Below are 57671 nucleotides of genomic sequence, written 5' to 3'. Positions count from 1 at the left end.
ACTGGGAGCCGATCAGATTAATTTTGTTTCACTTTTGTTATTGGCGTTTGGCGGTTATTGTATGGTTGGAGCATCCAATGCTTACAATCAGATTATTGAAAAAGATTTGGATGCGTTAATGAAACGTACCCAGAACAGACCCATTCCTTCTGGTAGGATGTCCGTTAGAAAAGCATTGTTCATTGCTATTTTGCTTACCGTTCTAGGGGTAGTTTCCCTTTATGTGCTGAACCCTAAGACCGCAATGTTCGGGGCTATTTCCATTTTTCTCTATACAAGTTGTTATACACCATTAAAAACCAAGACGCCTTTGGCGGTTTTTGTAGGGGCTTTTCCTGGGGCAATTCCTTTTATGCTGGGTTGGGTAGCTGCCACTAATGAATTTGGTATTGAGCCGGGTACACTATTCATGATTCAGTTTTTCTGGCAATTTCCTCATTTTTGGGCTTTAGGTTGGATGTTGGATGATGATTATAAAAGAGGAGGTTTTAAAATGTTACCTACTGGAAAAAAGGACAAAGGCACAGCATTGCAGATTATAATGTATACCATTTGGATGTTGGTTATTTCCATCGTTCCCGTATTTGGTTTTACAGGTAGGTTAGAACTTTCCGTTCCTGCAGCGATTATTATATTTTTAATGGGAATGGTCATGTTGGTCTTCGCTTTTCTTTTGTACGAAAAACGGGATAACGTTACCGCACGGAAATTAATGTTGGCCAGTGTTAGTTATATTACATTAATGCAGGTGGTTTACGTAGTAGATAAGTTTATTTAAATATGATCATGGATTTAACAAGAGGAACGGGGAAAGAAAAGAACGATAGGGCTAAAAAAATGATGCTCTGGTTTGGTATTGTAAGCCTTATCATGGGTTTTGCAGGGTGGACCAGTGCTTATATTGTAAGTAGCTCCCGTGAAGATTGGATCAGTGACCTTCATTTACCAAGTTCGTTCTTTGTGAGTACAGCATTGATCATTGCAAGTAGTCTAACATATATTATGGCTAAAAAAGCCATAAAAAGCGGTAGCGCTACTGTAGGGACACGTTGGTTGTTGGCTACATTGGGTTTGGGTATGGCCTTTGTTGCGTTTCAGTTTAACGGATTTTCCCAAATGATAGCCACAGGATACTATTTCACGGGGCCAACAAGTAACATTAAATTATCGTACGTTTTCTTGATTGCTATGGTGCATATTGTGCACGTAGCGGCAGGTCTTATATCCTTATTAGTGGTCTTATACAATCAGGTAAAGGGTAAATACTCCCCTCAAGAGCATTTAGGAGTAGATTTGGGAGCAACTTTTTGGCATTTTTTAGACCTGTTATGGGTTTATTTACTGGCATTTATGTACTTCGTAGGGTAATAAAATTAAATAAAGTTGGTTTTTCATGTGTATAGCGCTTTCACGATACATAAGAAAACTATAAATTTGTGCAAAATCTAACCATACTACAAAATATATGGATACAACGGTAACAACTGGTACGGCAGAAGAAAACGTGTGGGGTGGCGGAAATAGTCCCCTAGGAGCATCATACGGAAAAATGATGATGTGGTTCTTTATCGTTTCTGATGCTTTAACTTTCTCAGGTTTTTTAGCTGCTTACGGCTTTTCAAGATTTAAGTTTATAGAAACGTGGCCAATAGCGGATGAGGTCTTTACCCACGTTCCTTTCTTTCATGGTAATTACCCCATGATTTATGTGGCTTTCATGACGTTCATACTTATTATGTCTTCCGTAACTATGGTTTTGGCTGTAGATGCAGGACATAAAATGAAGAAAAACGCCGTAATCTGGTATATGTTCCTTACCATTATTGGTGGTGCTATATTCGTAGGTTCTCAGGCTTGGGAATGGGGTACGTTTATAAAAGGTGATTATGGTGCGGTTGAGACTAAAGGTGGCCGTATTTTACAATTTGTAAATGCCGAAACGGGCGAGCGTGCTGCAATTCGTGATTTTGCAAAGACTATACCTACGGAGCGTGCGGAACATGAGCGTAAGAACGGAGTTTGGTTTTTTGATGAAGGATATATGCCTAGTTATTCGTTTAACGAGGTAATGGAAGGCTTTAAGGCTAATCCTAACATTCTTATTCGAACTGAGGCGATAGTCCAGGAAGGTGAGCATGAAGGGCATAAAACTTTACTCAACAGAGAGGAGTCTCTTAAGAAAATAAAGGACGGACAATTAGTTGTTGAAGGAGCTAACTTAATTCGTAATGAATATGGTAGTCGTTTATTTGCAGATTTCTTCTTCTTTATAACAGGTTTTCACGGTTTTCACGTTTTCTCAGGTGTGATAATCAATGTAATCATATTCTTTAATGTGATTTTAGGAACCTATGAGCGAAGAGGACATTATGAAATGGTTGAAAAAGTTGGTCTGTACTGGCACTTTGTAGATTTGGTATGGGTATTTGTATTTACCTTTTTCTACTTGGTATAATTTATTCTTCCTGAAAAAACGATATATAACGCATTTGAGATTTATATAATATGGCACAGCACGCACACAAACTAGAAATTTTTAGAGGACTGTTGAAGTTTAAGTCCAACACCCAGAAAATTTGGGGAGTACTTATATTTCTTTCTCTTATTACAGCGGTTGAAGTAGTATTGGGTATTGTAAAACCAAGGTCATTAACACATTCCTACTTTATTGGAATGAAGTTGTTGAACTGGATATTCATAATCCTTACTTTGGTAAAGGCGTACTATATTGCTTGGGATTTTATGCACTTACGTGATGAAAAGAGTTCTTTGAGAAGGGCGATTGTGTGGACTCCTATTTTTCTAGTAGCTTATCTATTGTTCATTCTTCTTTTTGAAGCGGATTATGTTTACAACGTATACAAAGATGGTTTCATACAGTGGAATTTCTAAAATAATATCTTAATAAATTAACAGCATACTAAGACGGTTTCACAACCGTCTTTTTTATTTTTGTGGTTTACTAAATTTGGTGTTCGGCACTCTTTTGTTATGCAGGTAAAAAAGTATTCGGTCTTAGTGGTATTGTTTATTTTGCCTATAGTGGCATATCTCTTTTTTGCTTCAGGGGTAACTAACTTTGGGAAGCTATCGGTTTTGACAGAAGGAGTGGATGACGTTGCGCACATGGATCCCAATGTTAGTCTTAAAGATAATATTACCGTGGTAGGTTTCTTGGGTAAAAATCCAGATAGAAAAAATGGTAACGCCTTCAACCTTAATCAAAAAATATACAAGCGCTTTTATCAGTTTAAAGACTTTCAGTTTGTCATGGTAATGCCAAAAGGAACCGAGGCACAGGCCGATGAGTTAAAGAAGGAGTTGGGGAATTTAGTAGATATGAAAAAATGGAACTTTGTTTTTGGCAATGACCAGCAAGTAACCGATTTTTTTAATTCGCTGAATACGGATATAGAGCTTGAAAGCGATTTAAGCACGCCCTATGCCTTTATTATAGACAAAGATTTGAGTCTTAGGGGCAGAACGGAAGATGGTAAGGAAGGTACGCTATACGGTTTTGATGCTTCATCGGTTTCCGAACTTAATAATAAAATGGAAGATGATGTAAAGATTATATTGGCGGAATATCGCATGGCTCTAAAAAAGAATAGCGCCGATAGGCAAAAGTAGTAACGGTTTAGATTTAAATGCTGCAATGAAAAAGTATACGTACGTTTGGGTGTCTTTGGTAATACTGGTTTTTGGAATCATCTTCGTACCAAAAATTGTAAACCGTATTTCTAGTGGAACCATTGTAGAGAACGACCGTTTGAATGTGGAAAATGCAAAGAGTACTTTGTCCTACATCACTTTAAATGGAGAAAAGAAAAGAGTGCCTTCTTTTAATCTTATTAATCAAGATAGCTTGGCCATATCCAATTCGGATTATAAGGGTAAAGTGTTTGTTGTGGAGTTTTTCTTTACGAGCTGCCCTTCTATTTGTCCTATCATGACCCAAAATCTGGTTGAAATACAAAGCCAATTCAAGGGTAATGACCAATTTGGAATAGCTTCATTTTCTATAACTCCGGATTTTGATACTCCTACGGTATTAAAAGCATATGCCGAAAAGAATGGAATTACAGATTTGGACTGGCATTTAATGACCGGCGATAAAGAACAGATTTACGATTTGGCCAATAACGGTTTCAATATTTTTGCTTCTGAAATGCCGGATGCACCAGGTGGTTTTGAGCATTCCGGTCTGTTTGCCTTAGTGGACAAAGAAGGATATTTAAGGTCAAGAAAAGACGATTTTGGAAACCCTATCATTTACTACCGTGGTGCCATTACAGAGAAGCAAGGTGAAAATGACCACGGTGAAAAGGAACAGATTTCAATCTTAAAAGAAGATATCAAACGTTTATTAGCAGAATAGATGGAGGAGACGCTAGCCAAGGAAAAAAGGTTTAATAAATTAATTACGGTAGTTTCTATAATTGTACCGGTAGTGGTGGCCATATTGTTTGGGGTTAAAATACCAAATGTAGAAAGACTTGGTTTCTTGCCTCCAATTTATGCTTCAATAAACGGACTTACGGCCGTGCTGTTGATTGTGGCTGTTTGGGCTATAAAAAACGGTAAAAAGAAATTACACCAGAACATAATGACCAGTTGTATTGGATTGTCTCTGTTGTTTTTGGTAATGTATATTGCGTATCATATGACTTCAGAATCTACATCCTACGGTGGTGAAGGAGGTATGCGCTATGTCTATTTCTTTATTCTAATTTCGCATATTGTTCTTTCAATCGCTATCATACCTATGGTCTTAAAAACCTATGCTTTTGCTTATTTGGAAAAGTTTGAAAGCCACAGAAAATGGGCAAAGGTTACGTTTCCAATATGGTTGTATGTTGCGGTTACGGGGGTTGTGGTGTACATTATGATTTCACCTTACTATATAAGTTAGAAGAAAATAGGAAGAAGATAATTGTTTAATATATGAGAATGAAAAAGAGCCTGTTTGCCTTACTTTTTTTAGCTAGTTTAATGATTCCTCAAGATATGGAGGCGCAATGTGCTATGTGTCGTGCCGCTTTGGAAAGTAGTGGTAACGTTGATGCAGCGGAAGGTATAAACAATGGCATTGTATACCTTATGGCTTTGCCCTATATTCTTGTAGGAGGACTCTTTTATTTCGTATACAAAAAGATGAAAAATAGGTCCCCAGAAGAAGTTTAACATTTCTTTTGGTAATTTAGTGTAACAAAAAGTGCCCTTCATAGTCTTGTAGTTGTGCGATATCCCCCATCGTGCTCATCAATCAATCAATCAAAATCAACTACATGTTCGACATCGAAAGGTGGCAGGAAATTTTCGATACGATTCGCAAAAATAAATTGCGAACCTTCCTTACCGGTTTATCCGTGGCTTCGGGTATATTTATTCTCGTTATTTTATTAGGTTTTGGCGAAGGCTTTCGCAATGGTATTGCCCATGAGTTTGAACAAGATGCGGCAACCAGTGTGTGGGTGTGGCCGGGTACTACCACAAAAAAGTATAAGGGGCTCAACCCTGGCAGAAATATTCAGTTAACCAATGCCAACTACGAGTTTTCGGCAAAGTTGCTCGAAGACGACATTCAATTTAAATCACCTAGAATTTTTGTTCGGAATGTATCGGTTACCTACGGTAACGAAGCATTGGTGTACCAGGTACAGGGAGTTTCGTCCCAATTTCAATTAATAGAGAATGCAAATATGTCCGGGGGTAGATTTCTAAATCCCCAGGATGAAAAGGATAGGGCTAAAGTAGCGATAATAGGAAAGAAAATAGCAGATGATGTTTTTTCTAAAGTTGATAACCCGGTTGGGGAATTCATTAAGATTTCAGGACTACCTTTTAAGATTGTTGGCGTATTCAATGAAACCGAGGACAGGGAAGAGGAGCGCATTTACATACCCATGACCACGGCCCAAAGCACTTTTAACGGTGGGGATAGATTAAATAACCTTGCTTATACTTTACCGCCCGCAGATAATTTTGAAGAAGTAGTTTCCAGATCTATTAAGTTCAAAAATAGTCTTCAGTCGTATTTACAACAAGTTCATACCGTTGCACCGGATGACACCAATGCTATATTTGTATGGAGTGCTATGGAAGAAGCTAAAAGGTACTATAGTCTAACGGATAATATTGCTTTGTTTTTCTGGTTCGTTGGCATATGTACCATAATAGCTGGTGTGGTTGGGGTGAGTAATATTATGCTGATCGTGGTAAGGGAAAGAACCAAAGAAATTGGTATACGAAAGGCACTTGGTGCCAAGCCATGGTCTATAGTTGGTATGATTTTGCACGAATCTATTTTCATTACGGCCATTTCTGGCTTTGCAGGACTCATTTTTAGTATGGGACTCTTGGAGTTTGTTGGCCCTCATATAGAGGTGGACTACGTTTTAAACCCCTCCGTAAATTTTACGGTAGCTATTTCAACTGTTTTTGTACTAGTATTGGCGGGGGCAGTGGCAGGGTTCTTTCCAGCATGGAGGGCGGCCAATATTCATACCATTGATGCATTACGAGATGAATAAAACAATATCTGAACCAATTTTATTTCACAATCATGTTCAATAAAGACCGTTGGAAAGAAATTTTGGAAGTACTTACCGGTAACTGGTTCCGAACCGTATTAACGGCCTTTGGGGTGTTCTGGGGTATTTTCATCTTAATCCTGTTGCTTTCGGCAGGAAAAGGGCTGGAGAACGGCATTATGCAAGACTTTGGAGACATTGCTACCAATACCATGTTCATGTGGTCTAGAAGTACTACTAAGCCCTATAAGGGTCTTCCAAAAAATAGAAGCTTTCTTTTTAAAGTTGAAGACGTTCAGGCGATAAGGGATAAGGTGCCCAACTTAAGATTTATATCTCCAAGAAACCAACTTGGCGGGTTTAATGGAGCCAACAATGTAGTCCGAGGAATTAAGACCGGAGCCTATAATGTGTACGGTGATTATCCTGAAATTAGCAAGCAAGACCCTATGACCATGACTTCCGGGCGGTTTTTGAACTATAATGATATAAAGGAAAAACGAAAGATTGCAATAATAGGAGAGGGAGTACGAGCAGGGCTTTACGATAAAGATGAAGAAGTACTGGGTTCGTTTATAAAGATTCAGGGAGTGAATTTTATGGTGGTCGGAACCTATAAAAAGAAGAGTAACGATGGCGACGGCGAGGAAGCGCAAAAGGAAATTTTCGTGCCCTTTACCACGTTTTCCCAAGCCTTTAATAGGGGAAATGATGTGGGGTGGATGGCAATAACTGCAAACGATGGTACTTCTATCACTAGTCTAAAGGATAAGATTATGGGCGTGGTTAAAGAAAACCATAAAGTACACCCGGAAGATCAGCGTGCCGTTGGGCATTTTGATTTATATGAACAATTTCAGCGCGTTCAGAGTTTATTTGGGGCGTTGCGTTTTATCGCCTATTTCGTAGGGATTCTAGTATTGCTTTCCGGAATAATTGGGGTAAGTAACATTATGCTTATTGTGGTAAAGGAAAGAACCAAGGAAATAGGAATACGTAGGGCTTTGGGAGAAGACCCTTGGTCCATTAAACTACAGATTTTAATGGAATCTATCTTTTTGACCATTATATCGGGTATGGCAGGGATTACTTTAGGTGCATTGTTCATCTATGGGGTCAATGTGCTTCTGGATATGAACGGTCCGGTAGATATGTTCGCTAATCCTAGTGTAAGCTTAGGGGTAGTTGTAGTGGCTCTGTTCATTCTTATTTTTTCAGGTCTCTTAGCTGGTTTTATTCCGGCGCAGAGTGCAATAAAAGTAAGGCCCATAGATGCTCTCAGAACCGAGTAGACTGAGAATCAATTTTATAAAAACAACAATCGAATAACATAACATCAATCAATCATAAAAATGAAAAAGTCAGTAACCAGAATCATCCTTTTGCTTATAGTCGTGGCCTTTGGCGGATCAATGTATTACCTATACCAAAAAAACGCTGAAGACCCTGTAGTGTATGAAACGGAACAGGCATCTAAAAAGACTATTGTAAAGAAAACGGTAGCCACGGGAAGCATACTTCCCTTGGAGGAAGTACTCATTAAGCCTAATATTTCCGGGGTAATAGAAGAGGTGTTTGTTGAAGGTGGTGATTATGTAAAGTCGGGAGATTTGCTTTGTAGGATTAAAGTGGTGCCCAATCTAAATGCGCTTAACGATGCGCGAAATACAATTGATGAGGCCAAGATCAATTTAGATGACCAGCTTAGAAACCTGGAGCGTCAAAAGGGGTTGTTCGCTAAAGGGGTGATATCAAAAGTAGATTTGGAACGTGCGGAAGTTACTTATGACCAAGCTAAACAAGGGTATGCTGCGGCCAACAAGCGTTATGATATTGTAAAAACAGGTACTACAAAAGGGTATGGAAATGCCGCGAATACTCAAATTAGGGCAACCGTTAGCGGAATGGTACTTGAGGTGCCCGTGGAAGTGGGTAATCAGGTAATAGAGAGTAACAATTTTAACGAAGGAACTACCATTGCCGCCATTGCAGATGTAGATAAAATGATTTTTGAAGGAAAGGTAGACGAAAGTGAAGTAGGTAAAATTAAAGAGAATTTGCCTCTTGAAATTACTGTTGGGGCTTTAGAGGGAAAGGTGTTTGATGCAGTTCTAGATTATATAGCTCCTAAGGGAAAAGAAGAGAACGGTGCCATTCAGTTTGAAATTAAAGGAACTATGAAAAAGCAGGATTCCGTTTTTATCAGGGCGGGGCTAAGTGCCAATGCATCGGTAATACTGGGTAAGGCAGATAGTGTTTTGGCTATTAAGGAAGCCTTGGTGCAGTTTGATGATAAAACAAAGTCGCCTTATGTAGAAGTGTCAAGTGGGAATCAAAGCTTTGAACGCAAGGATATTGAGCTGGGAATCAGCGATGGTATTTTTGTTGAAGTAAAATCCGGACTTACAGAAACGGATAAAATCAAAGTCTGGAATGCCATTGAAAAGGAGGAAGAAAAAGGATAATTTTATTATTTAACACAAAATTTGGAGTCCATCTTGTAACAATTGGGCAACTTACAAGTCCTATTGCCATATTGTTCAAGAATTCCAAATACAATTAACAATACTACCATGATTGAAATTAAAGATCTGCATAAATCCTACAAAATGGGTAGCAATTCGTTGCATGTTTTAAAAGGGTTGAATTTTAGTATTGAAGAAGGAGAACTTGTGGCTATTATGGGCTCGTCCGGATCGGGAAAATCAACTTTATTGAACATTTTGGGAATGTTAGATGAGGCAGATTCCGGATCATATACGTTAGACGGAGTTCCTATTAAGAATTTGAACGAGACCAAAGCGGCTAAATACAGAAACAAGTTCTTAGGTTTTATATTTCAGTCGTTTAACCTTATTAACTACAAAAGTGCTATGGAAAATGTGGCACTTCCTTTATACTATCAAAAAGTACCTAGAAAGGAAAGGGAGGAAAAAGCCCTTAAATACTTGGCTCAGGTGGGGCTTAAAGAATGGGCAACCCATTTGCCAAATGAACTTTCCGGGGGGCAAAAGCAACGTGTGGCAATAGCAAGAGCTATGGCGGCAGAACCAAAAGTGCTTTTGGCCGATGAGCCTACCGGTGCATTGGATAGTAAGACATCGTACGAAGTAATGGATCTTATTCAGAATATAAATGATGAGGGCAATACCATTCTTGTCGTTACGCATGAAGAAGACATTGCCCATATGTGTAAGCGTATTGTGCATTTAAAGGATGGAGTAATCGTGGAAGATAAAAAAGTAGAACAGGTTAGGGCTGCTCAATATGTTAAGTAGAGACAACTGGAAAGAAATTTTCGAGACTATTCAAAAAAACAAACTTCGTACATTTTTGTCGGGGTTTACCGTGGCTTTGGGTATTCTTATTTTTGTTGTGCTTTTCGGATTTGGCAACGGCCTCATCAATACTTTTGATGATTTTTTTGGTGATGATGCCACCAATGTGTTCTATATATTTCCTGGTAGGACAACTATGCCCTATAAAGGTTATAAATCCAATAGGGCCATTGAGTTCGATAATAGTGATTTGGCAGATATTGAGAAAAACTTCCCCTTGTTCCTTGATTATATTTCACCAAGATTAACACGCCAGGATACGGTTAGCTACAAAAACGAGTCCAATAGTTATAGAACACAAGCAGTAGGGCCTGCACACCAGTACAATGAAATGACCATTATGATGAAGGGGCGTTACTTAAACGACCTGGATATAAAAAACAAGACCAAATATGCTGTAATTGGTAGGTTGGTGGAGCAAGACCTTTTTGGGGCTAAAAATTCAATGGGTAAATATATAGATGTAGGCGGTAGCTCTTTTAAAGTTATTGGGGTTTTTCAAGATGATGGAGGAGATAATGAAGAGCGCGTGGTATATATACCATATACCACCCGACAGTTGATTGAAAAGAACACAGATAAGATCAATCAGATTGTTGTAGGGTTTAAACCGGAGATTGGTTATGCAGGGGCTATGGCCTTTGAAAAGAGTTTGGATAAGTTTATCCGCTCAAAAAAATACATCAATCCTAAGGATCAAAACGGAATATTCATCAGGAATGTGGCCGATCAATTAAAACAGAATCAGCAATTTGCCAGGGTATTACAGATCATTGTAGGTTTCGTAGCCTTTGGAACTATTATAGCAGGTATTATCGGGATCAGCAACATTATGGTCTTTGTGGTCAAGGAACGAACAAAGGAATTGGGTATACGCAAGGCACTAGGCGCTACGCCCAAAGCGGTAATTGGAACTATTTTATTGGAATCCGTATTTATAACTACGGTTTCCGGTTTTGTTGGGATGCTCGTTGGTGTAGCCATTTTAAGTTCAATGGGTGAAAAGCTAAAGGACTTTTTTATTACCAACCCATATATAGATACAGGTATAGCTGTTTCGGCTACTATAGTACTGATTATTTTTGGTGCCATTGCAGGGTATGTTCCCGCAAGGCGTGCCGCACGTATTAAACCCATTGTAGCCCTAAGAGACGAATAATATGAGCTTTATATTCGATAGAAATACATGGCAAGAGATTTTCGGTTCGATCAGTAAGAACAAGATTAGGACCGTCATTACGGTTGTTGGGGTTTTATGGGGCATCTTTATTTACATAGCGCTTTCCGGTGCGGCCAAGGGCATGGACAATGGTTTTGAGAGCATGTTCCAGACCATTGCCAGGAACAGTATGTTCGTATGGGGGCAAAGCACAAGCATGCCCAATGAGGGGTACAAGACCGGAAGGCAGATGCAATTAAAAATCGAAGATGCGGTAATGATAGAAAATCGTATACCGGAAGTAGAATATATTGCCCCACGAAACGTACGTGGATTTTTTGGGTCGCCCCCTGCCAACATTGGCCGTAAGAACAAAACGGGTAGTTATTCTTTGTTTGGGGATTATCCGGCTTTTACCAAAATAGCTCCCAAGAAAATTTATGATGGCGGTCGTTTTATTAATGATGAGGATATTGAGCAGTCCCGTAAAGTGGCGGTAATTGGTGAGCGTACACAAAAAGAGCTGTTTGATAAGGATGAGAATCCCATTGGTGGATATTTTAAAATTGACAATGTATATTTTCAAGTAATAGGAGTCCATAAATTTGAGCCTAGTGGTGGTTTTGGTGGTGATGGCGATATTTTTATTCCTTTTACCACCTTCAAAAAATTGTACAATACAGGCGAAAATGTAGGATGGTTTTCCATTGCGGCCTATGATGATGCAGATGTTATAAAAGTAGAGGAGAATATAAAGGACTTGTTAAAGAACCTGCATAACGTACATCCGGATGATGACCGTGCTTTTGGGTCGTTCAATTTGGGGGAACAGTTCAATAAAATCGTTGGTTTTGCCAACGGAATTACGTTTCTGTCCCTTATTGTTGGTATTGCTACAATTTTGGCAGGGGTTATAGGTATTGGTAACATTTTGCTTATTTCGGTAAAGGAAAGAACCAAGGAACTTGGCGTACGAAGGGCGCTTGGCGCCACACCTGCGGAAGTGCGTAACCAGATTATTTTAGAATCCGTTTTTCTTACCGTCATAGCGGGTATCATGGGTATTATTTTGGGTGCCATGACTTTGGCGGGTATTGCTAGTTTAACAAAAGATATTGATTTCCCTTATACAAACCCAACAGTGCCTATACCCTATGTGTTAGGGGCGTTGGCCATTATGGTGGTATTAGGAACCTTAATTGGGCTTATACCTGCCCAACGTGCCGTTAGTATTAAGCCTATTGACGCGCTACGTGAAGAATAACAAGCTATTTTGTAACAAATAGGAAGACAACGGAACCAATAGACAATAAACACATCTGAAAAAATGAACAAAATCGTAAAATATATCTTAATTGGTATTTTGATATTAGGCGCCCTATGGGCCGCAGCTTTTTTCGTGAAATCAAACAGTAAAGATGCTGTTACGTATGAGACGTCAACTCCTTTCATTTCTAATATAGAAAAGAAAACCGTGGCCACTGGAAAAGTAATTCCAGAGGATGAGGTAGAAATAAAACCTCAGATTTCGGGTATCATCCAAAAAATATACTTGGAGGAGGGGCAGAAGGTTAAATCGGGAGATTTAATAGCAACAATTAAGGTGGTGCCAAACGAACAGGCCCTAAACCAATCTAGAGGTAGGGTAAGGAATGCCGAACTGGCACTTAATAATATAAAAATTGAATACAACAGGAACAAGACCTTGTTCGATAAAGGTGTGATTTCTAGCCAGGATTTTAATACCCTTCAGCTACAGAACGATCAAGCGGTACAGGAGCTTGAAAATGCAAAAGCAGACTATCAGATTATTCGTCAAGGGTCGGCCGGAGGTTCCAGTAGTGCTAATACGAACATACGCGCTACGGTAGACGGGACTATTTTGGAAATACCGGTAGAAGAAGGTGATCAGGTTATTGAGAGTAACAATTTTAATGATGGTACAACCATTGCTTCCATTGCCGATTTAAGCAAGATGATTTTTGAAGGAAAGGTTGATGAAGGCGAGGTTGCCAAATTGGAAGTAGGTACACCTTTAAAAATTAGTTTGGGCGCAATAGAAGGAACCGAGCTGGATGCAAAATTACGTTTTATAGCACCTAAAGGAATAGAGGAAACAGGTGCGGTACAGTTTAAGATTGAAGGTGATGTTGAGGTAAAAGATGATATTTTTATACGAGCTGGATATAGTGCCAATGCATCATTGGTTCTTGAGAAAAAAGACGACGTACTGGTTATTCCCGAAGCGCTGTTGCAGTTTGATAAAAAGACCGATAAACCATACGTAGAGATTGAAACTGGCGATCAGCAGTTTGAAAGAAGGGATATTGAGATAGGAATTTCGGATGGGGTTAACGTTGAAATCGTATCGGGATTAACAGAATCGGACAAAGTGAAGATTTGGAACAAGACCGAGCCTATTAAAAAAGGAGAAGACGAAGAGGAAGAAGAAGCTAAAGAAGAGTAAAAATCATCAATCATAATCAAATAATCAAAACATGAATTTTAAACTAACAGCATTACTGCTCTTATTTTCTATTGGGGCCGTTAGCGCCCAACAGAAGAAATGGACGCTGCAGGAGTGTGTAGACTATGCGGTTGAAAATAACCTTTCCGTAGAACAGTATGAGTTGGATCTGCAAAATGCGCAAATAGACAAATCGGACGCGGTGGGAGCAATGTTACCTGCGGTGAATTCTAGTGCAAGCGTAACGGGTAGTACAGGTCTTTCGTTTGACCCAACCACCAATCAGCCGGTAACCACAACAATTTTATCTGCCAATGGAGGGTTGACATCGTCTTTGACACTTTTTGACGGTTTGCGAAATCTACACCGTTTAAATCGGGCTAAACTGAACGCATTGTCCAATCAATACCGTTTGGATGACCTTAAGGACGATATTCGCTTGAGTGTAGCCAACGCTTATTTGCAGATACTCTCCAATAAGGAAACATTAAAGGTTTTTGAAGCCCAGTTTGCTGTGTCCGAACAGGATTTAAAAAGGTCTAAGGAATTGGTGGATGCCGGTGTTATTCCCAAGGGAGATTTATTGGAAATAGAGGCAACCGCCGCAAACCTTGAACAACAAATCGTAAATACGCAGAACCAAGTGTTGATTTCCCGTATCAATCTGGCGCAATTGCTTCAGATAACGGATTATGAAAATTTTGATGTCTTGGATGCCGATTTTGAGGTGCCTCCATCCGAGGTGCAGTCAAAATCACCAAAAGAAATTTTTGCAGAGGCCTTAACTTTTAGAAACGACATTAAATTTTCGCAATCCAATATAGATTTGGCCAAGAAAGATTTGGATATCGCCAAGGGCGCTATTTACCCAACCTTGGGGGCTTTCTTTAATTACAATACCAGATATTCGGATCAAGGCGGATTTGATAGTGCTACGGGAAGACTGGTTCCCGCAGAGAGTTTTGTAAATCAATTGTGGATTAATGACGGTATTTCTTATGGAGCTAGGTTGGATATTCCAATCTTTAATGGTTTCGCCGTAAAGAACAATATAAAGCGCTCTAAAATTAATGTTGAGAAGGCCAAATTGCAGTTGGAACAGGATAAATTGGATTTGGAGACTAGCATCAATCAAGCATATGTAGATGTCAAGAGTTTTTCAAAGGCCTATGATGCGGCCCAAAAAACCTTGGATGCAAGACGTCTTGCCTACGATTATTCAAAAGAACGTTATGATGTTGGGCTTATGAATGCTTTTGACTTTAGTCAGGCACAATCAAGGGTAGATAATGCAGAAGCTGAATTGATCCGTACCAAATACGACTATATTTTTAGACTTAAGGTATTGGAGTTCTATTTTGGACTACCTTTGGAGTTGAAATAAGATTTCAATTACCAAAAACTGAAGACCTGCTTAGTGTAATACTGGGCGGGTCTATTTTTGTATGTAAATTAAACCTTCTCGTGTATCTTTGCAGCCGTATGGGCATAATATTAAACTTAGAAACGGCTACTACCAATTGTTCGGTAAGTATAGCCAAAGAGGGGCGTGTTTTAGTGATTAAAGAGCACGATACGCCTAATTATTCACATGCTGAACAGTTGCATGTTTTTATTCAAGAGGTGCTTAAGGAGGTAAATATGGATGCTTCCGAATTAGATGCCATTGCAGTCAGTAAAGGTCCGGGTTCATACACGGGTCTTCGTATTGGGGTTTCTGCGGCTAAAGGATTATGTTTTGCTTTGGATATACCTTTAATTTCAATTGCCACTCTAGAGAGTATGGCAGAGCAAGTATCTTCCAAGGAAATAGATTTTGTAATTCCCGTATTGGATGCGCGGCGTATGGAGGTGTACTCATCCGTTTTTGACAAGGATAAAAACGAGGTAAGACCCACCGAAGCCGAAATTATTGATGAAAATTCATTTGCTGATTTCCTGAATAAAGGTAAGGTTCTATTGGTGGGTAATGGCGCCGAAAAGTGTAAATCCGTGCTCTCAAACACTAATTTAAGTTTTGATGCTTCCGTAGTACCTTCGGCAAATGAAATGGCCCGGTTGTCCTATAAAAAGTTCAAAGCAGGCCAATTTGAAGATGTAGCCTACTTTGAGCCTTATTATTTAAAAGATTTTATCCTTCAACAGAAAAAGAAATAATTCTGTTGCTTTGATTTAAGCTTTTAAGGATTCACCCTTTACATGAACATCACGTTGTGGGAACGGTATTTCAATTTCTGCTTCATCAAACCTTCTTTTTACTTCTTCAATTATAAAGAAGTGAGCGGCCCAAAAGACAGAATTCTCTGCCCAGAACCTTAATGTTAGATTTACGGAGCTATCGCCCAAACTATCTACATACACTTCTGGCATGGGGTCTTTAAGTACGTTCTCATTTTTTTGACAAATATCTAACATGATATCTTTAGCGGTTTTGATATTGGAGCTATAGCCAATACCCACCTTTATATTATCGCGTCTTGTTGGCATCGCACTATAATTTACCACGTTGTTATTGGATAATTGTCCATTTGGTATGATAGCCAATTGGTTGCCAAAGGTGTTTACCTTGGTGTAGAAAATAGTAATTTCCTTTACGGAGCCATCAACCCCCTGAGCTGAAATCCAATCGCCTATTTTAAAAGGTTTGAACAGTAGGATAAGTACGCCACCGGCAAAATTGGAAAGCGAACCCTGTAGGGCCAAACCAATAGCAAGACCGGCAGCACCAATAATAGCGATAAGTGATGACGATTTAACTCCCAATTGGGTTATGACCAAAACAAAAAGTAAGACTTTGAGTGCTATACTTATAAAACTCTGTAGAAAACTTTCTAAGGCTAGGTCATAGTCTTTCTTTTCGAAGAACTTACGGACCATTTTATTCAAAAATCGAATCACCCATAATCCGGCTACCAGAATAATGAGGGCCATAACAACATCGGGCAAGACCTCCCATATCCAATCTATAGCTTTATCAATATGTTCTTGGTAATCTGCAAATTTTTCCATGTACTATTTTTTTAAGGGAGCAACATACTAAAATCAAAGGCTTCAATCAAACTCAGTTAATTAAACTATTGTTAATCCGGAGTGCAAAAATTAAATGCGTTAATAGTTTGTTTATATGTGCCCAAATTGACTGTGTATCTAGCCTGTGTTTCTGTTGATATACAACCAATCTTAGGGATTCAAGCAATAAAAAAAAGCGTTGTAATAGGATTACAACGCTTTTTTTAGTTTTGGTTTCCGTACTAATTTACCTCAAAGGTAATTTTTACGTTTACTCGGTAATTATCCATTTTACCATCTTTAACTGTAGCGCTTTGCTCGTTAATGTAAACGGATTTAATATTCTTTACTGATTTAGATGCTTGGGCAACCGCTTGTTTGGCTGCATCTTCCCAACTTTTATCGGAATTTGCCAATACTTCTATAACTTTTAAAACTGCCATAATACTCTGTTTTTTATGATTCGTTTCAAATTACGAAATTATTGAACAGGATTCTTGATTCTAAACCTATAAAAATTAGTCCATTAGCCATTAATGGCCACTACCTCGTTTACTTTGTCTCCCATCATATTTTTCAACATGGTTTCAATTCCATTTTTTAAAGTAAAGGTAGAGGAAGGGCAACCACTACAGGCCCCTTGTAGTATAACATTTACCGTTTTACTATCCTCTTCATAGGATTGAAAGAGAATATTTCCACCATCGCTGGCAACAGCAGGTTTTACATACTCCTCTAGGATGTCTACTATTTGTTGAGAAGTGTCATCCAATTCTACTACAGTTTGATTTGGAGAAGAACTATCCTGAGCAGCTTCTTTTGTCCTGGCTATTGCACTTTCGGAAATAGCCTCGTTACCATCCGCAAGGTACTCACGTATGTGTTCGCGCAATTGCATGGTAACATCTTCCCACTCTGCTACATCATATTTGCTAACGGAAACATAGTTAAGGTCAAAGAAAACTTCCTTTACAAATGGAAAGTTAAATAGTTGTTTGGCCAATTCCGAATTTTTAGCCTCGTCTATATTTTTGAATTCAAATGCTGCCGGTACAATAGGTTTGTTAGCAACAAATTTCATTACAGATGGGTTAGGAGTAACCTCTGCATAAACCGTAATGGCTACTTTTTTAGTGGTTTCCTCAACTTCGTTTACAACCGGCTCGCCAGCGTTAAGGTACTCTACCAATTGCTGGGCCACTTCATCCTTTACATCTTCCCAGTCTACAATATCATACCGCTCTAGGCCAATAAAGTTTCCTGAGATATATACGGTCTTGATAAATGGAAGATAAAAAAGCTGTTGTGCCAAAGGTGAATTCTTGGCCTCGTCTATATTCTTGAACTCGTAGTTCTTGTTTTTAGTTAAAAAATGATTCGTCTCAAATTTTAGAATCGCTGGGTTGTTGGTTTTAACAACCGTAATTGTGTACTCCTTCATGGTGTCAAAATTTTTGTAAAAATACAACCTATTTTTGAACAGTCCGTATGGAATTGCCTATATAATAATGTTACATTTCATCCGTTATATCTTATATTTAACCGATCAATCAATCATCCTCTATATCAAACAGATGAAATATCGTTTACTGCTCTTGCTTGCATGCCTATCCTTTGCATTTCAATCTAACGCTCAAGAGGGTATTCCCGTTTATTTTGATTATTTATCCGATAATTATTATTTGGTTTACCCGTCAATGGCCGGTATTACCGAGGGAGGAAAGATAAGGGCTACGGCAAGAATGCAGTGGTTTGATGTTGATGACGCTCCCAATTTACAGACCATAAATGCCAATTTTAGAATTGGGGAAAGTAATAGTGGGGTAGGAGCCATTGTTTTTAATGACGCCAATGGTTATCACGCTCAGACCGGCGTAAAATTGACCTATGCGCATCATTTGAAGCTTGGTGGAGATGGCCGTACTTTAAATCAATTATCTTTTGGATTGAGCCCAACGTATTTACAAAGCAGCTTGGATGAAACCGAATTTCGTTCGGCACAACCTGATAATGCTTTGATAGGTAGTAAAATAAGCGAAGGTTACTTTAATGTTGATTTGGGCTTCTCCTATAATTTTATGGAGTTTTACGCCCATTTTGCGGTAAACAATCTGTTAAGTAGTAAGCGTAATTTATATCGTTTTGGCCGACAGGATCCTGCAAATGTGCCCGTAATTGATAATTTACGAAGGTATTTATTTTCTGTAGGATACATTTTTGGTAAGCAAGAATGGCAGCTAGAGCCTTCTATTTTGTTTCAGATGAGTGAATTTACAGAGGAGAAATCTATAGATTTAAATGCCAAAGTATATAAGGATGTAGATTTTGGCCGTATCTGGGGCGGACTTTCATACCGTAGAAGTTTTGAAGGCGCCCAGTTTGCAACCGCAGATAGCTTTGGTGAACAGCGATTACAATTGTTTACGCCTATAGTGGGTGCTAATGTTGGAAATTTTATGGTGTCCTATAATTATTCCTATCAATCAGGAAGTGTTGTTTTTGATAATGGGGGATTTCACCAAATAACCTTAGGTTACGATTTTGGTCAAAAAGAACGTAAGTACGATTGTTATTGTCCTGCAGCACAGTAAAGTCATAAATTATAACTAGATATAATACAAAAGCATCCCGGTATATCGGGATGCTTTTTTGCCTTAAGATGTAGGAGGTTTATTCTTCCCACTTATAATTTTTCTTAGCTGCTTGCTTTTTAATAGCCTCTAACATTGCGTTTTCTAGCTCCCCTTTTTCGCCTTCTTTCTGTTGTTCAGCAATGAATTTTTCACGTTTAGCATTTAATTCTTGAATCTCATTTTGAATTTTACTTCGTTCGGTCTTCTTTTCTTGAACATAAGCTTCCATTTCGGTTTTTGACTTCCCTTTTAGTTCCTTTGGTAGTTCGGTTTCTTCAAGCATGGCAATATCAAAAGACTCGTCTTCTAGGGCATCAACTAAATCCCAGTTCTTGTTGCTGTAAAGTCTGGAGCTTTTACTTACGGCTCTTTTTACCGCTACGGCTTCTTCCAGTTCATAAGCGTTGGAGTCTTGAGTACGTTGTTTTTCCATTTTAACACTCCCCATAGCACCGTACGAAATATAGGTCTGGTTTAGTTTGGAATTCAAGTGTATAATAACATCGTCATAAGGTGTATCAATATGAACTACCTTTCTGTTGTGGTCAATAGCTATATATTCACCTCCGGTTAAAGTGGCGCCATTTTTCCAATCAGAATTTATGCCTTGTTCATAATTACCGCAGAAAATAGTGTTTACCACAATGTCTTTTTCTTTGGCATTGGTGACTGCGTCTTTATAGTTTAATTTTCCTTGGGTAAATGGCTCGTTACCTGCAATGAAAATCATTTTAAGATTATCGGGATTATCGCCCCAATTCAATTGTTTTAAAGAAGTGTGGATAACCTCGCCGCAATATTCTTCGCCTCCATTGGTGGTCAATGAGAATAGCTTTTCTGAAATCTCGTCCAAGTCTCCACTAAAATTCAATACTTGCTGAATATACCCTTCCCTAGAGGATAGGTTGTCGTTTCCGTATTGATAAAGGGCAATTTGTAATTCCGGGCGTTGCTCGTTGCCACACTTAGCATAGGTGAACTTGTTTACAATGTCCCAAAGTTGAGACTTAGCTTGGTTGATGAGTCCATCCATACTATTGCTAGTATCCAATAAAAGGGCAATTTTAACGGTATTGCTTTTAGGCCTGTCATTTGTATCTGGTAAGAAAACCTGGGCCAATACAGGTTTTGTTGTTTCTTTTTTGGTTTTTAGCTCGCAGCCGTACATGCTTGTTAAAGCAAGTGACATAAAAGCCAATCCTAGAATCTGTCTAATGTTTTTCATAATTTAATTTTTTGAACTCTATTAAGAGGGGATTAATGTTTTTGTAAGTGTTATTGATGAGGTAAAAGTAGAAGCAACTTAATTCTTGTAAAACCTGTTTTGAGTGAAGTGGCCTTTTGAAAGAGGGAACGTTCCTTTTGGGTGTGTGAAGCCTTTAAAACAATTCATTTTTCGCCCATTTAGTGACAGATGACGTTTTTTAATGACGCATAATTCAACTAAGTTTACGTTGTACAAATAATCAAATGCAAACAGTTCGCTACATATTGTTTTTCCTTTTTATTGGGTGCTCCACAATGAACTCTTGGGCGCAAAAAGAGGTGCGCAGTAGCAAAATGGCTCAGCCGCAAAGTAGTCTTCATAAAGTATATTTGGATTCTGCCAACTCCTACAAGCAAAGTGATATTAAAAGAAGCATAGATTATATCACCAATTCCATTGCCGTTCTTGGGAAGCAAGCTGATAAAAAATCGCTTTCGGAATCATTGGTCGCTCTGGGTGAAGTATATCAATATCATAAACAATATGACCTGGCCATTACCAACTATAAGGATGCTCTGGAAGCCCACAAATCTACCCGGACCACCTTGCTCTTGGGTGAAGCCTATATTTTGAACAAACAATTTTCTGAAGCGGAAAAAGAACTGCAGCCTTTACTGAAAATAGAAAACCTTAAGCCCGATCAAAAGGTGACCTTGAACGAAAACTTGGGCGATGCTTACCGTGGATTAGGTTTGGCAGATAAAGCCGTAGCCTTTTATGAGGAAGGGTTAATCGTGGCTAGAAAGAACCAGATATCTCCAAAAGTAGCCGATTTAAATTCAAAAATTGCCGATACGTACGCTCAAGATGATAAGTTGGTTGAGGCAGGTGCGTACTACAATAGTTCCTTGCAATTAACCGAAGGTCTGGAGCCCAAGCGAGCAGTACAGGAAAAAGAAAAAGTAGCCGATTTCTACAATCAAAAAAGTCAATATGGTGCAGAAATAGAACTTCGTAAAAAAAGCCTTAACGAACTAAAGACCCTACCTAAGGGAAGAACAACTAAAAAAGAGGCCCGAGGGGATTTTGATTCTATTACCTCGCAACGCATCAATTACAAAATTGCCAATGCATACATTGCTCAAGACAAGTATGATGAGGCTATTCCGTATCTTAAAGAGAGTATAGAAGAGGCGGGTTCAGAGAATGACCTAGTGGTGCAAAAAGATGCCACACGCAAGCTTTCCGAGGTATTTGAATATAAAGGAGATTATCCAAAGGCTTTTGAGAGCTATCGTAATTATGTATCCTTGGTAGATAGTCTATACGTGCAAAAGGAACAAGAAATTTCTAGGGCGGCGCGTTTTAATCGTGAAATTGCCTCTAAGCAAAATCGTATTTCTGGTTTGGAGCAAGAGAGGGAGTTGTCTCAAAGCAAATATGACTTAGCGGTAACGGGCCAGCAGCTTATTCAAGAGAGTAATAAGCGCCAAAAGTGGATTATCTATTCCCTGATATTCGGGATGATTTTGTTGGGTCTGGCCGCATTTTTCTTTTACCGTAGCAATCAACAACAAAAACTAGCGAACAATCTCTTGGCATTGAAATCCCTGCGTTCGCAGATGAATCCGCATTTTATTTTTAACGCCCTTAATTCGGTCAATAATTACATCGCAAAGAGTGATGAGCGTAGTGCCAATAGGTTTTTAAGTGAATTTTCAACCTTAATGCGTTCGGTTTTGGAAAATTCCGAAGAAGATTTTATTCCCCTGACCAAGGAATTGGAACTGTTGGAGCTTTACGTAAAGTTGGAGCATTCCCGTTTTCCGGATAAGTTCAGTTATGAGTTAAATGTAGATAAGGGGTTAGATGTTTCGGCTTTTGAAATTCCGCCTATGTTGCTTCAGCCTTATATAGAAAATGCTATTTGGCATGGGCTTAGATATAAAGATGAAAAGGGGCTTTTAAAAATTGATGTAAAACCGAAAGGGACAACATCCCTAGAAATAACCATTGCTGATAATGGGATAGGTAGAAAAAAATCATCGCAACTAAAGACACAGAACCAGAAGAAACAAAAATCCAAAGGAATGGGAAACATCAAAAAACGTATTGCCATTCTGAACGATATGTATAAAAATAAGGTAGATGTTGCTATTTCTGACCTTACCAAAGAGGGTTCGGGAACTAAGGTGGTATTCGTTTTACGAAAAGATTGATAAGCTGCTTTTTCAATTAAAATTCCAATATGAAATTAAACGCCATACTTGTAGAGGACGAAGCCAATAGCCGTGAAATATTACGGAACTATTTAGGGAAATATTGTGCTGATGTCAATTTGGTTGGGGAGGCTGCATCTATTCAAGAAGGATTGGAGCTTATACAAAAGCATGAATTGGACCTTGTGTTCTTAGATGTTGAAATGCCTTTTGGCAATGCCTTTGATTTACTGGACGAGTTACCTAACCGTACGTTTGAGACTGTATTTGTAACAGCCTACAACCAATATGCCATGGATGCCTTGAACAGCCATGCGGCCTATTATCTTATGAAGCCCATAAACATTGATGAATTGATAAAGGCGGTGGAATACGTTCAAGAAATTAAACAAAAAGAAATTGAACTGACGGATACGGTATTACAACCTAAATTGAAATCCGTAGAAGGGAAAATAACCCTCCCGCAGCAAGACGGTTTTCAGGTGCTAAATGTTGCTGATATTCTCTATTGCAAAGCCGATGATAATTATACCGAAATCTATTTAGAGAATAGAAAGATTTTGGTCAGTAAGACCTTAAAGTATTTTGAAGATGCTTTGGCCGGTTTTTCATTTGCCCGCATTCATAAATCGTACTTGGTAAATGTTAACGAGGTAGTAAAATATAGAAAGGGAAAGGGAGGTAGTGTGGTAGTTTCAAACGGAAAAGAGTTATTGGTTTCGGCCTCTAAGAAAAAAGAGTTTTTGGCATATTTTTAGAACATATAGAATTAGGGTAAAGCAAATTAAAATGATAAAAACGATAAAAGGGAAAATCCCACAATTTGGAACGGACTGTTTTATTGCCGAGAATGCAACCATTGTTGGTGATGTAACTATGGGAGACCAATGTAGTATTTGGTATAATGCCGTCCTTAGGGGAGACGTGCATTTTATAAAAATGGGTAATAAGGTTAATGTACAGGATGGAGCTATAGTGCACTGTACTTATCAAAAATCGCCAACAACAATTGGCAATAACGTTTCAATTGGTCATAACGCCATTGTTCACGGGTGTACTTTAAAAGATAATGTGCTTGTAGGTATGGGAAGTATCATTATGGATGATTGTATTGTAGAGAGCAATAGTATTATAGCGGCAGGAGCTGTGGTTACAAAAGGCACGCATATTCCCTCGGGAAGTGTATTTGCGGGTACACCCGCAAAAAAGATTAAGGACATTAGTCCGGAACTGAGTTCAGGGGAAATAGACCGTATAGCCAATAATTATGTATTGTACAGTAGTTGGTTTAAGGAGTAAGAACAGTGCTCTGTACTTGGGACTTATACTTAATTTGCTATTTTTGCACGCACTAAAAAATAAAAAAGAATGAACGCATATATATTTCCCGGACAAGGAGCACAGTTTGTAGGTATGGGCTTGGACCTTTATGAAAAATATCCACTGGCCCAAGAACTGTTTGAGCAGGCAAATGAAATCCTTGGTTTTTCCATTACCGATATTATGTTTCAAGGTACCCCGGAAGACCTAAAACAGACCAAAGTTACCCAGCCGGCTATTTTTTTACATTCGGTAATTCTTAGTAAGGTAATGGGTGACAGTTTTAAGCCGGATATGGTTGCCGGTCATTCTTTGGGAGAGTTTTCTGCTTTGGTAGCCAACGGAACGCTAGGTTTTGAAGATGGATTAAAATTGGTTTCACAACGTGCTTTGGCCATGCAAAAAGCGTGTGAACTTAAACCGAGTACTATGGCGGCCGTTTTAGGGTTGGAAGATGCTATAGTAGAAAAAATATGTGCAGAAACACCGGGTGTTGTAGTTGCCGCTAATTACAACTGCCCAGGTCAATTGGTGATTTCCGGAGAGGTAGAAGCCATAGAAACAGCCTGTGTAAGTATGAAAGAAGCAGGAGCAAGAAGAGCTTTGGTACTTCCTGTAGGAGGTGCATTTCATTCGCCACTAATGGAGCCTGCACGAGAAGAATTGGCATCGGCAATAGAAAATACCACTTTTGCAACGCCAAAATATCCTGTTTATCAAAATGTTACTACCGTAGCGGTAAGTAACTCCACTGAAATTCAAAAGAACCTTATTTCACAATTGACCGCTCCCGTAAAATGGACACAAAGTGTGCAGAATATGGTAAGCGATGGAGCCTCCCTGTTCATAGAGGTTGGTCCAGGTAAAGTGTTGCAAGGGTTGGTTAGAAAAATCGCTCCAGGAGCAGAAAGTCAGTCGGCAGATATCCCAAGTTGATGTTTCATCCGTATATGATGTAGTTCATCCATTAAACCTTGATTTAACCCCAAATTTACGGTTGTGGATGATTTTTTTAGTAATATTGATGCCCATTTAGCCAGGACCTACTTTATTTGCTGTGAATTGAATTTTTGTTCAAAGGACAGTTATGAAATTGAAAAAGAAAAAAGCTCGCTTTGCCCGTAGTTTGAGAGCACATGGCAAAACCGTTCTATTGTTGCTTTTATTTTTAGGTGTTGGCTTTGGAGCTAATGCTCAAGTGATATCAATTACACGTTCAGCTGCGAATCCTTCTGAAGCAGGTACAGGTACCTCGTTTACGCTTACGAGAAGTGGTTCAAATGTCTTAGGTAATATTGTAACCATACAAATTACCGGGTCGGCTACTAATGGTATTGATTATATCGACGCCAATTCTGGTCTGTTCGAAGACGATACTGTTAAATTTTCATATACTCTAAATAGCCTGAATCCCGAAGAAACTGTCAATATAGATATCCTTGACGATGATTTAATTGAACTTGATGAAACAATAGATATTGAGATTATAGATGTCTCAAATGGAGGGATACGGCATCCGACCTTAAATAATATTAGTTTTACTATTGCAGACAATGATATAGGTGCGTTTGCCTTGAGCAGAACGCCCGCTACATTAGCTGAAGATGGTGCGGCTACCGCAACCTATACGCTTTCTCTTGATAAGGTAAATGCCACAGGAGCGGCCGTTACCGTTCCCTATAATTTTAATGCGGCGGGAGCAAATCAAGGTACAGCAACATACGGTACGGATTATACGGCTCCTGGTCCTGCAAGTGGTCAATTGGTTTTTCCTAATGGCGGGAATGCCCCGCAGACAATAGTTGTGGACCCTACCCCTGATACGGACCCTGAAGCCAACGAAACTATAATCTTAACACTCGGGAATCCAAGTAACACTACACAATTTTCGTACACTCAAATGCCTGTAGCGCAACGCACGGTAACAATTATTGATGATGATTGTGTGGCAGGAGATACCGCACCAGAAATAAATGCAAGAGCAAATACGGTTTGTAGTGCTCCGGGAGGAACAGTTAATTTGAACACGTATGTTCTTGGCGGTGTAGGAAGCGCTCCGGCCGGTAGTTCATTACGATGGAGTAATAATGCAAATCCAACTACGGTAGGAGCTTTATTGCCTAACCCTAACATATCTGCCACGGGAACGTATCATGCCGTTTATTGGGCGGATGATAATTCTTGTTTTACGGCCAGTAGCCCTGTTACCATAACTTTTAATATCCCGCCATCTGCAGGTACTATTACAAATCCTGGTATTTTATGTAATAATACCGATGATAGTTTTGGAGACAACAGTTTAGACCTTGATGATATAATTGCAGGACAGGGTCCAGGTGCTTGGACGGTTGGTACAGTTCCTGGTGGTGCTACACCAACAATTGGGCCAGGTAATGTTGTTAATTTTGAAGGGCAGCCGGTTGGGAATTATGTGTTTACGTATACAACTACTGGAGCTGTAAATCCCTGTGTTAACGAATCTAAATCGGTAACTATTAAAGTTGAAGACTGCAATAATTGCGCCGCTAAAGTAGCGCCAAGTTTAGATACATCTGTCCAAAGAACCTTTTGTGATGATATTACTACTTCTTTAAATGATTATATATTAGGAACCCCTCCGGCTGGTACTGTTTTACGATGGGCTTTAGATCCCGAAAAATTGGTAGAGAGCCCTGTTCCAGCAAATCGAATAAACGATCCACAGCAAGGTGTTTATTATGCCTATTATTATGATGAAGTTGAAGAGTGTCCAGGCCCTTCACTAGAAGTCCCATTAACACAGAGTGAAACACCTGAAATTCTTGGGAATCCATCAGGAGATAGTAGGTGCGGGCCAGGAAGAGTGGTGCTGAGTGCAAGAGCAACGCAGGATGCCTCTATTAATTGGTATACACGGGCAGAAGGAGGTGCTCCCGTGGGCACTGGAGCTAATTTTGCCGTTAATAATTTGCAACGTACAACTACGTATTTTGTAGAGGCAGAAGCTAACGGATGTGTGTCATCACCTAGAATACAGGTTGAGGCAGTTGTTTTTCCTTTGGTGACAGCGGGTAATCCTCAAAAAGCATCTTCCTGTAACGATGATAGGTTCGGTACTACTACTTTAGATTTGGACAGGACTTTTATAGATGGGGAAACTGTAAGTGAAGGTGTTTGGTCTACCGCCTCTGCAAGTGTATCAATAAATGAAGATAATGTCGTTGACTTTCAAGGTTTGCCAGAAGGAGACTATGTGTTCACTTATACAACAACAGATGCTCAGGCTCCTTGTGAAAATGAAACAGCTGAGGTTACAATTTCAGTGAGCAGTTGCGATACGGATGAAGATGGAGATGGATTGTTAGGTGGAATAGAATCTATCTTGGAAACCGATCCGAAAAATCCTGATACAGATGGTGATGGAATAAACGACGGGGACGAAGTAGGTGATGATTTTGACAACCCTTTAGATGAAGATGGTGATGGTATTATAGATGCTTTGGAATCTAATGTTTTAGATGCTGATGCTGATGGTTTTAACGAAGGTGATGCCGATTTGGATGGTGTTGTGGATCAGTTAGATCCAGCCAACAATAATGCCTGTATACCGGATAACTCCAACGGACTTTGTGATTCGGATGGAGATGGAATTACCGATGGTCAAGAGGAGGCAGACGGTACCAATCCTCTAGATGCCTGTGATCCCGATATCAATAATGGAAATTGTGATCCTACGCCAATAGATCTTCAGGTTGTAAAAACGGTTGATAAGGCCGAAGCCATAGCGGGAGATGAGGTTATTTTTTCCATAGCGGTAAATAATTTGTCCGATAGGGTCGCGAGAAATGTTACTATTGGTGAAATGCTAGAAACCGGCTTTGAGTATAAATCACATACTGCTACCGAAGGAAGTTATATAGTAGCTACTGGTGAGTGGACAATTGCTGAGATTCCGGCTAATGGAACGGTAACTTTAAGTATAACTGTTGATGTTCTAGATGGCGGACCATATACGAATGTTGCGGAATTGTTGCAGTCTTTTCCCGTTGATGAAAATCCGGAAAATGACAGCTCAGAGGTGACTTTAAATATTGATTTGCCCGAGGGTATTGATTTGGTATTGGAAAAGTTTGCAAGAATCGTAAAAGAAGACGATACTTTGGGAATTCAACATCCTTATAATGATTTAAGCAGAGTCAACCCATTGGTTGGACAGGAAGTTATTTTCACCATAAAAGTTACGAATAAATCGAATGAAGATGCGATTTCTAATATTCAGGTTCTTGATTCTATATCTTCGATAAAAGATAGTGACTTTGTTTTCATAAGTGGAGTAGCTGATAAAGGAGACTATACTCCTGAAACAGGACTTTGGTTGATACCGGAACTGATTAAAAATGAAGTTGCTACACTTGAAATTAGAGTGCAATTTCCAGTCGTGGATGATTTTCAAAACACAGCAGAAATTATTCGTTCCTCTCCCACAGATAGTGAAGGTAAGTATGATAACAATAGAGCTACTGTAGACGTCAAAATTTGGGAAAAGACCGAGGCAGAATTAGGAATCATTTTTAATCAATTCTCACCAAATAATGACGGTACAAATGATGTTCTTAAAATAAATAAGGAACATGAGTCGACCCCAATAGACCTTGTTTACGATATTAAAATTTTCAATAGATACGGAAAGGTGGTTTTCGAGGGAAATCAGATGACCGAGGAAATTATTTGGGACGGAATGTGGGAAGGTAAAGAGGCTCCAGACGGCACCTATTTTTACGTCTTAAATCTAACTTTACCAGAAGATGTAGAAGGTTTTGATACCAATACCACTAAAAAAGGCTGGATACAGCTCATAAGATAATTTGGATGATGCAGTATAGAACATTAAAATCCTTTTACGGTTACATCTGCTTTGCTATAGGTGTATTGTTCATTTCGGCAAACGGTTTTGCCCAAAAAGAACCACAGTATACGCAGTATATGTACAATATTGGTAGCTTCAACCCTGGTTATGTGGGGTCGGTTCAGAATCCTGAAATAGCAGCTGCCTATAGGGCTCAATGGTTAGATGTAGATGGGTCTCCCCGTACGATTCGCTTAGGTACCAACATACCATTTGCTAATGAAAGAACAGGTATGGGGTTCAATATTATAAGCGACCAATTGGGGCCATCAACTCAGACATATGTAGAATTGGCTTATTCCTATCAATTTAATGTATCGGATAAAGCAAAGCTTTCTTTTGGTATGGATGCCGGTGGTTCATTCTTAAACGTAGATTTTTCAAAGGGTACGTTCGAAAACCCCGGAGAACCTATTTTAGGGCGTGAGACCATTTCAAAATTCTACCCGACTATTGGGGCTGGTTTCTTCTTGTATGAAGATGATATTTGGTATTTAGGAGCGTCTATTCCCAACTTTTTAACTGATGGAATCTATAATGATGATGTTGCTACGATTATAGAGGATAAAATGCAATTCAATTTTATTGGGGGATACGTTTTTGATGTTTCGGAGACATTAAAGTTCAAACCCGCTTTTTTATTGAATTATATTAACGGAGCTCCATTGAACACCAATCTTAGTGCTAACTTTTTGTTTAATGATCGGTTTACAATGGGCGCATCCTATCGTTTGGGGAGTGCCGTTAGCGGTTTAGTTGGCTTTCAGATTACGAGCGGTAGCTTTATTGGTTATTCTTATGATTACAACACAAACCCACTAGGAGAGTTTAGTAGTGGTTCCCATGAAGTTATTCTTAAGTTCTTTTTGGGTAAAGGTGATGGTTCCGGAGGAAGCAACAAGAGCTTAAAAGGAAAACCAAAACAAATAGATACGCCAAGATTTTTCTAATATTAGACTATGAAATTCAAAATCTTCATATTACTTTTTACGTTGACCGTGGCACCTTCGTTCGGTCAAGAAATGACATCTAAGGGCGATAAGTATTTTTATAGTTATGCGTATGAAGATGCTATTTTAGAATATAACAAACAAATGCAAGAGGGTAAGTTCATTACCAACTATCAGCTCTTGAATTTGGCCGATTCCTATTTTAAAACGGGAGAATATAATAAAGCATCTAAATTATATTTAGATATTAATAAGAACGATACTATCATGTCTGCACATCGGTTTAATAAGATGTTGCAGAGCTTGGCTAAAATCTCGGAACAGGAAAGAGTAAAGGCCTTTTTGAAGTCCAAAAGCAATGTTCTTGAAAGTGAATTGGTAGAAAATGCGGATTTCAATTATTTACTACAGGATAACAAGGAAACGGAATCTGCAGGGTTCTTTATTTTTACATTGAACGGTAATAGTGAATTTTCCGATTTTTCACCCGCTTTTCACGAAGACAAGTTGCTGTTTAGTAGTGGTAGAAAGAACAAGTCAAAACGTATTTATGGGCCATCTGGTGAGTCGTACTTGGATATTTATGAGGCCGATATAGAAAAGGGTGGAAACATCAGCAATGTTAATGTATACAAAGGCGTGCCAGATTCCCCTTTTCATAAATCTACACCTTTCTACTCCAGTATTACAGGAGGAACGTACTATGTGCTTTCCAATGCTAACGGAAAACAACTTTCGTTTGATGAGAAAGGAAAAAATGCACTGGCAATTGGTATGGCCTATGAAGGCGGACTTTTTCGGTTTTTGCTAAAAGACTTAAGTACGTCTTTTTACTATCCTTTCTACGATGCCGCAAGCGAAAGATTATATTTTGCGGCAAATTTTGATGATAGTTATGGGGGAACCGACCTTTATTATGTTGTAACCAATAACGGTCAGGTTATGTCCGAACCCATCAACATGGGGCCTAGAGTCAATACTCCTGGAAATGAAATTGCTCCTTTTGTCTACGATAATAGCCTCTTTTTTTCTTCCGATGTTTTTTATGGACATGGGGGTATGGATGTATACCGAAGTAATATTCAGCCAGATAACACCTTAAGTATTCCTGTGAATCTAGGAGAAGGAATCAATACAAAATATGATGAATTTGGCTTTATCATTCGCCCAAGCGAAGGACATGAGCTAATGGGATATTTTTCGTCTAATAGACCAGGAGGTAAAGGTAATGATGATATTTACGGCTTTAAGATAGCAAGTAAACCAGGGCCACGCACACTTATATTTAAGGGTACGGTAGTGAAACCTCCATACGATACCCCTATAGCTAATGTGGGCGTAACGGTTTTTGATAAGGATGGTGCTGTACTCAGTCAAATGGTTACTAATGCCAATGGTGCCTATCAAGTAGAGATACCCTATACAGATGTGGTTTCCATGGAGATTTCCAAAGATGGTTATTCAACATTTAAAGAGAAATACAATCCAAAGGAATTAGAAGAATTACAGAAGGCGCCATCTCAAATACAGTTGGTCTCTTTAGAGGATATTGTTAGGGAGAAAGAAGGAAAGAATGTGCTAAGCCTGAATAATTTCTATTTTGAGACAGGCAAGAGTAATGTAACCTTGGCCATGACACCGGAATTGGACAAGGTAGTAGATGCCATAAAAAAATTCCCTAAACTTAAAATTTCAATAGAGACCCATACGGATAGTAGAGGAGGTAGCAGTTCTAACAAACGTATATCTGAAAAACGTTCTGCAGCAATAAAAGCTTATTTATTGGCGAACGGAGTGCCAAATGAAAACATCACCAAGGCAGTTGGTTATGGCGAGGAAAAAATTACCAATAATTGTACAAATGGTGTGTACTGTTTAGACTTTTTACATAAGCAAAACCTTAGAACGCTATTTGTTATCGAGAATTATGAGGAACTAAGTAAGTAAGCTTGGTTACTACGGTTAATTGAGAACTACAATATACAAGTAGTATACGGAAAAGAGCGATAGAAAGAGAATACCTAAGTAGGTCAGTAGTTGCAATGGTTTATTCGGTTTGTTGGCTTCCGGTATTTCTTCGCTCATTACATTTTTTAAATTCATATACCCTACAATAGGTGCTACAACAAAGGAAACAAAAGTTGCCAAGGCCACTAATTGCCCCATGTTGGATTTAAAGACGCTTACAACGGTAAAGTTTATAGATGCCAAGGCAAGTACGCCAAATGCGAAAATCCGTTTATTTCCGGACAATTTCAAGTTAGAAAATAGCAGGTCTATTATATCTAAGCTAACCCTGGCCAAGGCGTCATGTGCTGTCATACACGTACTGAACATGGTTGCGAAGGCAGATATGCCAATAAGAATATAGGCCCATGGTCCAATATGGGTAGTGAATAATTGTACGATTTGATCCGCGAAGGTTACTGCATTTCCACTTAACGCAGTGTTGGTGCCATAGAGGGTCATACATCCGATTATCAGAAAGAAAATTGCCAATAACGATGTGGTAAAATACCCCACCTTAAATTCCTGTAGAGATTCCCTTAAGGAAGGTTTGGGTTGGGTCTTCCATTTTTCTACACTCCATAGGCTTACCCAGCTAGAAGCCTCTACTGTAGTGGGCATCCACCCCATTAAACTAATGAGAAAAAGAATTCCCATGCTATCAAAAATAGGTGGTGAGGTAAAGTCTGAAACCGGTACTACGGGGCCTTTGAGCAGAACAACAATCGTGGTGACCAAAAGGGCAAGGAATAAAATGGAAACCACAAATTTCAGGGATACCTCCATAAATCTATATTTGCCAATAATAAGTAAGAGACTGATAAAAGCAAAAAGGGCAAGAGAAATAAAATTAATGTAAGTTTCAGATATATGAAAAAGGTTAATGAACAACCCAGCGGTTACCGTATATAAGGCTGCTAGAATGGTAAAAGTGGTTATTAGGGTAATAATGGCATAAAACCGCAAATAACCTCTACCTCGGTTGAGGTAACCTTCCGTAAGCGTTTTTCCTGTAACATTGGTGTAGCGCACCCCAAACTCAAAAAAAGGATATTTAAAAATGTTGGCCAAGAGAATAGGAATCGCCATTACCCATCCGTATTGGGCGCCAGCTTTTGTAGAAAGAACCAAGTGAGACGTGCCTATTGCCATACTGGCAAACAGCAGACCCGGTCCAAGATTTTTTAAAAGCACTTTTAATTTTGACACCTTAAAATGAATTTAGGCAACCAAAATAGGTTTTTTAAATGAAAGGGAGGTTTATTTTATTTCAACACGTTCGCCAAAAAACTTGGGTTGTGTGTTGAAAAGTAAATCTAGAAATACCTTAACTCGCGCTAGATATTCCCGTAGGTGAACTTTTAGACCTTCTTTGCCACTAATGCCTGTTGCGTTGTAGCCAATAGCCTTTAACCCCTTTTTCTCGGCCAAGTAAATGGCTCTTTGGTTGTGGAATTCTTGAGATATAACAGTAACGTTATCTAATCCGAATACTTCTTTGGCACGAACCATTGAATCCAAAGTTCTAAATCCGGCAAAGTCCAGAAATATTTTTTCAGGAGGTATTCCGTTGGCCATTAAATCTTTTTTGAACGTATTGGGTTCGTTGTAATAGCGAGTACCGTTATCGCCGCTTACCAATACAAAGTCAATTTTTTGGGCATTATAAAGCTCAACCGTAGCTTTTATGCGGTAAGTATAGTACGGGTTGGGAAGACCTCCAATCAATTTTTTAGAAGTTCCTAGTACCAACCCGACCCTGTTTTTAGTGATTTCATTTGAATCCGAAAAGGTCTTGCCTTCTGCAGATGAACTTATTATGTAGTCACATAACAAGATAAAGAGAAAAAGGACTATAATAAGTAATCCACCAATTTTGTAGAGCCTTTTTCTCATATAGATATTAAGTATGATATAAATATAGGCAAAAGAAAGCCTAGGAACGCTTTCTTTTAAATAAGCTCGTTCAAATCCTTTTCTAGTTGTTGAATTTCCGATTGTATGCTTAGATACCCTCTTTTGGGAACTAAATCTAGCTTTGAGGCCAATGTATTTGCCTCAAAAATAATGTTGCTCAATTTAATATTAAAATTACGGGCTTTCTCATACTTTCTGCCATCGGAATTACCATAGTAATTAGATTGAAATCTGAGTTTTATTTGTTGAAGTTTTGTAATCAATTTTTCTGTTGAGTGCTCAAATTTGGGTTGTTGTAAATTGATTGATGTTTGTGTAGAGTTCGAGGCCATATTGCTATAAATTAAGATGAAGGCTAAAACTAATCTTAGCCTAATATTGTTAATATAATGATTTCGAGGTATAGAGGATAACGTTAATAATTATGAATTACATTGATTTTTTCGATGAGCGGTAGGATTTTGTTTATTAATTTAAAATGATTCTGTCAACTTTTTGAAAATATAGATTTCACCTTTTTCAAAAATATCTATATAAAAAGGCAAATGTTATCATTTCTAAAAAGAAATACTGAAGTTTTAGAGCTGCGAATTTTTTCCTGGAAGTGTAAAAAATCTGTGTTTTTCATATTTTTTCAAGTGGTTTTTTATGAAAGCGAAAACGTTATAGTGTATTTCATCGATAAATATGGTAGAACAGCTATTTTAAATTTTCCGGAACTCTATTATCAAAATAGATTTCTTAGGTTTAATAAAATTAACCCCACAAATTCTTACTGTAATTTTACTCGCTTTTCTTGGATTTTAGTAGTTGTTTGACCAAACCAACCTATTAAAAATGAAGCACACCGAACCAAGTGTCTGGAATGACGTTTTTTGTCATTTTGGAACGTTACCGATTACCCTAGTATCTTCCCCCATTAATTTTATCCGGTCCATAGGCCGGACGAGTAGTTATACTCATTTCTCTCCCCCAATCATTTTTCTCCCCCTTAATAAAGAAACTTTCCTGATTTACAATCAAATTATTAACACCAAGCCAGCCTTATACATTCGCGTATGAAAAAAATTACTATCCTAACCGTATTGGTTCTTTTTACAACTTTTTGTTTTGGACAAACATCATGTTTTCCCATAAGTACATTGAACTGCACAGAAATAGCTTCTGAACTACCATTTAACCTAACTTTTAATGGTTCTGAGGCGGGAATACTTAACACGGGATTTACCATGGTGGACCCTCCCTCTTCTAGATTGGCTGCTGATAATTTAGACGCAGATCCAAACGTAACCGGCCTCTTGCTCAACAATCTTTCTATTGTTGGAGGTAGGTTGAACGTTATGGCTACTAATGGGATAAATTATAGTCAACCTTCTGGGTCTCCACAAAGTACCTTAACTAATTCTCAGATGAATGCCCTTGGTACCGGCTTTTCAATAGGAGCTAATCCTGTTAAAGTTTCAGCTACCATGATTCAACCAGACTTTACCAGTACAGCAGGTAACAAATCACAACAAGCTGGTATATGGTTGGGATTGAACGAAAACAACTTCGTCAAATTGGTGGTTGTAAAAAACTCGGCCACAGAGCAAAAAATACAAATGCTCTTGGAACAAACGAATCCTGGAAATTCAGCTAATTTAATTTTAGAAGAGTATAACACCTCTAATTTTTTGAGCGGTACAGTAACTTCTATTGAGTTCAAACTAGTAGTTGATCCATCGGATAATTCTGTAAGAGGCTATTACAGCCTAGACGGAGGAGAAATGCTCCAAGTAACAGGGGCAACTGATTCTATGACTGCGCCAAATTCATTTTTAATTGGTGCTGACCACGACGCGGATACGGCTACAGAAGCTTTGACCTACGCAGGAATCATGACATCAACAAGACGCGCTACTTCTGGAAGTATGGTGGTTTCGTATGATGATTTTTCAGTTGAAGAGATTGTTGCGGCCAGTTCGGAAACGGATATTTTAACTTTTGTGCTGGGGTCTGAAATTGGGGACGCGGTTATAGATGCAGGGGCACATACCGTAAACATAGAAGTAGAAAGTACTTCAGATTTAACCGCCTTGGCTCCTCAGATTACACTTTCCTCAGGAGCGGCAAGTATTCCGGCATCCGGCGAGTTCTCTGATTTTAGTAATGGTCCTGTTACTTATTCTGTAACGGCAGAAGATGGTGTTACTACTCAGGATTGGTCGGTGATAGTGGTTAAGGAAGAGCTTCCTTTTGAGGCACATGTTAATTTTCAGAATAACCCTACCAATCCTACTACACCTACAATTCCGCCAGCGGGGTATTTGGCTGATTATGGTAAAGCCTTTGGTAATGCTGCTGTGACCCTAAACGGAAATAGCTATAATTATGGTTGGAAACTAGCGTCTTCAGGTAATCCTTTTGATGCTTCGGATGACGTTGCGGGGAATTCCAGTGGAGTTGGTCGTATGCGCCTTGGAAACATATCCAATTATAATGCAGCCTCATTTCAGGAAAAATTAGAAGGGACCTTGGTCCATTTTCAGGGCGATAATATTGCTGGCTGGGGCAATGGTCAACCTCGAAAGAACGAACTATTTTGGGAAATAGAAGTTCCCAATGGCACCTATGAGGTAACCATTGGTCTTGGGGATAAGGCTACCGGAAATACGGATAGTAGGCATAGTGCCACTGTTGAAGGGTATTCTATAATTGCCGCTTTTGCTCCTGTAGAACAAGAAGTGCGTACCTCTTCTATGATAATAGAGGTGTTGGACGGCCTGTTGACCATTGATGGAACTGGAGGGTTCAATTCAAAAATCACACATATTGATGTTGTGGAATCAACAGAAAGTCCCGTAAACGGCTTATTGAACTTTACTCCGGCTATTACAAATCAATCCGTGGAAGCAGGGGCAAATACAGAATTTTCTGCTTTATTGGCGGGTGCCGGAGCAGTTAACATAGGGTTGGTAATTGATGATAATATAAATGAAACAATTAGTAATGATTGGCTCACTGTTCCGGAAAAAACTGATGTAGGATCTTATGATTTTGTTTTGGACGGAACCTCTCTTTTGGAAGGTGATGTTCATAGTGCAAGGGTTATTGCTACGGCAAAAGGTTTTGTTCCGGCCCTATTGGATATAGAGTTGACGGCTACGCCCGCAGCGCCTTCATCATTTTCATTTTTGGATGATTTTGATGCATATACTTTAGGTAATTTACATGAGGTTGCACCCACGCAATGGCTTAAGGAGAAGCCCGGTGATGTGGCTATTCCGGTTTTGGACGAGGCCATCAGTCCTAACTTAACCCATTCCCTTGATTTTTCCAATGGTCCACATACCCACGATTTGATTCCTTTAACTGATGCTCCAGTAACATTGGAGGCCGATCAGCCGTTTTATTTTAGCACCTATTTTAAAGTGGGTAGCGTAAGCAATAGGGTTCGTACGGCTATTCGCATCGCAGATGATGTGGCCGGAGATCAATGGGTAAGAGAACAGGTAGCTAGCAATGGCAGCGGTGGTCTTATGGCAAGAATAGGATTGGGCGGTCCTGCTTCCAATAACGGAAATATACCCGTAGATTCCGATAAGACATTCCAGTTTGTGGTAAAAGGCGAATGGGATGGAATAGGAGCCATTAGTTATTCATGGACTATAGATCCAAAACTCGATTTAACTCAGACGGTATGGACTTCTGCAGGATCTCATACTGTAGTAGGAACTCCAAAAATTGATCGTTTATTTCTTAGTTCTGTTGGTACTAATGATGCCAAAATTGGAGGTGTACGCCTTGCTTCAGATTATGATGTGGTCGTAACCGAAGTGTTGAATATAGCTCCTGTTGTGGAGGATCAGATATTCGGCATTGCGGAGGACGTTTCAGTGGGAACTTCTATAGGTTACGTACAGGCATCGGATGTTGATTCGGACCCTTTAACGTACGCTATTACTTCAGGGAACGATAACGGGACCTTTGCTATAGATCCTAATAGTGGGGAACTAACTACTTTAATTCCATTAGATGCCGAAACTGTGCCTCAGTACATACTTACGGTAGAGGTAGGGGATGGTGTGAATGCGGTTTCTGCCCAAATCACGGTCAATGTTGACGATGTGGTTGAAGTTCAACCTTGTAGCCCATTAAGTGCATTGCCCTGTGATCAATTGGAAACTTCACTACCCTTATCTCTAGATTTCACGACAACGAATGGAAAGCTATCGGATTCAGGTTTTACCATGGTTTTAGAGCCTAGTGTCAGGTTGGCTTCAGATGATGCCATCGCAGATGAAAATATACCGGGATACGCCCCCAGTCTTGTAGTACGAGATGCTTCTGGACTTTCAATAACAAGTACCAAAGGTATTTTTTACAGTCAGTTGCCTTCTCAGGGTACACCCAGTAGTACAGAGACCAATTCACAAATGAATGCCTTGGGAGTTGGGTTGCCGGTGCCTTCAACCGTATTTAGTGTATCTACAACTCTTGAGAATCCGGATTTTTCGGTTAGTGCCGGAAATAATTCTCAACAAGCAGGTGTTTGGTATGGGCTAGATGAGGATCATATTGTAAAATTGGTAGTCTCAAAAACGGGGAATACCAGTAAAAAAGTCCAATTGCAGGTTGAGAACATGGATCGGACTACATCGGAAACAGCATATCTGGAATTGAATACTGCCAATATAGCTTCAAGTACTGGAGTTATTAATTTACGTTTGGAACTTAATCCTGTAAATAATACGGTTTCAGGGTATTATTCGCTTGATGGGGGAACTGAGGTTTTGGTCTCCCAAGGAGGAGTAAACAGCTTGTCCGTGCCGTCCAGTTATTTTTCAGGAAGTATGTACGATGCGGAGAACCCAACGCAGTTATTGAACTTTGCAGGAGTATTCACCACACAGCGAAGAGCGGATGTAGACCAAAACGTTACTGTATTATTCAAAGATTTTGTTGTAGCGGAGGCGGCAGAGCCTTTAGTTATTTCGTTTGATGTTGATGAACTCAATTTTAGTGGGGAACAAGGTGCGGATATTGAAAAACAAAGTGTTACGGTTTCCGCCAACTCAGGTAATCCCACTTTTGTACTTTCTGATGATCCTGATTCGGAATCATGGTTGATTTTACCTACTGAACCGGTACTGGGCGAAATAGAATTTGGAGTTCGTTCGGATATACCGGTAGGTTCTTATGGTACTACAATCTTTGCTAGCGACCTACCTGACATGGGCTATGCCAATGCAGAAATGACTATCAACTTGGAAATTACCGAAGCGATAAATGATTTTTCGGTAAATATTAATTTTTCGGATCAAGCTACAGCAGCTCCTGCTGGTTATGAAAAAGACGGTGGTGATGCCTATGCGGATAGGGACAACGGTTTTGTATATGGGTGGTTGGATGCAAATACATCACAACCCGCTGATTTATCCAAAAATGGAAGAAATAGGGCCGTTTCAGGAGTAAGTGAGTTAAATAACACCTTGGTGCACATGCAGTATGGGGATGTTTCTTCCAATGCTTCCAATGGCTATTTAGCAGATGCCAAATGGGAAATTGCAGTTCCCAACGGTGATTATTTGGTAACGGTTTTTGTAGGTGACCCCGATGTTGATACACCTGCAGTCAACACCCCTGCGCATAGGATAAACGTGGAAGGAGTGAATTTGGTAAACGACTACGTACCTACAGGTATGGCTGGTGCAAGCTCCCGATTTACATCGGAAAGCGCCATAGTTAATGTAAGTGATAATAGATTGACTCTTGATCCGTTAGGGGGATCCGGTAAGAATACAAAAATTAATAGTGTACAAATCGTAGCTGCTTCCGTAGGTGTACAGACTCCAAAGGTAGTCGCAATATCTCCACCTGATGGAGCTACGGGGGTGTCGGTTAACAGCAGTGTTTCCGCCAATAATCTTTTCTTGCCAAACTCTGATACCAATGGTAATGCAGGGGTTGATAATACGACCATCACCAATACTACGGTACGTTTGTTTAAGCAGGGAAGTACTGCACAAATTGGGGCCAGTATAAATGGAACCGGTGGTGGAGATGCCATTAATTTGGTTCCAAACCTTCCTTTAGAGGCTAATACAGTTTATGTATTTGAAATTGATGGGGTGTTGGACTTGGTAGGGGAACCTTTTGAATTTTTTACTTCTTCATTTACTACAGGTGATGGAAATACAGGGCCGGTTACGGATTTGGATAACGTTTCATTTACCAATGCGGGAGTTGTGGGTTCAAACGGAAAATATTCCACCCTTACCATTGGTCCAGATGATAAGCTGTACGGATTAAAAATCTCTGGAGATATTCACCGATGGAATATTGATTCGGACGGGACGCTGTCCGGTGAAGAAGTACTTACCACTTGGAAAAATGCTTATGGAGGAAGTAGGACTTCCGTGGGGCTCGTCTTTGATCCTTCGGCTACTTCGTCTAATCTGATTGCATATGTTTCCCATAATTCAGGAGGTTTAAACAGTGCTCCGGACTGGGATGGGAAAATTTCAAGACTCACTGGAGCCAATCTAGAAAACGAAGAATTATTGGTAACTGAATTACCTAGGTCTACTAAAGATCATTTGACGAATAGTCTAACCTTTAGGCCAGGTGAACCCAATGTAATCTATTTTAATCAAGGAAGTAACAGTGCGGCTGGTAAACCGGATGGTTCGTGGGGCAATAGGGAGGAGAGCTTATTGACGGCCGCTACCCTAAGATTGGATCTTTCTCTTTTACCAAGTACCTTACCACTTAATGTGCGTACTACAAGAAATGCTATGGCAATTAATGCGGTAGATGTGAATTCTCCAACTTTGGACGGATTGTACAATCCATATTATATCAATGCCCCTTTAACGTTGTTCGCTACAGGTATTCGTAATGCCTATGATTTGGTTTGGCACTCCAACGGACAATTATACGTGCCAACTAATGGAACGGCTGGTGGCAGTAATGCCCCAGCATCTATTAACGGGACAAGAAGACCGGATGGTACAATATATGACCATAGCAATCCTTTGTACCCTGTTGTTCCTTTTTCGGACGGAAACAATGTGCAGCGGGATTGGTTGTTCAGGATTGACCCCAATACTGATATGGGGTATTACGGACATCCTAATCCCTATCGAGGAGAGTTTGTGTTGAATCGTGGTGATGCCGATGTAAGTAAATCAGCTTATGACGGGGTGCAACCAGACGAAAACTATAGGGGAGCGGCCTTTGATTTTGAATTGAATAAATCTCCCAACGGCGTCATTGAATATCGGAGTAACGCCGAAAGTGGAAATTTAAAAGGAGCTTTGTTAGTTGTTAGGTACAGTGGAGGAAGTGATATCATTGCCTTGGTGCCGGATGGGTCAGGAGGCGATATAATGACCTTTAAAGAGGGAATACCTGGGTTTACAGGTTTTCAAGATCCACTAGATTTAGTAGAGGATACCACCAACGGAAATATTTATGTGTCGGACTATGGAAGAGGCCAAATCGTATTGCTCAAACCTAGCAATCAAGCTTCGCCTACACCACTTATTGTTTTGGATACGGAAAAGGTAACAGGTGATGCCATCTCGAATTCGGAATCATTCACGAGCGAGATTTTGCTGTCCAATTTGGGTAACGCAAGCTTGAGTGATATTCAAGCTCAAATAACAGGGGTAGATCAAGATCAGTTTTCGATTGTCGGTTTGCCCACTTCGATAAATGCCCAGAATTCGGCCTCGTTCCAGGTGGTGTTTACACCTACCTCCAACGGTCCTAAATCGGCAGAATTGACCTTGACGGGCACAAATGCGGAACCCGTAGTCGTGTCATTGAACGGTCTGGGTAAAACGGGACTGGGAGGAAATAATGAGCCTTCATTGCAGTGGATATTGGATACCCATTTGGGCGATGGCGCCGTAAATGTGGGAGATACCGATCCGACGACCAACCTTATCAATTTACCAAATGGCAGCGGTTATAATGATATTTTAGGTGCTGAAGTGGCCGTTCAAAAATTTGAAAGGGCTGTTGATGCACCGGTTACGGTTGAATTGTTAAGTGTATACGGTCCTACAAATACAACTCCGGTAGTGGCATTTGGATGGTATGTTAGTGGCGATGTGAATACTGCGTCAGAATTGTTTACAGTTTCCAATAGCCCCGCTAGTAACGGACAGACACTTAACGCTCCTATTGTAGGGGCAACGGAGTTTGATCCGGGAGCCGTAAGTTTTGGTTTCTATAGTAGATGGCCATTTTTTGGTGACCGACATTTATTTAGCGAAGATGCCCTCAATACATTCGCCGACGCCATTCCGCATCATGTACGGGTATATGAGCTTCCTGGTGAAGAGAACGCCTATATTATCGCTACGGAAGAACATACTTCCGGGTTTGACTATCAAGATATTGTGGTCATTGTCAGAAATATCCAACCCTTTGATGATGCACCTAGCCTAGCTTGTTCCCCAATAAGTGTTTTGGAGTGTGAAGAGCTTGAGGTGATCTTGCCTTTCTCTTTGGATTTTGACGGAACTGAAGGAGGATTGGCCAATACAGGTTTTACTATGGTTGATAATCCTTCAGCAAGACTTGCGGTAGATGGCCCAGTTTTCAATACAAATGTTCCGGGGTATGAACCCGGTAGGATAAGCTTGTCCAATAGCAATCTGGTTCTAAATGCGGCTAATGGTATTGCTTATCTGCGAAATGGTCCGGGTGCAGGAACAAGCACGGATGTAAACTCACAAATTAATACCTTGGGAGTTGCTGTAGACGTAGATAGCTACGAGAGCTTTAGCATAGAGACTTCTCTGGTAAATCCGTATAGCGACGGTTCCAATAATTCCGAGCAAGCAGGATTGTGGTTCGGTCTTAATGAAGATAACTATGTTAAGTTGGTGGCTTCCAATGGAAATAGGGTAGAGTTACTGTCCGAATTGGATGGTCTTTCCCCAATTTCACAATCCTTAAAGGCCGATGGTATTACAGATTTACATACAAGTAACGTAGGCCTAAGGATATTTGTAGATGTTGAAAACAATCTACTTGTTGGGTACTATACCTTGAACGGTGGAACCGAGGTTGAAGTGGGGTCTTTACAACTGCCTTTAGGTTTTATTACGGGGAATTCTTCTTATGACAACTTATCTTTTGCCGGTATCTTTAATACGAAACGAAGAGAGGCTACGGCCAATGTTAATCATACTTTCCAACATTTTAGAATAGTTTCAGATGATGTAGTGGCCTTTGAACCGGTTAGTATCAATTTTTCACTTCCAGATGACGTACCGCCTTCGGGATATCTTGTAGATTCTGGTTTGGCCTACGCCGATCGTGGTAATGGATATAGCTATGGTTGGTTGGCTACTGATGGTGCAACGGGCTTGGACCTCTCCGAAAGGGTTCGTAATAGAGGAGTTGCGGGGGTAGACATATTACAAAATACCCTAGTACATATGCAGTATCAAAATGTAAAGCCTGAAGGTCAAGAGGGTATTTGGGAAATGGAAATACCCAATGGTAATTACACAGTTTCCGTAGGGGTAGGTGATCCTAATATTGATGGTCAGGCAGGTACGGAACCTTTTCACACCATAAACATTGAAGGTGTTAATGCCATAAATAGGTATTCGCCCACTGGGGTCGAGGGCGCTTCTACCAGATTTTCCTCGGGAGTGGCCAATGTAACGGTTACCGACGGTAGACTTACCATAGATGCTTCCGGTGGTTTTAATACAAAGATTAACGCATTGGAAATAACCCAAGGCAGTGGAGTTGTTCAGCCGTATTTCGCTAATGTTAATCCCGCTGATAACACCAACGATGTGAGAATTGAAGATTTTCAGATCAACGTTGAGGTTATAGTCCCTGACGATTATGAGATAGATAATAACACCCTGGCGGGCAATATCAACTTATTTGAGGTTACTGCGGGCGGAGATGTCTTGGTGCCTTCCAACTCCAATGATACAGGAGGGGGAGATGCCATTACGTTGACTCCGATACAAGATTTAAAGGAATTTACGACCTATCGCTTTGTGCTTACTAGTGACATAGAGGCAAACCGAAGGGGCGATTTAAATGATAGAATACCTTTCCGTGCTTTTGAATCTACATTTGAAACGGGAGAACTTGATGATGGAAGCACGCCTATACGGGATTTAACAGGGGTTGAATTCACCAAGGTGTCAGGTGTAGCCAATTTAGGTCCTGGTGTTGATAATCAACGTTTTTCAAGTTTGGTAATCGGACCTGATGGTAAGCTTTACGCAAGTACTATTGGTAACTTTAATTCAGATGGCCAAATTTATAGATGGGAAATGGCCTTGGACGGAACTTTGAGTAATTTGGAAATATTAAACCCACCGTTACAAGGTTCCCTTCATCCAGAAACCAATGCAGGGGGTAACGATGATAGATTGATTATTGGTCTGGCATTTGACCCCGCATCTACTGCCGATAATTTAATCGCCTATGTAACCCATAGTGAGGCCTCTATTTCGGGCGGTCCGGAATGGGATGGTAAGCTATCGCGTTTGACCGGTCCGGATTTGTCTACAGTTGAAGACCTTGTTATCCATTTACCTAGATCTGTAAACGATCATTTAACTAACAGTATAGCTTTTGATGACCAAGGAGACCTTTATATTACGCAAGGGAGTAACTCGGCAGGGGGTAGTCCAGATGGTAATTGGGGCAATAGGCCCGAAAGACTTTTGGCTGCTGCTATTTTAAAGTTGGAGTTAGATAAATTACCAAATAGTCTTCCCTTAAGTGTTTATACTACGGATGATATTTCGGTAATAAATACAGCGCCAAATGGTAGTTTGCAAATGAGTGATGCTACCTACAATCCCTATGCTACCAATTCACCATTAACAATATTTGCATCAGGTATTCGTAATGCCTATGATTTGGTATGGCATTCCAATGGTTGGCTATATGTGCCTACCAACGGTACTGCGGGCAACAATAATAGTTCGCCCAATTCGCCTTCAACTTCGGATTATACGTTGGCAAGACGTATTGATGGGTTGACCTCAATTCCCAATGTTCCAAAATTACTGGGAGGGGAAACGCAAAAAGACTGGTTGTTCAAGACCAAAGGCGGGTCGTATCACGGTCATCCCAATCCTTACAGGGGAGAGTTCGTATTGAACCACGGTGGTATTTCATACAGTGGATTGCCCGGTCAGGTAGAGGCTTCCTATACCGATGTGGGCAAATACCCCGATGATTTGGCACCAGATCCAAATTATCGCGAACCTGCATTTGATTTTGGAAAGAACAAATCGCCCAATGGGGCCATAGAATATAAGAGTGATGCTTTTGAAGGGAAATTACAAGGCCTTCTTATGGTAGTCCGTTTTAGCGGACAGGACGACTTGTTGGTATTAGACCCTAAATCAAGCGGGGATATTGCCGAAGCCTACAGTAGTATTCCAGGGCTTAGTGGTTTTGATGATCCATTGGATGTGGTGGAAGACCCCACAACGGGGAATATCTATATTTCGGAATACGATCGCGACAATAACGGAACCGCTCGATTGACACTACTAAGGGCGGGCACCCCGGCAAGTATGGGGCCATCCATAGTGGCAACTCCCGAGGAACTCATTTTTGAAGCAACAACAAATAACGAAGGAAGCAATACTGATGAAAAAACGGTAGAGATAAGCAATGATGGCAGTGCCGTGCTGAATATTTTGAGTGCAAGCCTAACAGGTGATTTTGCAAGTCAATTCAGTGCTGTTCAACCTTCGGGCCCAGTAACGCTAAACCCAGGAGAAAGTCAAATATATACGTTGACCTATACGCCCAGTTTAGACGGAACGGACTTAGGTTACCAAGATGCTGTACTTACTTTAGGAAGTGATGATACGGATAATCCCAGCCTTGAAATAGGATTGCATGCCTTGAAAAAATCTGGTTTTGAAGGAGGTCAGGAACCTGCCTTGCAAGATGTTGTAGATGCTTTGGGTGTTGGTATATCCGTAGGATGGACCTCCTTGTCCAGCTCCACAGATCCTTCTCCCGTAGGTGATGAGGTAGAAGTAGAAAGATGGGTGAAGGCATCCGAGCAACCCGTTAAGGTCACTCCCGTTGGACGCTATTCTCCAAGGGAAGAATTGCCTTTCGGCTGGTATACCAATGATGGAACTGTTGTAACCCATGAAGTAGGGGTGTTAGCAGATGATATAGCAAATGCACAGACCCTATTTCCCCCAATTACTTCAGGTACTGATACCTTTGACCCTCAAGGAGCGGTATTTGGGTTTTATGTAGAATCCAAATTCTTTGAGAGATTCAATTATACCGAAGATGAAATTAACACAGGAGGAGTGGCCCATAGGGTTAGGATATATCCTGTAAATGATAGAGAAGGAAATGCTGTTGAAAATAGCTACCTCATAGCTTTTGAGGATGCCTCCAATGGAGATTATCAAGATTATATGTTTATCATTGATAATGTGATTCCGTTTGAAAGTGGCGTACTAGCCTTAGATTTTGATAAGGAGGATATAAGTTTCTTTGCGTCAATCAATCAAGAGAATATACCAGAGCAATCATTAATTTTAAGTGGCAATGGCGGTATAACCGCTACAGAAATAAACTTGGAAAGTACCGAAGAATGGGTCGTCCTTCCTGAAACCTTTGAAATGGGTACACCATTTGAGGTAGGTGTGGATATTTCAGGTTTGTCCATTGGTTCGTATGAGGCCACGATTAGTGCTTCTGCAGTAAACTATGAAGGAGCCACGGTGCAAATAGCCTTGGAAGTTACGAATGAGTTGGTTTATACCTATCAGTTCAATTTTCAGAACCCAGATGAAATAGAGGTATCCCCTGAGGGGTATATTAATGATGTTGGTTTGCCTTACGGAACACAAAATACAGTTCTTGGAGATCTAAACTATGGATGGGTAGAGCCAGGTACCCTTACTCCGGCCGATGCCGCCGCCAATGCCAGGAATAGAAATACGGGTACTGATGATGATGCCTTGGTAAAAACCTTTTCCATTATAGGTCATAGATCGGCCAATACCTATCCGCTTCGTGATTGGGTAGTAGAGGTGCCTAATGGTATATATTCTGTAAACATTAGTGTTGCGGGTGATCCAGATTATGCGGATAGCAACCATGTCTTAGATGTAAATGGAGTTGTTGTAGTGGATTATGACCAAGAAAGTATCGTTCCCGAAAATTTTGATAGTTTCCAAAATACCAAGCAGGTAGAGGTAACCGATGGTTTGTTGCGACTGTCTTTGGCTCCTTCAGGAGATAATGCCAAGGTAAGTTACATTAGATTGGCTCCTATAGACAGTTCTCTATTACCACCTACTATAATCGCTACATTTAACGGAAATGAAAGTGCCCCGGATGTATATAGGGGGGCTGTAAATATCGCTCTAGAGGCTAAGGATGAAAGTGAAAGTGGTGGAATTGCTCACATAGAATATGTACTTGACGGAGGTACGGTAGAAAATTATACTGATGCATTCGATTTAACCGACGAAGGAACCCACACTCTTGTAGTGACAGCTGAAGATAACAATGGCAATCGTTCTGTTAAAACATTCAACTTTACCATAGAAACCCCAACAGGAGCTTTGTTGGCCATAGAAAATATGACCAAGGTACCAGGTACCGATAGAGGTTTTCCGGCAGATGATTATTATACCTTTTATCGCTTGGGCAGTCCGGGCTCCGCTCAATTTCATGATACAAATGTCATGCGCTTGAATAATACGGGTACGGGTGATTTAGTCGTGACCGAAGTCAATATATCCGACGCCAACGACTATACCTTTGAATTACTCGATGCGAACGGGAACACGGCCCAATTGCCTATAACGATTCCGTCAGGAAGTTATGCCGATGTAGACATCACCTTTATAGCGACTACGGGAAGTGGCAACAATGGTATTTTTGTAGAAGATATCGAAATTGTTTCGAGTGCGGACAATGCGTTGAACAGTACCGCCGTGCTTCACGGAGGTTACGCGCCCCAGCCTGAAGGAGGGGACGAAATCAATGCACAGGAAGTTTTCGATGCCTTTGGTTTCCAATCTAGTATGTTGAGCATTGTTAACGATGAGGGAAGCATTACCCCGCCCAATAACCTTGCCTACAGACCAAGTTCCAATTTTCCTATTGAGGCAAATATTGAGGCTGGATATGAAGGGGATTTGATTTTGAGCGATGCTTTTGTTCAAGCAGATCCAAATCAACCGGTCATCGGTATTCAATTATCGGCCTTACACGGTACGGGCTCAAACGGAGCTAGATTTGTAGAGGTAGACGGTACGGAAACCGTTGGAGGAATTAGTTTTTCCCATACGGGAAGCAATTACCAGACCTTGCTACCAAAGAATAATTCAGGGGTTATCAATTTTGATACAAGTAATGTGGTTTCCGAGCCCTTTAGAATTGCCGTAGCCAATTATTTGACAACCGGTGGAAATAACATTTCAGGGCGTAGACCTGACTTGTTGGGAGCTAGGGTTTATAAGGTAATTGATCATAATGGGAACATTGTTCCAAACGAATATATTGTTTTACAGGATTTTGTGCAGAACGGTTGTGGTGCGGGATCTGCAAATTGTGATTGGAACGATAATACTTTTTATTTCATAAACATCCGGCCTCAAGCCGTACCAACGGCGCAGCCCGATCAAGAGTACTTGGCCAATGTAGGGGAGGAATTCAATATAGATATCGCTTCGTATTTTGACAAAGGATATGCGGGTAATGAGTTGACGGTAACAGCTACGGTAAACGGAGGAAACCTTCCAGCTTGGATGACTTATGATAATCACTCCGCTACAGTGTCGGGTACAGCTCCTATAGATGCTACGGGTAGTGTGCCGGTAGTGTTTAACGCGGTCGATATCAATGGTCTTACAGCAACTACGACTTTGACAGTCTCAATTAACGAAGCTCCGGTTGCAGTAGATGATGAGGTAGAAACCACTCAAGATACGGCCATGCTTATAGAAGACTTGCTGGCAAACGATACGGAACCTAATGGTCAGGTCATTACGATTGTTACCGTAGATACACCTCAAAATGGTGAAGCAGTGCTTCAAGAAGATGGGCTCTCTGTTTTGTATACACCTGATGTAGGCTATGTTGGTTCTGATAGTTTTGAGTACACTATTGAAGATGAAACGGGACTTTCGGCTACGGCCACGGTTTCCATAACGGTTACCCCTGAGAATCAAGCTCCGGTAGCGCTTCTTCAAGCAAGTGTACAAGTAGGAGAAGTAGCCTTGTATGTTGAGTTTGTTGGTAGCGGGTCAACTGATGAAAATCCGGCTACGTTACGATACGAATGGAATTTTGGAGATGGAACGGCAAATAGTACCGATCCTGATACGAGTCACACCTTTACCTCGGTTGGTATTTACACAGTCGTCCTTACCGTTATAGATGATGAGAATTTAATAGGAACGGCATCAACGACAATTACAGTTTCGGCACCACCTAATACGGCGCCAAACGCTATAGCTACGGTTACACCGTTGAACGGGGCCAACTCCTTATCGTTTAATTTTGACGGTAGTGCGTCTAGTGATTCTGAAGGATCGCTAAGCTATCTCTGGAATTTTGGTGATGGAAATACGGCTACTACTGCTGTTGCTAATCATTCTTATGCCTTGGCGGGTGTTTATGACGCTTCCTTAACGGTTACCGATGAGGGTAATTTGGAAGATGTAATTACGGTTCAGGTAGAAGCTGAGGCTCCTGTAATGTCAGACTTTGCTCTGAGAATCAATGTGGGTGGTCCAGAACTTGTTTATGAAGGAGAAACTTTTGAACAAGATCAGAGCTTCGTTGGTGGTAAAGTATACGAAAATACAAATGCATTGGTCCCTGAGTTATATCAAACTGAGCGTAGTGCTACACCACCTATTTTTAACTATAATATTCCTTTGGATAATGGTACTTATGAAGTTACGTTGCACTTTGCCGAAATTTATTGGGGAGCCACAGGCGGTGGAGCTGGAGGTTCCGGCAAACGTGTTTTTGATGTTTCTTTAGAAGAAAATGAAGTGCTGACTGATTTTGATATAACCCTAGTGTCAGGTTCAGAAACTCCCGTTGTGAGGACCTTTGATGTTATAGTGCAAGACGGCATTTTAAATATGCATTTTGATGCAGGTGGTGCCAATGGTGTTGATCAGCCTAAACTATCAGGTATTGAGATAGTAAGTAAAGATGATATCGTTGTTCCTTGTGCATTACCTGATGGATGGGTCAATAATGATATAGGTTCTGTTCAAATAGAAGGAGAAACCTGTTTTGAAAACGGTAGGTATGAAGTGAGTGCTTCGGGAGCGGATATATGGAACAATGCAGATGAATTTCATTACGTATACAGAGAGTTGACTGGTGACGGTGAAATCGTTGCACAAGTAATGAGTTTGGAGGCTACCAGTGTCTGGGCCAAGGCTGGGGTCATGATGAGGAATGATCTGGATGCCAATTCAGTTCTTGCTCAAATGATTATTTCGCCAAATCCCAACAACTTGGGAGGTGTAGGACATAGTTTCCAAGATCGCCCTGTAAAGGGTGCTGCAATGGGTAGTGCCAACTTTACAACGCCACAATCTGTTCCGGGAGGCTTCCCGCACTATGTTCGATTGGTGCGTTCGGGCAATACCTTTACCGGATATGTTTTTGAAACAAATGGAAATTGGACTCTTGTTGGATCTAAGGTGCTACCTATGAACGAAACTATTTTTGTAGGTCTAGCTACTACTTCCCATAACGATGATCAGCTTACGGATGCAGCGTTTGAGAATGTAAGTGTTCAAGAAGAAACACAACAGAATGAGGTTCCGGAAGCAGCCATAGTAACAAATATCTCTACAGGCACGGCTCCGTTGGTTGTGAGCTTTAACGGAAACGGATCAAGTGATGATAAAGACATTGTAAGTTATACTTGGAACTTTGGAGATGGAACGGCAAACGGCACAGGAGCGATTGTTGAACATACATTTACTAATGCCGGAAGTTTTGATGTTTCTCTCACGGTTGCTGATGAGGAGGGTGAGGTTGATGTAGATACAGTTACGATTGTCGTTGAAGTACCGAACGAGGCACCTGTGGCAGTGGCAGTGGCCACACCTTTAAATGGTGAAGCTCCTTTAGAGGTAGGCTTTACAGGAAGTAACTCTACTGATGATGATGGTACGGAAAACCTAAATTTCGCATGGTCGTTCGGAAATGGTGATACCTCTTCCTTAGCGGATCCAGTCTATACATACAATACAGAGGGAACGTATACTGTAACCTTAACGGTAACGGATTCAGAAGGACTTACAGATCAGGAATCCCTAACTGTAGTGGTAGAGGAGCAGGTGGTAGTAGGTGATTTTGCCCTGCGTATTAATGCCGGAGGGCCAGAATTGACCCATAACGGTCAAGTGTACATGGCAGACCATAATTTTGTAGGAGGTAAATCTTATACGAATACTAGTGCTGAGGTACCTGAATTATATAAGACGGAACGTAGTGCGATGCCTCCTAACTTTGACTACGAAATTCCATTGGCAAATGGTGAGTATCAAGTAACCTTACATTTTGCTGAGATTTTCTGGGGTGCTACAGGAGGAAGAGCCGGTGCCGCTGGAAGGCGTATTTTTGATGTGGTCATGGAAGGAAATACCATTTTGGAAGATTATGATATCATAGCGGATGTGGGAACGCAAACCGTAGTGACCCATACGTTCAATACTACTATTGTTGATGGTGTGTTAAATCTTGGGTTTGATGCTAATGCACCAGATGGGCGAAACGAGCCCAAGTTGTCGGCAATTGAAATAGTTAGTGTAGGTGAAGTCAATGAGGCACCTGTAGCTTTTGCTAGTGCAACGCCATTAAATGGTGTAGCTCCGTTAGAAGTAAACTTTAATGGTAGTAACTCAATAGATGATGAAGAAGTGGTCTCTTATATATGGGATTTCAAAGATGGTAGTAGCTCAACTCAAATAAATCCGGTGCATACTTTTGTGAGTCCTGGTGAATATGAGGTGAGTCTGACCGTTGCCGATGCGCAAGGAGAAACAGATACACATTCGGTAACTGTTCTGGTAGAGGAGCCTGTAGTAAATGACTTCGCTCTACGAATCAATGCGGGTGGGCCTGAAATGACCCATAACGGTCAGGTTTTTCTAGCTGACCAATACTTTGCAGGAGGTAAGTCATATACCAATGCCAGCGCCAATGTACCACAGTTATATAAAACTGAACGAAGTGCTTTGCCACCGGTCTTTAGCTATGATATTCCTGTTCCTAACGGGGAGTATCAAGTGGTGTTACATTTTGCAGAGATTTTCTGGAACGCTCAAGGAGGAATCCCGGGAACCGCAGGTAGGCGTGTCTTTGATGTAGAAATGGAAGGAAATAAAATACTGGATGATTTTGATATGCTTTCGGAAGCAGTTTCGGAAACTATTGTAATAAAAAGCTTCAATACGAATATCCAAGATGGTCAGTTGAATTTAGTATTCGATGCGGAAGGTAGTGATGGTAAAAATGAACCTAAACTATCGGCCATAGAGATAATTGGTAATGGTTCGGTAGTTCAATTTGATCCTATAGCCAATGCCGGTGAGGATATTGAAATCAATTTGTCAACTAGCGAAGTTAGCTTGGTCGGAAACGGTTACGATCCTGATGGTGGAAATGTTAGTTACCAATGGTCTCAAGTTTCAGGACCGGATACGGCCATTATGTCCAATAGCAACATCCCGGAATTAAATGCGGTATTCTTGGTTGACGGTACATATGTGCTGAGACTTACGGTTACCGATAATGAAGACCGGTCCGCTTTTGATGAGGTCACCGTCACGGTTAACAATGATGCTCAAGAAGAAGTGTGGTTAGAGGCAGAATGTGGTGTGATCGGTACGGGTTGGACGGTTGTAGAGGATGCTTCCAGATCGGGAGGAAAGTACGTTGTGCCTCCCACAGGATTTAATTCTTCATCAGGAAATATAGGGGAAGCGGTATTGACCTATAATGTATCTGTAAGTGAGGGTACTTATGCAATATTTGGACTTGTAAGAACTCCTTCAGGAATTAATGATAGTTTCTGGATACGGGTTAATAATGGAGCTTGGGTACGTTGGAACAGTATTCCTGCCAGTAATGAATTTGTATGGCATAGAGTACATCTTAATGAACAATTGAGCAAACCACGAAGTTTTGAGCTTGTAGATGGAATCAATAAGATTGAAATAGGACATAGGGAAGACGGTTTAGGTCTAGATAAATTGTTCTTGACCAAAACTGGAGATTTACCTTCTGGCCTTGGAGGTTCAGCATCAAATTGTGGAGGCAGTGGAAAAACTATTGATGAAAAAGTCATTGCTGATAACATACAGCCAGAGGCAATTGCTGATGTAGTATTCTACAGTGAGAAGGTTCCAAATGGAGTTGATTTGTATCCTAACCCAGCTTCGGTGGAAACAAAAATTAGACTTCAGAATCCGGAAGTTCAAGTAAATCGGGTCCATGTACACGATGTTGCGGGTCGCTTGATAGCAGTATATGATGGGCAAGAATTAAAAACAGCTGAAGGCGAGTACTCACTTAATGTTTCTCACCTTACGAATGGCATGTATTTGTTGCGTATAGGTATTAGTGATGGAGATGTTTTTGATAGGAAATTGATAGTGAATCATAGATAGGGTTTGGCTGAATGTAGTGTAAATTAAAAGTGGAGCGATTCAATCGCTCCACTTTTTTATTATGCCTCACTTAGATTACAATACCAAACATTCATACTTTCTAAGTTTCCTCTAATTACAGTATTGTTCATCAAGGTACCACCAAGAATAAAACCGTGTTTACTAAAGGTAATGTTTAGACCATATGAGGTAGCGCGAACCAAAGCGTATAAAGTTTTGTACTTGTTGCTTGAAACACGTTGCTTAATCTCCTGAACTAAATAGTAGTTCAGATTTTGCCCGTTATAATTGGGATGTGTGGCAAAATCCATGATTTCTACGCTAGATTCATTCTCCTGAATTTTTAGGATAGCGGAAACCAAAAGAGCATCATTTTCAAAGAGGCCATAAAATTCATGGTTTTCATGTAGTAGCTGCTTTAGATACTCTGGATCATGAATGGGAAACGGATAGGACTGAAATGCCATTTCGTGCAAACGAATGATAGACGGTAAATCTTTTTCACCAAGTTTACGTATCTCAAGATGATCAGGCAAAGCAAAGAACGCATCTTCCGAAGAACTATTGGCAGCGAGAGCAATTGTCTTTACCGAAGTAATGGTTTTCTTTACCTGACTAGGGCTGTTGGCACGTTCGGTGCTGAGGTAATCGGCTAAAAAATAACCGGCTTGCTCTCCGTTGTATAGTTTGGGTATTTTAGCCTCTACAGTATATCCCTTAGATTTAAAAACTTCGATAGCCTCTTCTGGAACTCGACTCAGAATTTTGTCATATTCCTTTTTATGCGCTATGGTTTTCATGTTCTCTATGAGCAAATCCCAGTTGTACTGTTCCGTATCCATAAGGTATACGCGATTATGTGCGCGACCATGTTGTAAGGTGGCCCCATTAATTTTCTCTAGGGTATCGAACATTTATCTATTTGATTTGTGTTTTTAATTGTATTTATGCTCTGATCTGACCTTCGCCAAAAATGTAGTACTTGTTGGTTACAAGTTCATTTAATCCCAAAGGCCCACGGTGATGCAATTTGTCCGTGCTAATGGCCAACTCGGCCCCAACGCCCATTTGGCCGCCATCCGTGAAGCGAGTGGAAGCATTTTGGTAGACCGCAGCACAATCTACCTGTTCCATAAAATGCTGGGCAGTATCCTTGTTTTTGGTCATAATTGTGGCCGAATGCCCACCGGAATGCTCGTTTATGGTTGCTATGGCCTCATCTGTTTTGTTGACCGTACCTATACAACATTTCATTGCTAGAAACTCTTCTTTCCAAACGGATGGGTCGGGAATTAGAGGTTCGTCCTTTAGAACCTTTTTGGCATCTTCATCAACCAAAAGACTTACACCATTTGTTTTGAGAATATTTGCCAAGTCCACCATTTTCTGCGATTAATCCTCAATATCGGTATGAATCAAAATCTTATCCAATGCGTTACATGCAGATATCTTTGCGGTCTTTGCATTCAATATTACTTTCAGGCTCATCTCCCAATCCGCATTTTCATCAACATATAGAAAATTATTGCCTCTCCCGCTTACTAGAACAGCACATTTGGCATGTTCTTTTACAAAAGCAATCAATCTTTCACCTCCTCTGGGTACAATTAAGTCTAACTTTTGTTCAGGATTTTTTAAAAAGGCTTGGGTTTCTTCACGGTTCATGTTCAATAGTTGAATATAATCCGTGGGTAAATTGTTTTCCTCTAGTGCCCTATGCCAAAAATCAACAAGGACCGTATTGCTGTGCAACGCTTCTTTACCTCCTTTTAGCAGGATGGTATTGTTTGCTTTAAAGGCAAGAACGGCAGCTTCGATGGTTACGTCCGGTCGGGATTCGTAAATGATCATAATGGTGCCAAATGGAGCCGTTTTATTGGTTACGTGAAGTCCGTTAGGTAAATCCTGAGTTGAAATTTCTTTGCCAACTGGATCTTCTTGCGAGCGCACCTTGTTTACGGCAGCAATCATCTCGTCAATTTTTTTGTCATCAACTATCAGACGCTCATAGAGTGCCTGGTCATCTTTATTAAAAAGGTCTAAGTCCTTTGTATTGGCTTGGAGCAATTCTGTCCGGTTTTCGTTCAGAATACGGACCATAGAATCCAATACGTTGTTCTTTATATCTGTTGTAAGTAGTTTCATTTATGCTTCTTGTTTTTCTAGGGCAACTCTAGTGCCCACATCTTTTCCGTCTATAATATCTATTATCGTACGGTCTTTTTTACCGTTAGCAATATAAGTAGGTATGCTATTGGCTGCCGCTTGTTGGGCGTAATCCAGTTTGGACCCCATACCGCCGCGTCCCTCGCCAGCAGCTTTATTACTGTCTTTTATGTATTTGTTGAAATCGTCCTCTGGTCCTACATGTGAAATAAGGTCGCTGTCATCTGCATTCGGGTGCCCCGTGTAGAGTCCGTCAATATCGGTTAGGATAATAAGTTTATCGGCATTCATTAGTTGAGCTATCAAACTGGCCAACTCATCGTTATCCGAAAACATGGACATGGTAACGGACACTGCATCATCTTCATTGGCAATAGGTATTACCCCTTCCGAAAGCAATCCTTCGCAACATTTAATCATATTCTGGCGGTGTACGCCTGGACTAAAATCGCGTTTGGTGGGAAGTACTTGAGCGCATTTCATACCGTAATCATGGAATATGTTGTAGTACAACCGCATCATTCTAGGCTGGCCAATGGCGGAATATACCTGTCGTCTTTGCGTATCGTTCTCAATACTGGAATTGCCCAAAACTTCCTTTCCGGCAATTACCGATCCGGACGAAACCAAAATGGTAATAATGCCGCGCTCATAGAGTTCCGCAATCTGTTCTACCAACCTGCGCAAGACCGGCCGTACAATACGGTTGTCTTTATTGGTCATTACGTTGGTGCCAACTTTTATTACTATAAGTTCCTTATGCATAATGTTCTTCTTTACCAAGTTCAACAGCACGGTCAAAAGCCGCGAATGCTGCTTCTTTTATAAGTTCACTTACATTATTGTCATCCATAGAATCTAGAGCGGCCTGCGTAGTACCACCTTTACTAGCTACGCGGTCCATCCAAGAATTTGGACTTAGGTTGTTCTGGTTAAAAAGTTCAATGGCGCCCGTAAAGGTTTCGCTCACCAAAACAGTGGATACTTTTTTGGAAAAGCCCATTTGTAGCGCCGCCTCCATCATACTCTGCATAAAATAGAACACATAGGCAGGGCCACTTCCGGAAATTCCGGTAGAGGCATCAATAAAGTTTTCATCGCTTACACGGATAGATTTGCCCGTAGTATCCAAGAGACTTTCTACGGTTAAAAGTTCAATTCGTGAAACCTCGCTTGAAGAGGTGTAGGAGGTAAGTCCTTTTCCAATTTTGGCCGGCAAGTTGGGCATGGCGCGTACAATCTTACTTAAGCCGGATTGCTCTTTCATGGTTTCTATGGTAATACCTGCCATAATGGAGATTAAAATCTGTTCCGAATTGACCATAGGCTTTATGGTCTCGAACAATTTTGTGGCATGGTACGGCTTTACGGCAATGAAAATAATATCCGCTTGCTGTACACATTCCTCTAAGGTTTTAAAAGCGTCAAAATGCGCTATTTCATTCAGTTCTTTCAGTTTCTCTTCGGAACTGTCCAATACCATAATGTTCTTTTTTTTGAGCAATTTAGATTTAGACATGCCTTCTGCATAGGTCAATCCCATATTTCCGGCTCCGACTACTAGTACTTTCATGAATTTGTTTTAAAAGATTACTATTGAATATTTAAAGTAAAGTGTTGAGGTTGGTTTTAGATAAAGAGTTGACATTCATCATAGTTCTTTATTTTTCCGTAATAGGTTTTACGGTATTTCTGAAGGGTGTTGATAGGTAGCCCTAAAAAGTAGCGCTTAATGGAAGTTACCCTTGTGGTTAAGGGCCCCATTTTCGCGCTATAGTGCTTTTCTGTTTTTGTTTTTCTTCTGATATATAATAGCCTCATAAAATTTATTTAGCTTGTAACATATCATAATAGATAGCTATCGCAAGTATATGGTGTTAAGGTTTTGTTATTGTAGTCCAAATGGGCTACTATCTTACTTAAAATGTAAGGTATTTCAATATAGGTGTAGTTGTTTTATAGGGAAAGCCTATAATGGGTGTTTATTTGAAAATTAGGAAATACGGAGGTTTTTCGAAAAATATAAAATTCTGGACTGCTTTTGTTTTGTAGGAAACAATCTTACAGAGTTTTAGTATGAAGACATTATTTTTTTCGTTCCTAATAGGCAGAACTTTGTCAATTGTTTAGGCTGACTTTTCATTAATGATTAAGCCACTAAACATTTGAGTGTTGAGTC

38 protein-coding genes and 1 pseudogene (2 of these 39 only partly in view) are annotated in these 57671 nt (G+C 40.2%); 26 read left to right on the top strand and 13 right to left on the bottom strand.

The window, feature by feature from the left end; translation table 11 throughout:
* The 17 genes from cyoE to tsaB form a co-directional block, all read left to right on the top strand.
* Nucleotides 1-778: the 3' portion of a heme o synthase gene (gene cyoE, locus KO513_RS08005; RefSeq protein WP_215912962.1), read on the top strand. It extends 122 nt beyond the left edge of the window; only the last 778 of its 900 coding nucleotides appear in the window; its start codon lies beyond the left edge, outside the window; it ends in the stop codon at nucleotides 776-778.
* 8 nt (nucleotides 779-786) lie between these two features.
* Nucleotides 787-1368 carry a cytochrome c oxidase subunit 3 gene (locus KO513_RS08000; protein WP_215912961.1) on the top strand — a complete coding sequence of 194 codons (582 nt, stop codon included), beginning with the start codon at nucleotides 787-789 and terminating at the stop codon, nucleotides 1366-1368.
* A 97-nt stretch (nucleotides 1369-1465) separates the two neighbouring features.
* Nucleotides 1466-2455, top strand: coding sequence for a cytochrome c oxidase subunit 3 (locus tag KO513_RS07995; RefSeq protein WP_215438502.1), 990 nt, complete (start codon nucleotides 1466-1468; stop codon nucleotides 2453-2455).
* 50 nt (nucleotides 2456-2505) lie between these two features.
* Nucleotides 2506-2892, top strand: a complete 387-nt coding sequence (locus tag KO513_RS07990) for a cytochrome C oxidase subunit IV family protein (protein WP_215438501.1) — start codon at nucleotides 2506-2508, stop codon at nucleotides 2890-2892.
* 99 nt (nucleotides 2893-2991) lie between these two features.
* Entirely contained in the window at nucleotides 2992-3630 is a 639-nt protein-coding gene (locus KO513_RS07985) for a hypothetical protein (protein ID WP_215912960.1), read from the top strand.
* 25 nt (nucleotides 3631-3655) lie between these two features.
* On the top strand, nucleotides 3656-4378 hold the full coding sequence (locus tag KO513_RS07980; protein ID WP_215912959.1) for an SCO family protein: 723 nt from the start codon (nucleotides 3656-3658) through the stop codon (nucleotides 4376-4378).
* A complete protein-coding gene (locus tag KO513_RS07975; protein WP_215912958.1) occupies nucleotides 4379-4912 on the top strand; it encodes a DUF420 domain-containing protein in 534 nt (177 codons plus the stop codon).
* 38 nt (nucleotides 4913-4950) lie between these two features.
* A complete protein-coding gene (locus KO513_RS07970; protein ID WP_215438497.1) occupies nucleotides 4951-5184 on the top strand; it encodes a hypothetical protein in 234 nt (77 codons plus the stop codon).
* A gap of 104 nt (nucleotides 5185-5288) precedes the next feature.
* Entirely contained in the window at nucleotides 5289-6533 is a 1245-nt protein-coding gene (locus KO513_RS07965; protein WP_215912957.1) for an ABC transporter permease, read from the top strand.
* Nucleotides 6534-6565: 32 nt separating this feature from the next.
* Complete coding sequence (locus tag KO513_RS07960; RefSeq protein WP_215912956.1) at nucleotides 6566-7825, top strand: ABC transporter permease; 1260 nt, start codon at nucleotides 6566-6568, stop codon at nucleotides 7823-7825.
* 60 nt (nucleotides 7826-7885) lie between these two features.
* On the top strand, nucleotides 7886-8998 hold the full coding sequence (locus KO513_RS07955) for an efflux RND transporter periplasmic adaptor subunit (RefSeq protein WP_215912955.1): 1113 nt from the start codon (nucleotides 7886-7888) through the stop codon (nucleotides 8996-8998).
* Nucleotides 8999-9106: 108 nt separating this feature from the next.
* The gene (locus tag KO513_RS07950) at nucleotides 9107-9811 is read left to right on the top strand and encodes an ABC transporter ATP-binding protein (protein WP_215438493.1); all 705 of its coding nucleotides are present in this window, start codon (nucleotides 9107-9109) and stop codon (nucleotides 9809-9811) included.
* Entirely contained in the window at nucleotides 9801-11030 is a 1230-nt protein-coding gene (locus tag KO513_RS07945) for an ABC transporter permease (protein ID WP_215912954.1), read from the top strand. Before KO513_RS07950 ends, KO513_RS07945 begins: the two co-directional genes overlap by 11 nt.
* 1 nt (nucleotide 11031) lies before the next feature.
* On the top strand, nucleotides 11032-12294 hold the full coding sequence (locus tag KO513_RS07940; protein WP_215438491.1) for an ABC transporter permease: 1263 nt from the start codon (nucleotides 11032-11034) through the stop codon (nucleotides 12292-12294).
* A gap of 63 nt (nucleotides 12295-12357) precedes the next feature.
* Nucleotides 12358-13497 carry an efflux RND transporter periplasmic adaptor subunit gene (locus KO513_RS07935; RefSeq protein WP_215912953.1) on the top strand — a complete coding sequence of 380 codons (1140 nt, stop codon included), beginning with the start codon at nucleotides 12358-12360 and terminating at the stop codon, nucleotides 13495-13497.
* A gap of 31 nt (nucleotides 13498-13528) precedes the next feature.
* Nucleotides 13529-14881: a TolC family protein gene (locus tag KO513_RS07930; RefSeq protein WP_215912952.1), complete on the top strand. Its 1353-nt coding sequence runs from the start codon at nucleotides 13529-13531 to the stop codon at nucleotides 14879-14881.
* Nucleotides 14882-14979: 98 nt separating this feature from the next.
* Nucleotides 14980-15654, top strand: coding sequence for a tRNA (adenosine(37)-N6)-threonylcarbamoyltransferase complex dimerization subunit type 1 TsaB (gene tsaB / locus KO513_RS07925; protein ID WP_215912951.1), 675 nt, complete (start codon nucleotides 14980-14982; stop codon nucleotides 15652-15654).
* 15 nt (nucleotides 15655-15669) lie between these two features.
* Here the strand turns inward: tsaB and KO513_RS07920 are convergent, their stop codons facing one another.
* From KO513_RS07920 to KO513_RS07910, 3 genes are all read right to left on the bottom strand, one after another.
* Nucleotides 15670-16506 carry a mechanosensitive ion channel family protein gene (locus KO513_RS07920; protein WP_215438487.1) on the bottom strand — a complete coding sequence of 279 codons (837 nt, stop codon included), beginning with the start codon at nucleotides 16504-16506 and terminating at the stop codon, nucleotides 15670-15672.
* A gap of 242 nt (nucleotides 16507-16748) precedes the next feature.
* The gene (locus KO513_RS07915; protein WP_215438486.1) at nucleotides 16749-16949 is read right to left on the bottom strand and encodes a dodecin family protein; all 201 of its coding nucleotides are present in this window, start codon (nucleotides 16947-16949) and stop codon (nucleotides 16749-16751) included.
* An 83-nt stretch (nucleotides 16950-17032) separates the two neighbouring features.
* A complete protein-coding gene (locus tag KO513_RS07910; protein WP_215912950.1) occupies nucleotides 17033-17947 on the bottom strand; it encodes a NifU family protein in 915 nt (304 codons plus the stop codon).
* Nucleotides 17948-18080: 133 nt separating this feature from the next.
* Between KO513_RS07910 and KO513_RS07905 the strand changes: the two genes are divergently transcribed.
* The gene (locus KO513_RS07905) at nucleotides 18081-19097 is read left to right on the top strand and encodes a PorP/SprF family type IX secretion system membrane protein (protein WP_215912949.1); all 1017 of its coding nucleotides are present in this window, start codon (nucleotides 18081-18083) and stop codon (nucleotides 19095-19097) included.
* A gap of 79 nt (nucleotides 19098-19176) precedes the next feature.
* Here KO513_RS07905 and KO513_RS07900 read toward each other — a convergent pair whose 3' ends face one another.
* Entirely contained in the window at nucleotides 19177-20364 is a 1188-nt protein-coding gene (locus tag KO513_RS07900; RefSeq protein ID WP_215912948.1) for a vWA domain-containing protein, read from the bottom strand.
* Between the two features lie 245 nt (nucleotides 20365-20609).
* Between KO513_RS07900 and KO513_RS07895 the strand changes: the two genes are divergently transcribed.
* From KO513_RS07895 to KO513_RS07865, 7 genes are all read left to right on the top strand, one after another.
* Nucleotides 20610-22565, top strand: a complete 1956-nt coding sequence (locus tag KO513_RS07895) for a tetratricopeptide repeat-containing sensor histidine kinase (RefSeq protein WP_215912947.1) — start codon at nucleotides 20610-20612, stop codon at nucleotides 22563-22565.
* A gap of 29 nt (nucleotides 22566-22594) precedes the next feature.
* A complete protein-coding gene (locus KO513_RS07890; RefSeq protein WP_215912946.1) occupies nucleotides 22595-23323 on the top strand; it encodes a LytR/AlgR family response regulator transcription factor in 729 nt (242 codons plus the stop codon).
* 31 nt (nucleotides 23324-23354) lie between these two features.
* Nucleotides 23355-23864: a gamma carbonic anhydrase family protein gene (locus tag KO513_RS07885; protein ID WP_215912945.1), complete on the top strand. Its 510-nt coding sequence runs from the start codon at nucleotides 23355-23357 to the stop codon at nucleotides 23862-23864.
* A 69-nt stretch (nucleotides 23865-23933) separates the two neighbouring features.
* Nucleotides 23934-24821, top strand: a complete 888-nt coding sequence (fabD, locus tag KO513_RS07880) for an ACP S-malonyltransferase (protein ID WP_215912944.1) — start codon at nucleotides 23934-23936, stop codon at nucleotides 24819-24821.
* A 151-nt stretch (nucleotides 24822-24972) separates the two neighbouring features.
* Nucleotides 24973-28728, top strand: coding sequence for a gliding motility-associated C-terminal domain-containing protein (locus KO513_RS07875; RefSeq protein ID WP_215912943.1), 3756 nt, complete (start codon nucleotides 24973-24975; stop codon nucleotides 28726-28728).
* A 5-nt stretch (nucleotides 28729-28733) separates the two neighbouring features.
* Nucleotides 28734-29720, top strand: coding sequence for a PorP/SprF family type IX secretion system membrane protein (locus KO513_RS07870; protein ID WP_252735712.1), 987 nt, complete (start codon nucleotides 28734-28736; stop codon nucleotides 29718-29720).
* A 9-nt stretch (nucleotides 29721-29729) separates the two neighbouring features.
* Nucleotides 29730-31667: an OmpA family protein gene (locus tag KO513_RS07865; RefSeq protein ID WP_215912942.1), complete on the top strand. Its 1938-nt coding sequence runs from the start codon at nucleotides 29730-29732 to the stop codon at nucleotides 31665-31667.
* 15 nt (nucleotides 31668-31682) lie between these two features.
* Here KO513_RS07865 and KO513_RS07860 read toward each other — a convergent pair whose 3' ends face one another.
* The 3 genes from KO513_RS07860 to KO513_RS07850 are packed head-to-tail and all read right to left on the bottom strand — an operon-like array spanning nucleotide 31683 to nucleotide 33976.
* Nucleotides 31683-32936, bottom strand: a complete 1254-nt coding sequence (locus tag KO513_RS07860; protein ID WP_215912941.1) for an NRAMP family divalent metal transporter — start codon at nucleotides 32934-32936, stop codon at nucleotides 31683-31685.
* A 51-nt stretch (nucleotides 32937-32987) separates the two neighbouring features.
* On the bottom strand, nucleotides 32988-33623 hold the full coding sequence (locus KO513_RS07855; protein ID WP_215912940.1) for a SanA/YdcF family protein: 636 nt from the start codon (nucleotides 33621-33623) through the stop codon (nucleotides 32988-32990).
* A 56-nt stretch (nucleotides 33624-33679) separates the two neighbouring features.
* Nucleotides 33680-33976, bottom strand: a complete 297-nt coding sequence (locus KO513_RS07850; protein WP_215912939.1) for a hypothetical protein — start codon at nucleotides 33974-33976, stop codon at nucleotides 33680-33682.
* A 726-nt stretch (nucleotides 33977-34702) separates the two neighbouring features.
* Here KO513_RS07850 and KO513_RS07845 point away from each other — a divergent pair.
* Nucleotides 34703-53326 carry a malectin domain-containing carbohydrate-binding protein gene (locus KO513_RS07845; RefSeq protein WP_215912938.1) on the top strand — a complete coding sequence of 6208 codons (18624 nt, stop codon included), beginning with the start codon at nucleotides 34703-34705 and terminating at the stop codon, nucleotides 53324-53326.
* Nucleotides 53327-53385: 59 nt separating this feature from the next.
* Here the strand turns inward: KO513_RS07845 and ablB are convergent, their stop codons facing one another.
* The 6 genes and pseudogenes from ablB to KO513_RS07815 all read right to left on the bottom strand — a co-directional run.
* Entirely contained in the window at nucleotides 53386-54240 is an 855-nt protein-coding gene (gene ablB, locus KO513_RS07840; protein ID WP_215912937.1) for a putative beta-lysine N-acetyltransferase, read from the bottom strand.
* Nucleotides 54241-54271: 31 nt separating this feature from the next.
* Nucleotides 54272-55471: pseudogene (locus KO513_RS07835) on the bottom strand (glutamate-5-semialdehyde dehydrogenase).
* The gene (gene proB / locus KO513_RS07830) at nucleotides 55472-56257 is read right to left on the bottom strand and encodes a glutamate 5-kinase (RefSeq protein WP_215438471.1); all 786 of its coding nucleotides are present in this window, start codon (nucleotides 56255-56257) and stop codon (nucleotides 55472-55474) included. It lies immediately after the preceding pseudogene.
* Nucleotides 56250-57065, bottom strand: a complete 816-nt coding sequence (gene proC / locus KO513_RS07825; RefSeq protein ID WP_215912936.1) for a pyrroline-5-carboxylate reductase — start codon at nucleotides 57063-57065, stop codon at nucleotides 56250-56252. The genes proB and proC overlap by 8 nt, the downstream gene beginning before the upstream one ends.
* Nucleotides 57066-57121: 56 nt before the next feature.
* On the bottom strand, nucleotides 57122-57313 hold the full coding sequence (locus tag KO513_RS07820) for a hypothetical protein (protein ID WP_215438469.1): 192 nt from the start codon (nucleotides 57311-57313) through the stop codon (nucleotides 57122-57124).
* Between the two features lie 305 nt (nucleotides 57314-57618).
* On the bottom strand, nucleotides 57619-57671 hold the final stretch of the coding sequence (locus tag KO513_RS07815) for an AbiH family protein (RefSeq protein ID WP_215912935.1). It continues 943 nt past the right edge of the window; the window shows 53 of its 996 coding nt (coding positions 944-996); the start codon falls outside the window, past its right edge — the gene reads right to left on this strand; it ends in the stop codon at nucleotides 57619-57621.

The organism is Zobellia sp. B3R18 (genome assembly GCF_018860715.1).
Taxonomy (GTDB): Bacteria; Bacteroidota; Bacteroidia; order Flavobacteriales; family Flavobacteriaceae; genus Zobellia; species Zobellia russellii.
The sequence above is the reverse complement of the archived record's forward strand: the minus strand, read 5'-3'. Positions and strand labels throughout refer to the sequence as shown.

Bases quoted from the DNA above. Each gene is read 5' to 3' on its own strand.
- KO513_RS07980 (WP_215912959.1), top strand. From the start codon at position 3,656: ATGAAAAAGTATACGTACGTTTGGGTGTCTTTGGTAATACTGGTTTTT.
- tsaB (WP_215912951.1), top strand. From the start codon at position 14,980: ATGGGCATAATATTAAACTTAGAAACGGCTACTACCAATTGTTCGGTA.
- KO513_RS07950 (WP_215438493.1), top strand. From the start codon at position 9,107: ATGATTGAAATTAAAGATCTGCATAAATCCTACAAAATGGGTAGCAAT.
- KO513_RS07990 (WP_215438501.1), top strand. From the start codon at position 2,506: ATGGCACAGCACGCACACAAACTAGAAATTTTTAGAGGACTGTTGAAG.
- KO513_RS07900 (WP_215912948.1), bottom strand. From the start codon at position 20,364: ATGAAAAACATTAGACAGATTCTAGGATTGGCTTTTATGTCACTTGCT.
- KO513_RS07890 (WP_215912946.1), top strand. From the start codon at position 22,595: ATGAAATTAAACGCCATACTTGTAGAGGACGAAGCCAATAGCCGTGAA.
- proB (WP_215438471.1), bottom strand. From the start codon at position 56,257: ATGCATAAGGAACTTATAGTAATAAAAGTTGGCACCAACGTAATGACC.
- KO513_RS07870 (WP_252735712.1), top strand. From the start codon at position 28,734: ATGATGCAGTATAGAACATTAAAATCCTTTTACGGTTACATCTGCTTT.
- KO513_RS07955 (WP_215912955.1), top strand. From the start codon at position 7,886: ATGAAAAAGTCAGTAACCAGAATCATCCTTTTGCTTATAGTCGTGGCC.
- KO513_RS07915 (WP_215438486.1), bottom strand. From the start codon at position 16,949: ATGGCAGTTTTAAAAGTTATAGAAGTATTGGCAAATTCCGATAAAAGT.
- KO513_RS07960 (WP_215912956.1), top strand. From the start codon at position 6,566: ATGTTCAATAAAGACCGTTGGAAAGAAATTTTGGAAGTACTTACCGGT.
- KO513_RS07920 (WP_215438487.1), bottom strand. From the start codon at position 16,506: ATGGAAAAATTTGCAGATTACCAAGAACATATTGATAAAGCTATAGAT.
- KO513_RS07905 (WP_215912949.1), top strand. From the start codon at position 18,081: ATGAAATATCGTTTACTGCTCTTGCTTGCATGCCTATCCTTTGCATTT.
- KO513_RS07970 (WP_215438497.1), top strand. From the start codon at position 4,951: ATGAAAAAGAGCCTGTTTGCCTTACTTTTTTTAGCTAGTTTAATGATT.
- KO513_RS07975 (WP_215912958.1), top strand. From the start codon at position 4,379: ATGGAGGAGACGCTAGCCAAGGAAAAAAGGTTTAATAAATTAATTACG.
- proC (WP_215912936.1), bottom strand. From the start codon at position 57,065: ATGAAAGTACTAGTAGTCGGAGCCGGAAATATGGGATTGACCTATGCA.
- KO513_RS07940 (WP_215438491.1), top strand. From the start codon at position 11,032: ATGAGCTTTATATTCGATAGAAATACATGGCAAGAGATTTTCGGTTCG.
- KO513_RS07820 (WP_215438469.1), bottom strand. From the start codon at position 57,313: ATGAGGCTATTATATATCAGAAGAAAAACAAAAACAGAAAAGCACTAT.
- KO513_RS08000 (WP_215912961.1), top strand. From the start codon at position 787: ATGGATTTAACAAGAGGAACGGGGAAAGAAAAGAACGATAGGGCTAAA.
- KO513_RS07985 (WP_215912960.1), top strand. From the start codon at position 2,992: ATGCAGGTAAAAAAGTATTCGGTCTTAGTGGTATTGTTTATTTTGCCT.
- KO513_RS07910 (WP_215912950.1), bottom strand. From the start codon at position 17,947: ATGAAGGAGTACACAATTACGGTTGTTAAAACCAACAACCCAGCGATT.
- KO513_RS07885 (WP_215912945.1), top strand. From the start codon at position 23,355: ATGATAAAAACGATAAAAGGGAAAATCCCACAATTTGGAACGGACTGT.
- KO513_RS07850 (WP_215912939.1), bottom strand. From the start codon at position 33,976: ATGGCCTCGAACTCTACACAAACATCAATCAATTTACAACAACCCAAA.
- KO513_RS07845 (WP_215912938.1), top strand. From the start codon at position 34,703: ATGAAAAAAATTACTATCCTAACCGTATTGGTTCTTTTTACAACTTTT.
- KO513_RS07995 (WP_215438502.1), top strand. From the start codon at position 1,466: ATGGATACAACGGTAACAACTGGTACGGCAGAAGAAAACGTGTGGGGT.
- KO513_RS07930 (WP_215912952.1), top strand. From the start codon at position 13,529: ATGAATTTTAAACTAACAGCATTACTGCTCTTATTTTCTATTGGGGCC.
- ablB (WP_215912937.1), bottom strand. From the start codon at position 54,240: ATGTTCGATACCCTAGAGAAAATTAATGGGGCCACCTTACAACATGGT.
- KO513_RS07855 (WP_215912940.1), bottom strand. From the start codon at position 33,623: ATGAGAAAAAGGCTCTACAAAATTGGTGGATTACTTATTATAGTCCTT.
- fabD (WP_215912944.1), top strand. From the start codon at position 23,934: ATGAACGCATATATATTTCCCGGACAAGGAGCACAGTTTGTAGGTATG.
- KO513_RS07945 (WP_215912954.1), top strand. From the start codon at position 9,801: ATGTTAAGTAGAGACAACTGGAAAGAAATTTTCGAGACTATTCAAAAA.
- KO513_RS07935 (WP_215912953.1), top strand. From the start codon at position 12,358: ATGAACAAAATCGTAAAATATATCTTAATTGGTATTTTGATATTAGGC.
- KO513_RS07965 (WP_215912957.1), top strand. From the start codon at position 5,289: ATGTTCGACATCGAAAGGTGGCAGGAAATTTTCGATACGATTCGCAAA.
- KO513_RS07875 (WP_215912943.1), top strand. From the start codon at position 24,973: ATGAAATTGAAAAAGAAAAAAGCTCGCTTTGCCCGTAGTTTGAGAGCA.
- KO513_RS07865 (WP_215912942.1), top strand. From the start codon at position 29,730: ATGAAATTCAAAATCTTCATATTACTTTTTACGTTGACCGTGGCACCT.
- KO513_RS07895 (WP_215912947.1), top strand. From the start codon at position 20,610: ATGCAAACAGTTCGCTACATATTGTTTTTCCTTTTTATTGGGTGCTCC.